This is a genomic window from Limnobacter sp. CACIAM 66H1, assembly GCF_001601825.1.
Lineage (GTDB): Bacteria > Pseudomonadota > Gammaproteobacteria > Burkholderiales > Burkholderiaceae_B > Limnobacter.
In genome coordinates this window covers 1-47,518 of sequence record NZ_LUJK01000023.1, presented here as the reverse complement: position 1 = coordinate 47,518, position 47,518 = coordinate 1, and the positions used below count along the sequence as shown (strand labels likewise).

Sequence of the window (47,518 nt, the reverse complement as noted above, 5' to 3'; positions counted from 1 at the left end):
AAAACCCAATACAAACGGCATGGCCGATAAAAATACGACCCAACCGGCCTGAAAGCCCCGCAAGCGATTTCGCTCAATGGTGCTTCCTTTGCCAGACTGCGTGTAAAACTGGGCACGCCCACGTGCCTTGGATTCAAATACGATCAAGGCCAACATAACGACCAACAACATCACGGCCAACAAAGCCGCACTCTCCCGGTCACCCAGGTTGAGCCAGGTATTGAATATCGCAGTGGTGAAGGTGCGCACACCAAAGTAAGACAAGGCGCCATACTCCGCCAAAGTTTCCATAAGCACCAAGGTGAGCCCTACCACCCACGCTGGGCGAGCGACAGGCAAACCTACCTTGAGAAAAGCACTGGTGGCACTGTGACCCAAGGAGCGCGCTGCATCCAGCATAGAGGGACTACGGCCCAAAAATGCAGTTCTCGCCATGATGTAAACATAGGGGTACAACACAAAGCTAAGTACAAGTATTGCACCTGAAGTCGAACGAATCTCGGGAATTCGGAAATCGTTACCCAGAATTTCCCGCAAGCCACTGGCCAGCCAGCCAGAATATTGAAGTGCATCGGTGTAAGCATAAGCAATCACGTACGATGGCATGGCCAGTGGCAGTAACAACAGCCACTCAAGCCACCTGCGCCCCGGAAATTCATGCGCTGAGACCCACCAGGCTGGCAGCACTCCCATGGTACTGGTCAACACCACCACACCAAAACACAGGTAAACCGTTTGCCAAACCAGGTCAGGAAGAATGGTACTCGCCAGATGGGTCAACACTTGAGGGGCCTGCACGAGGCTTACCCCTGCCAGCCCAAACAGATAGACGAACGGCATCAACAGCAACAAAGCCAGCAGCGCAACAGAAATGCGACTTCTTAACCCCAGAGTAAACAAACAAACCGCCCAGACATGGCAAAATAGAAGTGAGAACGATTTTACTTTAAGTTCATGCAACTCACCTCAAGCAAAGGTGAACTGCGTAGTAAACAGACCACGGTGCCACCGAAAAAATGAAACAAGCCCCTGCCCTAAGCATTCGTGAACTAAGTATTCTGTATCCAGGCGGTAGCACGCCGGCCGTTCGTCATGTCAGTTTTGAATTGGCGCAGGGGGAAATCGCCTGCTTGCTCGGTCCTTCTGGCTGTGGCAAAACCACCTTGTTGCGTGCAATCGCAGGTTTTCTCATGCCCACACAGGGCCATATTTTGCTCAAAGGTGAAAAAGCCAGCGAACCGGGCAAGGTACGCAGCCCTGAGAACCGCAATGTCGGTGTGGTTTTTCAAGACTATGCCCTGTTCCCCCACCTCACAGTTCGAAAAAACATTGAGTTTGGATTGCACAAGCGCAGTGAACATGAAAAACGCAACCGCAGCGGCGAGTTATTGGCGCTGATTGGACTTGAAGCCTTGGCCGACCGATACCCACATGAATTGTCTGGTGGCCAGCAACAACGCGTGGCGTTGGCGCGTGCATTGGCCCCCAAACCCACGCTGATTCTGCTCGATGAGCCTTTTTCAAACCTGGATGTTGAACTGAAAGAGCGGCTCACCTTTGAAGTTCGGGAAATCTTAAAAGCCGAAAACATGAGCGCCATTTTGGTCACCCACGATCAACATGAAGCATTCAGCATGGCTGACCGAATTGGGGTGATGCACGCTGGCGAGTTACAGCAATGGGGTTCATCCTACAGCCTTTATCATCAGCCGAATTCACGGATGGTGGCCGACTTTATTGGTCAAGGTGTGTTTCTGCCGGGCAAAAAAACCGAGCAAGGTTTACAAATTGAATTGGCCCACCTGCGGCTGACGGAAGATCAATTGCCAGCAAGCAATGAATTTGATGTGCTGATTCGCCCTGACGACATTATTCACGACGATGCCAGCCCGATGCAGGCCAAGGTGGTGAGGAAGTCGTTTCGCGGCGCGGATTTCTTGTACACACTTGAACTGGAAAGTGGTGTACACGTGCTGGCCTTGGTACCAAGCCATCACAATCATGCCATTGGCGAGCCGATCGGAATCAAACTTGAGCTCGACCACGTCATTACGTTTGATCGGGTGTGATGACCACCCAAACCATGAACCGGGTGGGCTACAACTCGGTATGAAGTCAGCTCAGATCGTTCGAACCGGTTGCACCTGAGGACAAACCGCTGTCCAAATCGGAATTGGAGGCTGTAGAACTGATTGAAGAGGTGCCACCAGCGGAGGCAAAAAGTTCAGAGGCTTCCTGAATGCTGTTTGGATTGGAGAAATCCAGCGTCAAGGGGAACGCTTCCGGAGAGGTAAACAAACCGTCCAGCGTCGCTGCATAGGCCAGCGAATGAGCGTTGCCCGCCAATTCAGGCTGCGCAAACAGGCCCGAATCGATCTGCATCGAGGCAAGCAATGAATCGGTGTCGAACTCAGCGACTTCAGAGACAGCGTGGTTGACTTCACCTGAAAGCTCGCCAAACACATCCTGACTCAAGGTGTTCAAATCGAGCACCTGGGCTTGAATATCGGCAATCAGCTGAGTCAACTCGGAGTAGCTGAGTTCTCCGCCCAGAGCGTGCTTGACCCGGGGCATGGCACTCAAAAGCTCTGAATTCAAGGCTTCAAACGAGACTTGTTCATTCATGGTATTCAGAATTCCTGCAGAGTCTGCGTTGGCAAGCAATGCCGGATCAACATTGGCAAGGCTCGAAGAACTCTCGAAAACGCTGACATCACTGACGCAGGCTTGGGAAATGCAGCGCAATTCACCAAAGCCCAGTGAGGTCGCGCCAGAAAATTCTTTGGGATCGAGACCGTCAAAGGACGAAAAAGAAATTTTTGATGAACCAGAATGTGGCTCATAGCTGTCAAAAAACTCGATTGTCGCCCTGCTCACAGGGTCGAGCAGCTCACCAGCAGAGTAGCTGTGATCAGTCTGCACTGACAATTGAATGACGGAATTTGACATAAACCCAATTTTTTTCGTGACGTATTACCATTTTATACGATAGGCCACTCAAATTGGATTCAAACCACCCCCCTATCAAAAAAAGGGGGTGAGTTTTATTTGGTTTGGTCCAGGGAACCCAGTAGACCATCCAAGGCCCCACCTTCAGCGCCTGCGCTGGAGGAAATCCCACTGCTTAGTGAATCCAGCAAGCCTGAATCGGACTCGCTTGGAGAACTGGTTAAACCAGACAACAAACCGCCACCGCCGATGATGGGGTCGAGAATTGGCTCCAACAGAGGATCAGTGGCATCCGTCACAGGATCAAGGATAGGATCCACAATTGGATCAACCACTGGGTCGGTGACATCGGTAATCACATCCACAATTGGATCAACCACTGGGTCGGTGACATCGGTAATCACATCCACAATTGGATCAACCACTGGGTCGGTGATGCCTCCAACCACATCATCAACGATGTCAGTGACAGGATCGGTAATGCCTCCAACCACATCATCAACGATGTCAGTAACAGGATCGGTAATACCGCCAATGCCGTCAGTGATGCCGCCCACAATGTCGGTAATAGGGTCAGTCACTGGCGACAAATCCAGATCAGGCAAGGAGCCCACCAGAGAAGCAATGTCATCAAACGTTGAATCAAGATTCAGCAAACTGTCCAACTGAGGATTGGCACCTACATTGATCGTACCCAACAGGTCGGTCAATACGGTGGAAACCTCGCCAGCGTCTTCAAAAATACTGAGTCCCAAATCGCCAGTAGGCAAACTGTTTTGCGTCGCAAACTGGTTCTGAACATCGCCACTCAAGTTATCAAATACAGGCTCGAAGGTGGTGTTCAGCAGGTTGATCTGATCAAGCACTGCATCGATTGCAGTTTGGAGGCTCTCGGGGCTGGGGTTCTGACCCAAACCGCTGATGAGGCTGTTCAGCGCATCGTCTGGATTGATTCCACCACTGCCTTCCAGCATGGCCATCAACTGCGCGAATTCAGCAGACATGGGTACCATCGACCCGTCGGCGTTGGCCACGGGTTTCAACAAAGGAAAATCAGAAATTTTTGACAGGTCAGCGGGCTGCGACAAAGCCCTATTCCCCAAAGCCGCCAAACTTGCAGACTCGCCCACAGCGGTTTTTCCAAAGGTGACCGGGGCAGCACTGGCCACTTGAGCCGCCATGCCCATGGCACTGGAAGCGCCGCTTAAATCGGCCGCACCCACAGCGCCCAGGAGGCCCGCACCTGAGTAGGCAGGCGAAAGTCCGGAGAAACTACCACTTGATTGGTTTGACTGATGTAACTGACTTTTGGCCGCAGCACCCGGGAAACCGGAATGAGCGCTCAGGCCTTCAAATTCGGATGTATTCAAGGTGGATTGCAGAAACTGCATATTCAAAGCTGAAGGATCGGCGAGCTGCTGCTCGGCACGCTCAACAGCCAAATCCTCGGCTGTATTTTTGATGTTTTGAATATCGTCGCCCATTTTTGTCATTCCTTTGGGAATCGCCCCGTTCATGCCAGTTTCTCAGGGTTCCTGCCCAGCGAATGGATGAAATAAGGCCGTAAAGTGCCCCTGTTTGAACAGTGTGAGCACTTTACTGACAAAAATCAAGACTTTACCGATAAAACCGAGGATCCAGAACCGGGGCTGGCTTCAAGTTTGGACGCAATTCTTTCTCAGCAGCACTACCCTGCACCCGGCTGCGCTCCGAGCTTTTTTCGACTTCAAGGCGCTGTGCCGGGGTCAATACAAACCCGGCTGCTTTTTCCACCTCAGTCTGACTCACGTCCAGACCGAGCTTCTCTGCAATTTTCTGATCTGCCGGGCTGCTGGCAATGTCGGCCGTGTCCTTCAGACTACTCTCCAGGCGCTCACGCTCTGGCATTTTCGAGAAAAAGAGTGCAAACCAATCGCCCTCTGCACCTGGGGTTGGCATCATCAAGCCCATGGCGTGCATCAAACGGAAGCTGGCATCCCGCGCATCGAATACCGCATTGATATAGGCAATCAACACGTTGAAATACTCAACCTGCGCATCCAGCATCACAATCACGGTCTCACGGCCGAAATCACGAAGTCTTTTGCGGTTTTTGAATACCTGCAAAGAATCGGCATAAGCGCCGCGCAAGGTCACCGATCGCGACTGCCCGGCTGACCATTTGCCCCACTGAAAACGAACACTCTCCTCTACCCGCAATCGGGCGGCGGCCAGTTGCGCACGTCGTGTATCAATCGTGGCTGCCGCCTGATTCACCCGAGCAACCTGTTCGCCACCTGAGAACGCACTGTACTGCAAACGCAGGTTCACCGAGCTGTCGGTTCTGTCACCGGTAAAGGGGTCGGGTTCACCAAAAAATTGTTGAATACCCACCAGGTTTAAAGACGGGTACAAGCTCGCATCTTCGGCGGTGTAGTTATGTCGTGCCTTTACAATCTGGCTTTCAGCCACACGAATTTCCGGATTGGAAAACAGCGCTTTCGTGACTGCCTCATCCACCAGCTGGGGCAACATGTTGCGCTGAATCTCCAGTTCCGGAACGTTGTAACCCTCGGGATAAACACCGAAGTAACGGAAATAAGTGGCACGGGCCTCTTCAAACTGTCCCTCAAAGTTCACCAGCCGGTCACGGGTGACCGCCAAACGGGCTTTCGCAAATTGTGCATCGGTGACGCCGCTTCCGCCCAACTCAACCCGACGCTCCTCAAGGGCCAGCAATTGGGCGACGGCTGCCTCTGCAGCTCGGGAGGCTTCAACCAGCAAGGCATTGCGGGACAAGGTGCTGCTGGCCAGGAAGCTCTCAAGCACCACATCCTGAATAGTTTTTACAAACTGTCCGTCAGCAATAGTGCCATCGGTTTCAGCCGCCTTCACTCTCGCAGTAATTCGACCTGCGGTGTACAGGGGTTGGGTCACCGTAATGTCGGTCGATTGGCGATTGGTCACCGTTGAACTGGAACTGGCATTGGCACCCACGGTAATGCGCGGGAAATAGGCAGCTCGCGCACCATCTTCAATGAACTGCGAAGCATTCACGTTGATGCGTGAGGTCACAATCTCAGGGTTGGTGCGTAACATGTTCAGGAAGCGGATTTTCGTAAGCTCTTCCTTGCTCATTTTCGCAGCTTCGGCTGGCGCTATACGGCGAGCGCGAAACTCGTTGTTGTCGTTTCCGACATTGGCAGAAGGTTCGGAGTTTTCAGGTACATCCTGTGCGCCCACCGGAAATGCAAGAAGGCCCGCAATCAACACGCACAGTGCTTTGCGAGCCCATTCGCCCCCCTGGGTCATGTCCAATTGTTTTGTCATGTGTTGCTTTATGGTTCCCTGAAGGCTTCTTGCTTCAGCTTCAATACAGGTTTCAACAAGTAATAAATAAAGGGTTGCGAACCCACGTTAATATCAACTTCAGCGGTCATGCCCGGTGAAATGCGCAAGGGCGCATCAGGCGTACCAAAAAATGCCTTGTCCGTACTCACAATCAATCGATAATAAGGGCCGGTTTCTTCGGTTCCAGGGTCGGTATCCGCTGCAATTTGAGTCACCTTGCCGGGCAATGTACCATAGCGCAAAAAGTCATACGCCGACACCTTCACTTCGGAAGGTTGATCCATAGTCACGTAACCACGGTCTGCGGGTGACAGTCGTGTTTCCACCACCAACACCTCATCGACTGGAACAACTTCCATGATCGGCTCGCCCTGACGAACCACGTTGCCCACAGCCTGTAACTTCAGGTTTTTCACCACGCCATCAATCGGGGAACGAATCACAGCCCTGTCGCGCTGATCACTGGCTCGATCGATTTCATCCTTCAAACTGGCCAGTTGTCGCTCCAGCGTCGTTAACTCATCCGCAGCCCTGCGACGGAACTTGCCCTCTTCTTCCACTCGGCGAGCGCGGCTTTGCCCAACACTGGCCTGGGCCGATGCAATGGTTTGCCGCATTGAGGCAATTTCAGCAGTCAAACTGTCGTAATCACGTTTCTTGGTCAAATATTCAAGCTGAGACACAAGGCGTTCGCGAACCAGTTCTCGGGTAATTTCCAGTTCACGCAGGGTAGTCACTGCGCGATTCTCCAAGCCTTCAAGCTTGGCTTGCAACTCGCCCACCTTGCCCTGGTTCCCCAGCATTTGGCTGTCGTTTACACCCAAAATACCTTCCAACTCGGTTACACGCGCAATGTAGGTCGCCTGCTCGGTGCGGTACAAATCCGGGTAATCCGCAACAATCTCTGCCGGGTATTCGGGTGCTTTGCCGGAGGCCTCGCCCAACAAACGGGCACGGCTCATCTCCAGAGCAGCACGGCGGCTTTTCAATTCCTCGATGTTGATGCCGGAAGTGGCCAGGTTCAGCTGGACCAGCATGGCCCCTTCCTTGACCAAATCACCTTCCTTCACAGCCAGGTCCTGAACAATACCGCCTTCCAAGTGCTGAATGCTTTTAACACGAGTCGAGGGAATTACCTTGCCCGGCGCAGTGACCACTTGGTCAACGCGGATGAACAAGGATGCGAACAAAGACAGCGCAATCAAACCCAGGGCAAACCTGCTTTTGGTGTCGAATCCGCCACCACTGGGTTTGTAAAGGGCGGGGACCTCATAGGGCTTCAGATCATTCTTGCCGACTTCGGCCAATGCATTGTTGGACTTCATGATTTCTCGACCTTCGCTCATCAGGCTTGAGCGGCCTTACCGCCCGCATCCGTATTTGCTTTCCCTTCGGCGCCATTGGCCTCGAGTGCTTGCTTGGAGGCCTCCGATGTCACTTGTGACGCAGCCTTGGGCGCAGCAGGCACCGGCTTAGGCACTGAAATGCCGTACAGCAGTTTCAACATCTCGGGCGTTGCACCTACATGCAATTTCGAAGCCTTGTCCAAATAAATAATCTTGTCGCAAATCGACATTAAACGCACCGAATGCGTCACCATGATGATGGTCTTCACTGTGGCCAGGCTTTTGAACACAGCCATCAAGTGGGTTTCTGCTGCAAAATCCAGGTCGTTTGTGGGTTCATCCAGCAACAACACCGGCGCATCTGATAAAAAAGCCTGAGTAATGGCGACCCGACGGCGTTGTCCACCGGACAAGCGATTGCCACCCTCACCCACCTGCGTCATGTAGCCATCCGGCATTTTCGCGATAAATTCATGCGCACCTGAACGCTTGGCGGCCAGCAAAATTTGCTCGTCACTGGCGTCCGGATTGGAACGACGCAGGTTTTCGACAATCGTGCCCTCAAACAATTGAGAGGTTTGGGGCAAAAACCCAATCCACTTGGAAAGCTCTTGGCGGGAAAACTGCGACAAATCATATTCATCGAGCAACACGCGGCCACTTTGGGGCTCATAAAGACCACGCAGCAATTTCAGCAAGGTTGATTTGCCCGCACCGTTGTCGCCTGCCAGGCCATAGATACCACGCGGCCCAATCTGAGCGGAAACGGACTTCACAACCTCTTTCTGGGCGCCCACGTGCTGGTAACTCACATTTTCAAGACGCAAAGCGCCCGAAGGCATAGGCAGGCTCAAACCAGTGTGTTGCTTCTCCTCATCTGCGGCAAACACTTTGTTCAAGCGGTCTGTGGCTTCACGGGAATGTGCAATCGAGCGCCAATGGCCGGACAATGCAGCCAAAGGACCAATAGCCTTGGCGGCCAACATATTTGATGCAATCAGGCCACCCACAGTCATCCACTGATTGATTACCGCATAGGCACCAACAGCAGTGATTGCCACGTTCACACACAACATAATGGAAACCGACAGCTCGCGCTGATCCTCCATCTCACCGTTTTTCTGGAATGACTCCTGAACCCAGGAGTTGTAGCTCGATACCCAGGCCCTCTTCGCGGAATCATCCTGCACCAGGCTTTTGATCGCTTCACGGCCACGACAAACCTCAGCCAACACCTCGTCGCGTCGGCGAGCACGCGAGAACTCTTCCACACGGCGCTTTCGGAATTCACCCGAGCTATACCAGGACAAAGCAGCCAAACACACCAAACCTATCAGCACCACCGGCAACACTGGCAACGCGATTGTGGCAATCAAACCAATGGCCAGAATGGCAAATGGCAGATCCAGAATGGTCATGGCCACAGCGCCACTCCACACCACGCGCACGGTGTCAACGTCCTTAAACAGCGAATACCAGGCAGCAGTTGAACGTGCCTCAAGCTGCCGCAATGGAATCGAAAGAATCTTGTTCATCAATTTACTGGCAACCTGGCCGTCGATTTTTACCGCGGCAACACGTAACACGCGGGCCCGGAACGAGCGCAAAATCAAATCAGCGGCAAGCAAAATACCCATGCCGATCAACAACGCTGTCAGTGTGTTGAGGCCGGAGCGGTAAATAACCCTGTCGTATACCTGTAAAGAAAATACAGCAGGAAAAAGAGCCACCAGATTCACGAAAATTGACAGCAAAGCCGCGCGCTTTAACAGGGGCAAGGCGCTGCGAATCACGCCTTCAACGGTCTTTGAATTGGACACTTCGGGTGCACTGCTGCCATCGGCAGCGGTTTCCGAAGACTTCTCCGGTTTCAAACCGAAGTTCCAAAGTGCTTCAAGTCTTTCTTTGAACAAATATTTAACCGACATTGCGAGTCCCTTGGTTATACAGCGCCTGCCGAACCAGCCATGCGCAGTTGCTGCGCCTTGAGTCGTTCAAGCAATACAAGGTACGAAGCGATCAAACGAACAACAGCAGGACGCATGCCCGCCAATTGTTCGCGAGTCAATTTGGCCAGCGGATTGTCCAAACGGGTTTTTGCATCTGGCTGTGCATCAATGGCACGACACACCCGCTCGAAAACATTGCTCAAAGCCGCATCCACCTCAGCTTCCGACATGGCGGAATACAGCACCTGCGGCTTGGCATCGATGAGGCTGAGCCGCTCCTGCCAGTTCAGAACCGACTTCGCAAGCACAGGGTCCAGTCTCAATTGACCTTCAAATGCGGTGCGCTCTGCGCCCCGCATCACACCCAGCACATAATCGGCAGCCAACCAGTTTTTGTCATCGTCAGTCATGCGGCCCCCTTATGCCATGAATCCGGATTGCTCTGCATCCTGGCGTCGCGAGTTGCTCGCGGCCATGGTTGCCAAACCTTCGGACTGAAATTCATCGTATACAGTCTTCAATTCAATCAGACCTCTGCGAACCCAAGTCTTCACCGTACCAAGCGGCACATCAAGATGTTCCGAGATCTCAGCATGGCTCATGCCATGCGTGTAAGCCAAGGTCAGCACTTGACGGTATTTCCCTTCAAGGCGCTCCACGCACGCTTGCATCACCCGGCTGGTTTCCTTGTCGTCAGTACTGGTCGAATGGGCTTCAAACACCAGTTCGTTGGGTTCGTCATCTTGGTCAGAAAACTGGTCCAGGGAAATCGAATTCACGGTATGACTTTGCTGGGCGATCAAATCAAGCGCCCTGTTCCTCACCACCTGATGCAACCAGGTTTCAGGCGCAGACAATTTGTTGTTGAATGTATGGGCGTATCGCCAGAGACGAATATAGGCGTCTTGCAACACGTCCTGAGCCAGACCGGGCTCCCGAACTATGCGCAACGCGACCGCAAACATCTTTCGTGACGTGAGTTGATACAACTCCTCAAACGCCTTTCGATCGCGATTTGCAATTCGTTCAATTAAAGAAGCGAGCTCTTCTCTCAACCTGGCTGTCCCCGAGATGAAGTCATCTGTGTGTGTTTGATACGTCCTGATACTGTTAATTTACAGTCGAGCTGGACTTTGGTTTTGTCAAAAAGGCCAAGTTTTACTGCTCAAACCACTGAATAGGGCCACCCAACACGGGGGATGTAACTCCTAAGTATCCCCTAGCTAAGGGATACTAGCAAAAGTTCCGATTCCAGAACAGTACTTGTATTGTCTATTTGCTTACATAGCCCGCCGAAATGCGATGTCCCCCAAAGTAATTAACCCGCTTGAAATTACCTACTCAGCCTTGAATCCAAAATTTATCGCCTGAAGTACAAATCGAATATGCAGCAACCCAAACAAATCAAATAGCGGGGCGAACGATGACCTTAATACCGAGCTGGCCAAGCCAGCCACACATGGGTGGGACTATGAAGAATGAAAAGGGCTTGGCAGGTCGACCAGTAACGCCCCGCGAAACGGGCATTCCAAGTAGCCCCCCGGGCAGGACAATCAGTCTGCAACCCATGTTCGTAACCAACCGGACCACACTGGAAGAAATCGACAACCACCTGGCCAACGCTGAAACCCGAATCGTGGTCATTACCATCGAAAAAGGCAACAGACACGGCGAAGCGGTCGTTCAACACATCGGATCCAGCTATTCTGATGTTCGCGTGGTTCTGGTATGTGAAGGAAACGCTCAGGACATACTGGCCATGGCATTCAAACCCGGAGTCTGGGCCTGCGTTGGTCGCCAGTCTTCCGTGGAAACGCTCAGAGAAGCGATTGACACTGTGGCCGCTGGCGCCCGATACGTGGCTCCCGAGCTGGTCAGCAACCGACCCTCCTCCTCATACAGTCCTTCCGAGCCGCAAAACTCAGGCAACCAGATTAACACGCTCGCCGATCAAGACGAAGGTGCCCAGTTGACTCGCCGCGAGCGCCAGGTACTGACCTTGATCGCCCAAGGTCGCCCTCGCCGCGAAATCGCTGAATTGCTCAAGGTTTCACCACGTACCATTGACGCCTATCGAGCACGTTTGCTGCAAAAACTGAACCTTGATTCAAGCGTTCAACTGGTGAAATACGCAATTTCTGCAGGCATGGCCAGCTGAGAATCTACTCAGCCCTCTAAAACCATTCGCTTGGTCAAAAACCCCGCGCAATCGCGGGGTTTTTTGTTTGTACAGTTAAAATAACCGTTTCGCGCAACCCCACTATCCCCTGACATATGAACAAAAAAGCGCTAGTGCTGTTCTCAGGCGGGCAAGACAGCACCGTTTGCCTGGCCTGGGCACTTTCCAAATTCGAGCACGTTGAAACCATCGGTTTTGACTATGGGCAGCGGCATCGCATTGAACTGGAATGCAGACTGACCGTGCTGGAGAGGGTACGCGAACAGTTTCCCGAATGGGCGCACAAGCTCGGCGAGGACCGCGTGATTAACCTGAGCTGGCTGGGACAAATTTCCGATTGTGCGCTAACCGAAGAGCGCGAGATCGAGCTGAACGAAACAGGTTTGCCCAATACTTTTGTGCCGGGACGTAACCTGGTGTTCTTTTTGATTTCATCAGCGGTGGCATACCGAAGAGGTTTGTCGACACTGGTGGGCGGCATGTGTCAAACCGATTTTTCCGGCTACCCTGACTGCCGCGAAGACACGTTGAAGGCCTTACAAGTGGCCACCAACCTTGGCATGGCCGGCTCTTTTCGATTTGAAACGCCACTCATGTGGATTGATAAAACCGAAACGTTTCAGTTGGGCGAGCAACTCGGTGGCAAAAAATTACTCGAGATCATAGTCCGCGACACCCACACCTGTTACACAGGCGACAGAAGTCACAAACATGACTGGGGGTTCGGTTGTGGCGAATGCCCGGCCTGCGATTTGCGCAAACGTGGTTGGAATAACTACATTTCACAACAGAATCAATAGCTTGAAACCGAAAAGAGCAACTTCCCCGAAAGCCGCAACTGGCTTGGGTTTGCACAACATTTAGGCAGCCGAAAAATAAATGAAATTATTTTGCAAAAACGTTTGACACAAAAATTTTTCTTGCTATAATTTCGTTCTCTCAACGACGACACGTTGTTGAAACGCGGGAATAGCTCAGTTGGTAGAGCGATACCTTGCCAAGGTATAGGTCGCGAGTTCGAGTCTCGTTTCCCGCTCCAAATTCCTAAGGGGAAGTGATACACTTCCCCTTTTCTTTGCCCGCCACATTTTGGTGGAACACCCTTGGCGGGGTGGCAGAGTGGTCATGCAGCGGACTGCAACTCCGTGTACGCCGGTTCGATTCCGACCCCCGCCTCCAAGTTTTTCAAGCCATCAGCCCGGGTGGTGAAATTGGTAGACACAACGGACTTAAAATCCGTCGCTTACCGTAAAAGGGGCGTACCGGTTCGATTCCGGTCCCGGGCACCACTGGCCAGACTCTTCCCTAGTTCAATCGCGCGTACAATAACGCATTGCGTTTAGAACAACCTCAAAGAACAACACCGTGACTCGCCGAATTCTTGTTACCTCTGCCCTGCCCTATGCCAATGGCGCCATTCACTTGGGCCACCTGGTCGAATACATTCAAACTGACATCTGGGTCCGCTTTCAGAAAATGCAAAGTAACGAGGTGTATTACGTGTGTGCCGACGACACACACGGCACACCGGTCATGCTGCGCGCACAAGCCGAGGGTATCAGTCCGGAAGAACTGATCGCGCGCGTGAGCACAGAGCATCAGCGGGACTTCGCCAGCTTCCACGTGGGCTTTGACAACTACTATTCCACCAACGCGCCAGAGAACAAGGCCCATTGCGAGACCATTTACACACGTTTGCGCGATGCAGGGCTCATTCAAACCCGCTCGGTGGAACAGTTTTACGACCCAGTGAAGGAAATGTTTTTGCCGGACCGCTTCATCAAGGGCGAATGCCCGAAGTGCGGCGCAAAAGACCAATACGGAGATTCCTGCGAGGTGTGCGGCGCCACTTACCAGCCCACCGAACTGAAAAACGCCTACTCCACTGTATCGGGCGCAGCGCCTGTGCGCAAAAGCTCTGACCATTACTTCTTCAAGCTTTCAGACCCGCGATGCGAGAATTTCCTCCGCCAATGGACGCAGAGCGAGGGCCGCCTTCAAGTTGAAGCCAGCCGGAAAATGCAAGAATGGCTGGGCGAAGAAGGCAGTGGCAAACTGGCTGACTGGGACATTTCCCGCGACGCACCCTACTTCGGATTTGAAATCCCAGACGCACCTGGCAAATACTTCTATGTGTGGCTAGACGCACCGGTGGGTTACTTCGCCAGCTTCCAAAACCTGTGCGAACGCATTGGCGTGGATTATCAGGAATTCCTGAAAACCGACACCAACACCGAGATGATTCACTTCATCGGCAAAGACATTCTTTACTTCCATGCCCTGTTCTGGCCCGCCATGCTTCAGTTTGCCGGTTTGCGCACGCCCACCAAGGTCAACGCACACGGTTTCCTGACTGTAGACGGCGCAAAAATGAGCAAAAGCCGCGGCACGTTCATTACTGCGGAAAGCTTTATTAAACAAGGTTTGAACCCGGAGTGGCTGCGCTATTACTTTGCAGCCAAGCTCAATTCCACCATGGAAGACCTGGACTTGAGTTTTACCGATTTCACAGCGCGCGTAAACAGCGATTTGGTTGGCAAATACATCAACATTGCCAGCCGTAGCGCAGGCTTTTTGGTGAAGAATTTTGAAGGCCGCGTGCTGGATTCAGCCATGCAACATCCCTTGCTTGAGGAGATTCGCGCCCAAGCCGCAACAATTGCCACGCACTATGACGAACGTGAGTACGGCAAAGCCATTCGGGAAGTCATGGCCTGTGCCGACAAAGTCAACGCTTATGTAGATCAGGAAAAGCCATGGGAATTGGCAAAGAACCCGGACAAGCAGGTTGAATTGCAAACCGCCTGTTCGATTTGTCTGGAGGCATTCAGACTGCTAACCCTGTATTTGAAACCCGTGCTACCGGTGCTGGCTGGCAATGCCGAGAGTATTCTGGGTGTTGCCCCAATGACGTGGGCCGACGTGAACACACCGCTGAGCAGTTCAACACCTGTGCAGGCTTTCAAGCATCTGATGCAGCGTGTGGACCAAAAACAGATTGATGGATTGATTGAAGCCAACAAACAATCATTGGCTCCTGCCGCAACTGCTCCGATAAAAGCTGATACAAAAAAACCTGCCAATCAGACCGCAAGCAACGCGTCAGATGATTTCATCAACATTGATGACTTCGCAAAGATCGATCTGCGAATTGGATTGGTTAAAGAGTGCAAAGCGGTTGAAGGATCGACCAAGCTGCTTCAACTCACGGTTGATCTTGGCGAAGAAAAGCCACGCAATATTTTTTCCGGCATTGCCGCGCACTATCAACCAGCGCAACTGCTTGGTCAATATGTGGTGGTAGTCGCCAACCTGGCGCCACGCAAAATGAAGTTTGGGCTTTCTGAAGGCATGGTGTTGTGCGCTGCCAGCGACGACGATACTGCGCTGAGCACACTCACCGCCTCGGGCAAACTGACGCCAGGAATGAAGATCAGCTAAAAGGAAACCATGGCCACGCCTCAATTTTTCAAAACGCTCAAGCCATTCAAACCACGAATTGTTGAGAGCTTGCAGGGATACAACTTCCAGCGTTTTTTGAAAGATTTGGGCGCCGGTATTACCGTGGGGGTCGTGGCGTTGCCGTTGGCCATGGCGTTTGCAATCGCCAGTGGGCTTGAGCCACAAACAGGCCTGTTTACCGCAATCGTAGCGGGCTTCATTATTTCCGCCTTTGGTGGCTCCAGCGTTCAGATCGGCGGCCCTGCTGGTGCGTTTATCGTAGTCGTGCTCGGGATCGTCAACCAATATGGTGTGGCCAATCTGATTGTCTGCACACTCATGGCGGGGGCGCTGCTGTTTCTCATGGGCCTGACTGGCCTTGGCAGCTTGGTTCGGCTCATTCCCGTCAGCATTGTAATTGGCTTCACAAACGGAATTGCGGTCCTAATTGCCCTGTCACAAATCAAAGACTTCTTTGGTTTGAACATCGACGTGACTCAGGGCAATTTTTTTGAGAAGAACTGGGCATTGATTCAAGCCATTCCCGGCCTCAACTGGTCCGCGTTCCTTTTGGCCAGCGTCAGCCTCGCATTCCTTTTTCTGTGGCCAAAACTATTTTCCATGCTCAGCCGAGGACGCGCTGAAGGTACATTCCCGAAAATACTTCAAAGTGTTCCGGGTTCAGTCATTCTGCTGGTCGCGGGCACACTGGCGGCTTACATCCTGGGCTTGAATGTTGAAACAATCGGCAGCAAGTTCGGCGAAATTCCAAGAAGTCTGCCCACGCTGTCATGGCCATCCATCGAAATTGCCAGTGTACAAACCCTGATCGGCCCCACCTTGACCATCGCATTTTTATGCGCAATTGAATCCCTGCTTTGCGCGCGAGTGGCCGATGGCATTACTCACGAAAAACACGACCCCAACCAGGAACTGATGGCCCAAGGCCTGGCCAATATCGCCTCTCCGCTGTTTGGCGGCATGCCCGCTACCGGAACCATTGCCCGCACAGTGACCAATATCCGTTCTGGGGGCAGCTCGCCGATTGCGGGCATCATCCATTCATTGGTGCTCCTGATCATAATGCTGCTGGCTGCACCACTGGCTTTTCACATCCCCTTGCCGGTATTGTCGGCGGTGCTCATGTTCGTGGCCTACAACATGGGGGAATGGCGAGAATTCCCAAAACTGAAGCAGTACAGCAATGTCTACAAAATAATCATGCTGGCCACCTTTCTACTCACCGTGATTGTTGACCTGACCGTGGCTGTTGAGGTTGGCCTGGTGCTAGCCGGGGTATTTTTCATTTACCGGGTATCCACGCTCACCGAATTTATTCCCGTTTACCTCAAAGATGAAGACCGCGCCAAGGGTATTGTGGCCTACACAATTTATGGATCTCTCTTCTTTGCAGTGGTCGGGAAGATAGAGAATCTGATTCTGAACACCAGCAAGACCACTCGAATTTTAGTTCTCGACCTTCATCAAACCATTTCAATCGACACCACAGCGCTGGAATGCCTTGAAGAACTGAACACTGACTTACAGCGTGCGGGTCACACACTGATCTTTTGCGGCTTGAACAGTCAGGCGTTATCCCTGTTCAAACGCAGTGGTTTCATGGCTCAGCTCCATGCCGGGCAAATACAAATCGACTTTTCTGCAGCGATGGCACACGCCCATGCAATTTCCATCGAGGATCGGGCTGGCGCCTGATAAAATAGAAATGTCCTTTAAAAACCATTTATTTGGCACGCCACTATGCAATACGAATCTGAAGCAACCCAGTTTTTAACACAACTCAAGACTGAACGTCCCCATCTGGAAAACGAACAGCAAAAGGGTCGCGCCCTATTGTGGGACAAGCAACTGGACCGGAGTTTGCAAGAGGGATTCAAGCAAGCCAGGGTGCCGCAAAAACCCTATGTGTATCAAAGCAAATAAAGTGCACCCACTTTGAGCAGCGAACTCGACGACATCAGTGTACTGAACCCGAACGACAGCACCCCCGATACGGTGGATGGGGTTGGTTTGGCCCGCCTGTATGGTGCCCCGCTGTTCAATATGCCCAAGGATCTCTATATACCGCCAGACGCGCTGGAGGTCTTTCTGGAGGCTTTTGAAGGTCCTCTGGATTTGCTGCTTTACCTGATCCGCAAGCAAAACTTCAATATTCTGGACATTCCAATGGCGGAGTTGACCCGCCAGTACCTCACCTACATTGAAGAGATTCGCACCCGCAACCTTGAATTGGCTGCTGAATACCTGCTCATGGCCGCCATGCTGATTGAGATCAAATCTCGAATGCTGTTGCCCGTGATTCCCAAAGACGGTGAGGAAGAAGCGGAAGATCCGCGCGCCGAGCTGGCTCGCCGCCTGATTGAATATGAGCAAATGAAGCTGGCAGCCCAAGAACTCGACAAGGTACCACTGGTGGGCCGGGATTTCTGGATTGCTCACGCCTTCCACGACCCGAATACTGTTGAACGTTTTCCTGATGTAAACCCCGAAGAACTTCGGGACGCCTGGCAGGCGATTTTGCGCCGTGCGTCCCTGGTCAAGGCTCACACCATTTCGCGCGAAGAACTGTCAGTGCGTGAGCACATGACCATGATTTTGCGCCGCCTTCAAACCCAGAAGTTTGTTGAGTTTTTCGACATGTTCGACGTTGAACGTGGCGTACCTGTGGTGGTGGTCAACTTCATCGCCATGCTGGAACTGACCCGCGAGGGTTTGGTGAAAGTGACACAGGCTGAACCATTTGCCCCCATCTATGTTCGCCTGGGTTATGAAGCCACGGGCGGCAGCGGCGCCGACAGTATCATTCCCGCGTAAGTCGCACATCATGGCTGCACGTTTTTGCTTCGATGGCCCAGCCGCGTTCCCTGCTGCTCGTTTGCTTCAGCTGGCCCAGCCGCATACCCTTTCGCGCCAGAAAGCCTGAAGACCCCCCTTGTTGTTGATTCATCACCCTAAGCGCACCCGCTAACAAAGCGGGCGAGTTGCGGCTGCTTGCGGCTTGCGCGAGCATGATGCGCGACATGCCGTTCAGCCGAAAAAGTCTTTCACCTTGTCCATCCAGCTCTTCGCGCGTGGTGAATGCTTGTCACCATCAGCCGTACACGATTGCTCAAACTCCTTGAGCAATTCTTTTTGACGCTCTGACAAACGCACCGGTGTTTCCACCACAATGTGACAGAACAAATCACCCGGATAGGATGAGCGCACACCCTTGATGCCCTTGCCTCGCAAACGGAAGGTCTTTCCAGTCTGCGTTCCTTCGGGAATGTCGAATGAAGCTTTACCTCCCAAAGTGGGCACCTCAATGGTTCCACCCAACGCAGCAGCGGCAAATGAAACCGGCATTTCACAATGCAGGTCATCACCATCACGCTGAAAAACCGCGTGTTCTTTCAAATGCACTTCCACATAGAGGTCACCTGCAGGCCCGCCATTAACCCCAGGTTCACCCTTGCCACTCAAGCGAATACGCATTCCGTCGTCTATGCCAGCAGGCACTTTCACTTCCAGCGTCTTGTTGGTCTTCTTGCGACCCAAACCCTCACAGTCGTGGCATGGGTGCGGAATCATCTTACCGGTGCCATGGCACTTCGGACAGGTCTGCTGCACGCTGAAAAAGCCCTGCGTCATGCGCACCGCACCCGACCCACCACAGGTTGAACAAGTTTCAGGCTTGGTGCCCGGCTTGGCACCACTTCCCGAGCAAGTACCGCAGTTGTCCCACACTGGCACACGGATTTGGGTATCAAAACCTTTGGCTGCCTGCTCCAGCGTAATTTCCATGTTGTACTTCAGGTCTGAGCCCCGGTACATCTGCGACTGGCGAGAGCCCCCACCTGCCCGGCCGCCAAAAATATCTCCGAAAATATCGCCAAACGCGTCTGAGAAATCCGAGAAGCCGCCGGCACCGCCGCCACCCATATTCGGGTCTACACCCGCATGACCATGCCGATCATAAGCGGCACGCTTTTTGGGGTCGGTCAACATCTCGTAGGCTTCTTTGGCCTCTTTGAACTTGGCCTCCGCATCCTTGCTGTCTGGATTGCGGTCGGGGTGATACTTCATGGCCATTTTTCGATAGGCTTTTTTCAGCTCATCGTCGGTGGCATTTTTTTGTACACCCAAAATCTCGTAGAAGTCCCGTTTTGCCATGTCAGTCTCAATTCGTGCAGCTGTTCGCGAAACACTGCTTTTATTCGTACAAAAAGGGCTTCACTGAAAAACCGCAACATATGCAGCCAGCCAGTGTGCCCTTGGTTTTCGGCGAAGCACCCACAGGTGCTTCGCTGCCAACATCACTTGTCTTTCACTTCCTTGAAGTCTGCATCTACTACATCGTCAGCATCGTCTTTCTTGGAAGAAGACTGCTGCTCAGCGCCACCTGGGTTTGCACCGGCTGCAGCACCTTCAGCAGCCTGTTGAGCCTGCATGTCGGCGTACATCTTCTCGCCCAATTTCTGGGCTGACTCAGCCAATTCCTTCGTACGGGCATCAATTGCGTCTTTGTCGTCGCCCTTGGCGGCCTCTTCCAAGGCTTTGCAAGCAGCTTCAATTTTTTCCTTTTCGCCTGCGTCCAGCTTGTCACCATATTCACCCAGTGACTTGCGGGTGCTGTGCACCAGTGCGTCAGCCTGGTTCTTGGCTTCAGCCAATTCACGGCGCTTGGCGTCATCCGCTGCATTGGCTTCAGCGTCTTTCACCATTTTCTGGATCTCATCTTCACTCAAACCAGAGTTGGCTTTGATCACAATCTTGTTTTCTTTGCCAGTGCCCTTGTCTTTCGCTGACACATGCAAAATACCGTTTGCGTCAATGTCGAAAGTCACTTCAATTTGTGGCACACCTCGTGGCGCGGGTGGAATACCTTCCAGATTAAATTCACCCAAGCTCTTGTTGTCGTTGGCCATTTGGCGCTCCCCCTGGAACACCTTGATGGTTACTGCAGGCTGGTTGTCGTCTGCAGTTGAAAACACCTGGCTGAATTTGGTCGGAATGGTCGTGTTTTTCTCGATCATCTTGGTCATCACGCCACCCATGGTCTCGATACCCAGAGACAGCGGTGTTACATCCAGCAACAAGACATCTTTGCGATCACCACTCAGCACGGAACCTTGAATGGCAGCGCCGGCAGCCACGGCCTCATCGGGGTTCACGTCTTTGCGGGGTTCCTTGCCGAAGAAGTTTTTCACAGCCTCCTGAACCTTCGGCATGCGGGTCATACCGCCCACCAGGATCACGTCATCAATTTGCGAAGTGGACACACCGGCATCTTTCAAAGCCATTTTCATGGGCTCTACAGTGCGGGCAATCAGGTCTTCAACCAACGCTTCCAGCTTGGAGCGGCTCAGCTTGGTGGTCAGGTGCACAGGTGCACCATTGGCCATTGCAATGTAGGGCTCGTTGATTTCAGTTTGCTGCGAAGAGGACAGTTCAATTTTTGCGCGCTCAGCCGCGGCCTTGATACGCTGCAAAGCAATTGGATCTTTCGACAAATCAACGCCATTGTTCTTTTTGAACTCGTCGATGATGTGGTCGATGATGCGCTGGTCGAAGTCTTCGCCACCCAAGAATGTGTCACCATTCGTTGACAACACTTCAAACTGCTTCTCACCATCGATGTCGGCAATCTCAATGATGGACACGTCGAAGGTACCACCACCCAAGTCATATACGGCAATTTTGCGGTCGCCCTTCTCGGCCTTGTCCATACCGAACGCCAAAGCGGCTGCGGTGGGCTCGTTAATGATGCGCTTTACGTCGAGGCCCGCGATGCGACCGGCATCTTTCGTAGCCTGACGCTGACTGTCGTTGAAGTAGGCAGGCACGGTAATCACAGCCTCGGTCACCTCTTCACCCAAATAATCTTCGGCAGTTTTCTTCATTTTGCGCAGCACTTCAGCCGACACCTGGGGAGGTGCCAGTTTTTGATCGCGCACGCTAACCCATGCGTCGCCGTTGTCAGCTTTCATGATGGAAAAAGGCATCATGTCGATGTCTTTTTGCACTTCGGCATCTTCAAACTTGCGGCCAATCAAACGCTTTACAGCATACAAGGTGTTCTTGGGATTGGTCACAGCCTGGCGCTTGGCGGGTGCCCCGACCAGAATCTCACCGTCTTCCATGTAAGCGATAATTGAAGGAGTTGTGCGGGCACCTTCCGAGTTTTCGATCACTTTGTAGCCACCGCCTTCAAACACTGCCACGCAAGAATTGGTGGTACCCAAGTCAATGCCAATAATCTTTCCCATGAATTTCTCCGTGATTTCTAAATTCAGTAATGTTCAGTTAAGCCTGATATGGGGTTTAACCCCTTCAGTTCAAGGGTTTTTCCAGCCCAGCCTCAAAAAATTTATTGCACCACTCACTGTGCCACTGAGACCAAAGCAGGTCGCAACACACGGTCATTGATTAAATAACCCTTCTGCAACACCGCCACCACATGGTTAGACGCCACAGGGGGATCAACCGAATCGCCTGGAACCATCGCCACAGCCTGGTGTTGGTTAGGGTTGAATTTCTCGCCAACCGGGTTCAACACCACCACCTTGCCGCGCTCGAATGCGGCTTCGAGCTGACGCAGAGTCGCAGCAACACCATCTTTCAAAGCTTCAGGGGTTTGGTTTTCCACTGCCAAAGCCATTTCCAGGCTGTCGCGTACAGGAACCAAAGACTCTGCGAATGATTCAATGGCGTACTTGTGAGCTTTGGCTACGTCCTCCTGCGTACGGCGACGCAGATTCTCCATGTCAGCGGCCAGACGCAGATAAACCTCTTTGGATTTCTCAACTTCGTGGTGTGCATTTTCCAATGCAGCCTTGAGTACGGAGATTTCATCTTGGGGCGCTTCTTGCTGAACAGCCTGCTCGGTTTCTTGTTGGGTCTGCGCGCCTTGCTGCTGACCTTCTGGTGCCTGGGCAGACGTTTGTTCGTCTGTGTTCGGCTTTCCAGTGGGCTCTGACATGTCTTTTCCTCCATATAAAATCGAAAGAGGCGTCAAAAAGTGTATTGACCGCCCCCACTATGGACGACAAATGGGGGCTTGAACGTCAATTTCAAGCCCCCATTCACACACAAGCCCAAAAAAGATACGAGATTTTTACTGGGCTCCCATTTCCAAAGCCAGCTTGCGGCTTTCGGCCAACTCTTGAGCCATGGATTCCTCGTAACCCATATCGACTGGCCAGCCCTGCATGTGCTGAGCAGTAATTTCGGACAACATGGCCGCGGCCAGTTCACTGTCATTCAAGCAAGGAATGTAATGAAACTCACCACCACCGGCATGCTGAAAGTCTTCACGGCCTTCCTGATTGATTTCCTCAAGCGTTTCAAGGCAATCGGCCATGAAACCGGGACACATCACATCGATTCGCTTGGTACCGGCTTGCCCCAGGGCTTCCAGGGTTTTATCGGTGTATGGCTCCAGCCATTTGGCCTTGCCGAACCGGCTTTGGAACGTAACCCGGTAGTTGCCTTTTTGCAGTCCCAACTCTTCGCCCAAAAGGCGCGCAGTTTTATAACATTCGCAATGGTAGGGGTCGCCCTTGAGCAAGGTCATTTCAGGCACACCATGAAAACTGAACAACAGCACATCACCCTGATCAAAATTCGGGCGACCATTAACTTGCCAGTGTTTGCGCACGCTCTCAGCCAAGGCATGAATGTATGCCGGGTGATCGTGATAATGCTTCACCAGGCGCAATTCTGGAATATTGCGGACTGGCTTGGCCCAGTCAAACACCGCATCAAACACAGACGCAGTCGTGGCCGCCGCATATTGAGGGTACAAGGGGAACACCAAAACACGGTCATAGCCATCTTTGCGAAGCTGGTCCATTCGACTGGCCACCGAAGGGTTACCGTAACGCATCGCCAAGTCCACTCGGACATCCCATCTCCGAGCCTTAAAGGCTTCACTAAGAGCCTTGACCTGCCTTTTGCCAATCGCCAACAACGGAGAGCCCTCATCAGTCCATACGGTGGCGTACTTGGCTGCAGATTTTTTGGGGCGGATCTGGAGAATGATGCCGTTCAAGATGATCCACCAGATCAATTTTGGAATTTCAACCACACGCGGATCTGACAAAAACTCCTTCAGATAACGCCGAAGCGATGGTGTGTCTGCATTGTCGGGAGTGCCAAGGTTAACAAGCAAAACAGCTGTTTTCTGGGGCGTGCCGTGACGAAATGGGGCTTCGGTGCGCATGGATACTACCTAATGAACAACAAGCCTGAAAGTATACCCAAAGCTGACAGTCAGGGTGGGGCGACCTACTCCGGATCCGACAAAGCGGAAGAAACCAACTTGGATGTGATGTCAACAATCGGAATCAATCGCTCGTAGGCCATCCGTGTGGGACCAATGACGCCCAAGGTGCCTACCACCTCGCCATTGATCTGGTAAGGCGCCGAAATCACACTCATTTCCTCCATGGGCACCAAGCTGGAATCACCACCGATGAAAATTTGCACGCCTTCAGCCCGGTTGGAGCTTTCAAGCAAACGCAGCAATGCAGTACGTTGTTCAAACACACCAAACATCTTTTTCAAGCGCTCCATGTCTGTCGACAAATCCGACACATCCAGCAGCTTTCGCTCGCCCGACAGCAACACGCCGTCTGCCTGACTTTCCTCCGCCTCCGTGCCCGCATTAACGGCGGCCTGCATCAATTTGCTAATATCCTGGCTGATTTGGTGGAGCTCTTCCGACAACCTCTGTTTGGCCTGCTGAAAGCTCAGCCCGGCGAAATGCTGATTGAAAAAATTCGCAGCCATCGTCAATTCGCTTTGTGTGTAAGGCTTCTCGACAATCAGGATCCGGTTTTGCACATCCCCATCGGGTGTGACGATGATTAGCAATACTTTGCGATCCGACAGACTCAAAAACTCCACATGCCGAAACAGCGCAGCTTTTTTTCGGCGCCGTAATCACCCCGGCGAAAGAGGACAAACTGGAAAGCAAGTTCACTGCCTTGTTGAGCACGCGATTGGGGTCCTCGCGCTGAATGCCCCCACTCAAGGCTGTTTGTACATCGATGGCCAAAGGCTTTACAGTCAGAAGGGAGTCAACAAACATGCGGTAACCCTGGGGGGTGGGCACACGTCCTGCCGAGGTGTGGGGCGATACCACCAGACGCAACTCTTCGAGATCAGCCATTACGTTTCGAATCGTGGCCGGGCTCAAATCAAGCGTTGAATACTTGGACAAAGCCCTTGAACCCACCGGGTTGCCCTCGGTGATGTACCTTTCAACCAATGTTTTCAGTATGGAACGGGCGCGTTCGTCTATCATCAATGTCACTTCAAATGCGTGTTGCGATACGATTGGGCTTAGGATTAAGACCAAGGCTTCACTTTACGACAAAAACAGGGAATCAAGAATGCCGAAACAGAAAGGGATGTGCATTGCAGTGTTTGCCAAACACGGCGCCTCCCCAAAACAGGCCATTTGGCGAAGCGTGGTTGACTTGCTGGCCGCCAACGCCTTCCATGTGCTGGTTTGCGATTCCATGTTGAGCATCGGGGCCTCCAAAAAATCAAAACCCGAATGCGATCAAGCCAACTTTGAATTTGCCAGTTTGGCCCAAATCAAGAGAAAAGCAAAAATTGCGGTCATCATCGGCGGCGATGGTACTTTTCTGGGTACAGCCAGAGAACTGGCCGACTGCAATATTCCCCTCATAGGTATCAACCAGGGCCGGCTGGGTTTTCTCACCGACATTCGCCTCGACGACATCAACCCCACCCTGATCGACACCATCAATGGTCAATCAGTCTCTGAGAATCGGGCCTACCTTCAGGGGCAAATTTTACGTCAAGGCAAGGTGGTAGAAAATCACATCGCCTTAAACGACATTGTGATCAGTCGCGGTATCGTGGGCGGCATGGTTGAACTGCGTGTAGAAGTCGATGGTACATTTATGTACGACCTGAGAGCAGACGGTCTGATTATCTCGACACCCACGGGTTCCACAGCCTATGCCTTGTCGGCGGACGGCCCGATTTTGCACCCAAGCCTGGCTGGCTTGTTGATCGTGCCAGTGGCGCCACATGCCCTAACCAACCGACCCATTGCGTTACCCCAACACAGCACGATTGACATCCACGTTACGGGCGGCAAGCAAACCGGCGTGCACTTTGACATGCAGTTCAATGGCCGTGCCAAAGTGGGTGACCAAATTCGGATCAAGGTGTCACCGCACCCTATCCAGCTTTTGCATCCGGCGCGCTATGATTACTTCGCCATGTTGAGGCAAAAACTGCATTGGAGTGCAAGCCCCACGGAAGCCCCCCACAAAACTCGAGGACTCAGAGACAGCGGCCATGCTAAGTAGTTTGACCATTCAAGATTTCGTTATTGTTGACAAACTCGATTTGCATTTCGCACCTGGCATGTCGGTGTTGTCCGGAGAAACTGGCGCAGGCAAATCCATTTTGATCGATGCGCTGTCGCTGTGCCTTGGTGCACGCGCCGATGCATCGCAAGTTCGGGAAGGTTGTGAACGTGCCAATATCACCGCGGTATTCGAGTTGAACCCAGCGGCCAAAGCCATTCTCGACGAGCAATCGATTGACTGCAGCGAGGGCGAACTCCACCTTCGCCGGGCCATTGAATCCAATGGCAGGTCAAAAGCCTACATCAACGGTACACCTGTCCCTGCAAGTACGCTGAAAGAATTGTCAGAAACCTTGATCGACATTCATGGGCAACATGCGTTTCAGACGCTTGCAAAGCCTGGGGAACAATTGCGCCTGCTGGACGACTTCGGTCAACACAACGAGCTTCTCCAAGCGACGAGTCAAAGCTATTTCCGCTTGAAAAATGCTGAGAAAGCCCTGAAACAAGCGCAAAGCAGTCAAGAAGACCGAGCTGCACGCCTTGAAAATCTTCAGTGGAAACTGGACTCACTGAGCAAGGTGAACCCTAAGGCCGGCGAATGGGAAACGCTCAGCAGTGACTTTGATCGGTTGAGCCATGGCGCCGAATTGATCGAGGGCACCCAACACGCAAGCAATGTACTGGCACAGAATGAAGACGCCCTGCTCGATCAACTCACCCAGGTAATCGAGAAGCTAAGCCACCTAAGCACAAGGGACCCGGCGCTGGAAGGCGTGGTCAAAACTCTGACTGAAGGCGAAATATTGATTCGGGAAGCCAGTTACGATCTGGGCAATTACCTGAAACACTGCGATCTGGACCCCGACACACTGGCTCAAGTGGAAGCGCGTATGTCGCTGTGGCACGAAACTGCCCGCAAATTGCGTATTCAGCCCGAAACACTGCACACGGAAATGGAGAGTGTACAAGCTGAAATCAAAGGCCTTGAGGAGGGTTTTGATGTCGAAAAGTTGCAAAAGGAACTGAATGCCGCGCGTCAAGCCTATGACATACAAGCAAACCTGTTAACGACTGCCCGTTTGAAGGCTGCGCAAACTTTGTCCAAACGCGTCACTGAATCCATGCAAACACTGAGCATGCAAGGTGGCGTGTTCGTAGTTGATGTGGCCAAAGGTGAGCCTTCTACCCAAGGCAGCGACAATATCGAATTCCGCGTGGCCGGGCACCCTGGCGTTACACCTCAGGCCATTCAAAAAGTGGCCTCAGGTGGTGAACTTGCCCGGATCAGCTTGGCGATTACCGTGAATACAGTTGAAAACACCTCTGTACCCACCCTGATCTTCGATGAGGTTGACAGCGGTATTGGGGGCGCAGTTGCAGAAACCGTGGGGCGATACCTTCGCCTGTTGGCCGCAAACAAACAAGTGCTATGCGTAACCCATCTGCCTCAGGTTGCAGCACAGGGTCATAATCATTTTCAAGTCAGCAAAGACATCTCAGCGCAAACCACTCGCTCTAAAATCGTGCAACTGGAATCAAAAGCCCGGGTGGAAGAAATTGCGAGAATGCTGGGTGGTCAGGTCATTACCGAGGCCACGCGCACCGCTGCGCATGAAATGATTGCCTCGGCAAACAGCTAGCGTATTTGCGTTTGCTTATTTACGCTTGTTCTCACAATCTTTCTTGGTACACGACCCATACAAAGAAAGTGCATGGTCGTGGAGTTCAAACCCACGATCCTTGGCAATCATTTTTTGGCGACGCTCAATTTCCTCGTCAAAAAACTCAACCACTTTGCCGCATTGCACACACACCAAATGGTCGTGGTGTGCGCCCTCATTCAGTTCGAACACCGACTTGCCCGTCTCAAAGTGTTGACGGGCCAGTAAACCGGCCTGTTCAAACTGCGTTAGAACCCGGTAAACAGTGGCCAAACCGATATCAAGGTCTTCCTGCAGCAACAGTTTGTAAACATCTTCAGCACTGAGGTGGCGATGTTGCCCACTCTGGAACAATTCCAGAATTTTCATACGTGGCAGCGTTGCCTTTAAACCAATGCTTTTGAGATCCGTTGCTGTAGTCATGAGTTTGGTACCATTCTGAGGCTTAATCGAGTTCAAGTAGCTTATGATAACGCCTTTGCAGGACATGTTAGCGCACCGAATAAGGTACTCTGTTCCCACTTCACATGCGAATTCACAAAACAATGCGTATTTTACGACTGAATTTGATTCTTTGCTCGGCCATGGCCCTAGGGGTTTCCGCGTGTTCTATCCTCCCGGACAACTACGTGCCCTCCTTTGTCAAACCCTACAAGTTTGATATTCAGCAGGGTAATTTCATTACCCAACAGGATGTGGCCAAGCTGCAAGTAGGGATGACCAAAGAACAGGTGCGCTTTATTCTGGGCACACCCTTGTTGAATGACGCCTTCCACGCCAACCGGTGGGATTATGTCTACCGCCTTAAACGTGCCGACGGGCAGACCACTCAATCACGCTACACGGTTATTTTCGAGAATGAACGCGTGGCCCGCCACGGTGGTGAAAACCTGCCTGCCAGCCCAACCGATTTGTTGGGCCCAGACAGCAAGAGCAAGGTTCCCACACAGCCGTTGCCCTCGGAAAAACCGGCTGACGACATCAAGGACGCCGAATCTGCAGTGGGCGGTACAGACCGTGCACCCGTACTTAAATAAAACGCCATGACCAAGCCAATTCAAATCGCGATTGCCGGCGCCAGTGGGCGCATGGGCAAAACATTGATCGAAGCCATCCTGAACAACCCCGAGTGCGAACTCGCTGGCGCCTTTGACCAAGCGGGGTCGCCCAGCATTGGTCGGGACGCTGGAGACTTCATGGGTATTTCATCGGGGGTACTGGTTACCGACAATGCGGACACCGCCCTCGCCAATGCCCATGTGTTAATCGACTTCACCCGCCCCGAGGGCACTTTGCACCACCTTGCCTTGTGCGAGAAACACGGCGTGAAGGCCGTGATCGGCACAACAGGGTTCGAACCGAAACAACTGGAAGCGCTGAAAAAAGCATCCGAGAAAGTGGCCATGGTGTGGTCTCCCAACATGGCGGTTGGCGTAAACGCCACATTCAAACTGCTCGAGGTGGCTGCAAAAATTTTGTCGCAAGGTTATGACATCGAGGTCATTGAAGCTCACCACAGTAAAAAAGTAGATGCCCCGTCAGGCACCGCGCTGCGTATGGGTGAGGTAGTTGCCAAGGGCTTGGGCGTAGATCTTCAAGACGTGGGTGTATTTGCCCGGGAAGGAATTACCGGTGAGCGCAAGGCTGGCACCATCGGCTTCTCAACCATTCGTGGTGGCGACATTGTCGGCGACCACACCGTTTTGTTTGCCGGCATTGGCGAGCGGATTGAAATTACCCACAAATCGTCAAGTCGCATGACTTATGCACAAGGTTCAATTCGGGCAGCGCAGTTTTTGATTGGCCATGAAAAAGGTTTGTTTGACATGCAAGACGTGTTGGGCTTGAAAACTTTGTTTTAACCTAAAGCGAAACTGTAGTAGATTGCTGTAAGCATCTGTATAGTCTAGTTAAAATATCAATAACAGCAACCCTCGGGAATGATGACCCGAAGATGGAGCCAGCCAATGACGCAATCACTGCTTGCGAAACTCGACGAACTTCAAGTCAAAGTATCCAGCCTGGCCAAAGCCCTGGAGCAAAGCCGCTTCGACAATAAGTCGGCCAAGGAACAGATTGAAGCCCTGCGCCGGGAAAATGAAGTGCTTCACAAAAAAGTGAATCATGCACAAGGTCAAATCAACCAAATGCTGAATCAGTGGTTCCCTGAACTTGAATTGAACTCGGAGGAATAATTGGAAGCACTTGACGTAAAAATCATGGGTAGGGAATTTCGCATCGCCTGCAAACCCGAAGAACGCTCCGCCTTGCAGCAGGCCGTCAACATTGTAGAAACGAAAATGTCCAGCATCCGCAACACCGGCAAGGTTGTTGGGCTTGATAAAATCGCAGTCATGGCAGCTTTGCAGATTGCCCATGAATCGCTGGTTGGTAGTAACCCTTCCAACCCTGTTTTAGGACTGGACATTGAAACGATTGAGCGTAAAATCGAGGCTATCGGTCAAATGGTTGATGGCAGCCTGAACAATTCAGGTGCAAGCAAGCCCAAAAACGCAGATTTGTTCGAGTAAAGAATTTTGTTTTATCTCTGCCGTGTCTGTATTGGCCAGCATTCCGTGAACCAATATTTGTGATCCCGGTTGCGGACTTTTCAGGGTTGGTGTGATTCCCTCTCAGTCAGGGAAACCTAAAGACCCTAACACTGCGACCCACTTGAACCTTAGGTTCAGGGATCGGGCCAGTATGGCATCGGCAGAGACCCCATACCGGGGCGATTGAACCTATGTTCAGTCGCCTCTTTTTTTATCCTGCTCAGGTTCAAACCAAAAAAACTTAATCACCATGTTCGATCCGGTATTTATTGTTTCATTGCTCGTTTTAGGTGTGGCCAGCGGCGTGCTGGCTGGCTTGTTGGGTATCGGTGGCGGCATGCTGCTTGTTCCCTTTCTCACATTCCTGATGGTCAGCCAAGGCGTTCCTGTCGAGCATGTGGTGCACTCCTCTATTGCCACCTCCTTGGCCATCATTATGTTTACCAGCATTTCAAGCATGCGTGCACACCACAAGGCAGGCGCGGTGCGGTGGGATATTGTGAAATTCCTGACCCCCGGCATTCTCATCGGTGGGTTTATTGGATCAAAAGTAGTGTCATACCTGCCCACCAAAGAGCTGGCCTTGGTATTCGGTGCATTTGTGATTTTTTCCGCGTACCAAATGTATGCCGACAAGAAGCCCAAACCCAGCCGCACTTTGCCAGGGAAGGCAGGCCTTGCGGCAGTGGGTGGCGTAATCGGTGCAGCCTCGGCGATTGTAGGCGCCGGGGGTGGATTCCTGTCGGTGCCCTTCATGGTGTGGAGTAATATCAACCTGCGCAACGCGGTGGCAACATCTGCCGCCCTGGGTTTCCCGATTGCGGTGTTTTCAAGCGTCGCTTACGTGATTAACGGCCAGCATTTGCAAGGCATGCCCGCCGGTTCTCTGGGCTATGTGTATTTGCCTGCAGTGGCCTGCGTGGCAGCGATGAGTGTGCTGTTTGCACCCTACGGCGCAAAACTGGCGCACACCCTGCCTGTCAAAAAGATCAAGCGCATTTTCGCACTGCTGTTGGCTTTCATTGCCATGTCCATGATTTACAAGGCAGTTACCGGCTTCTAATTCAATATCACTTGCTGCGTTTGCTGCCCTTGCCTGCTTTTGCCTGGGCAGCTTCCAATGCAGCCATGGTTTCAAGCCCTGTGGGCTTGTTTTTCGACCATGCCAGCAAGGCGAACCCACCCAGAATCATGGGCACGCAAAGCCACTGCCCCATGGAGAGGCCCAAGGAAAGCGTGCCCAAAAAGCGGTCTGGCTCGCGGGCAAACTCGACCACAAAACGGGCTGTACCATAGCCGATCAAAAACCACGCTGACACAGCCGCACGTGGGCGCGGCTTGCTGGCAAACCACCAAAGCCCGATGAACAGAGCAAGGCCTTCCAGACTCATTTGGTAAAGCTGTGACGGGTGGCGAGCAATTGCATCGCCCGCCTGTGGAAACACAACTCCCCACCAACCATCCGTTGGGCGCCCCCACAACTCACCATTGATAAAGTTGCCAAGGCGACCCAAGGCCAATCCGATTGGCACGGCAGGCGCTACAAAATCCATCACATCGAAAAACTTCCAGCCCTTGTACCTGCCGTAAACAAAACAAACCAGCAACACACCCAGAAACCCACCATGAAAAGACATGCCGCCTTCCCAAATTGCGAGAATTTCGCCAGGGTTGGCCATGTAATAGTCAGGCTTGTAAAAAAATACATAGCCCAGGCGACCACCCAAGATGACACCCAAAACCGCCCAGGTCAGCATATTGTCCACATCGGACATTTTGATCGCCGGGAACAAATGCAAGCGGCGCTTGGCCAGCATGATGAAGGCGACAAAAGCCAACAAGTACATCAAACCATACCAGCGAATGGCCACTGGGCCGATCGAAACAGCAATTGGATCGAATTCAGGATGAACAAACATGGAAAACCCGGAATGTGGAAAACCGTTCAATTGTAATGCCCTAGGGACTACCCTTTGATGAATGAACGCCTTCCTGTGCCCAGCGGCGCATCATAAAATGGTAAATTCTCGTTTTGAATCCAATTCCACCTGCGAGCTTTTGCAATGAGCATCAATCGACGTTCCAAGAACATCACCCAGGGCGTGGCCCGTTCGCCCAACCGCGCGATGTACTTCGCGATGGGTTACAAAGACGAAGACTTCAACAACCCCATGATCGGTATCGCCAACGGTCACTCGACCATCACCCCCTGCAACAGCGGCTTGCAGCCTTTGGCCGATGCGGCAGTGAAAGCGGTGAAAGAAGCTGGCGGTAATCCACAAATCTTTGGTACCCCTACCATTTCTGACGGCATGAGCATGGGCACCGAGGGCATGAAGTATTCACTGGTCAGCCGTGAAGTGATTGCTGACTGTATCGAAACTGCGGTGCAAGGCCAGTGGATGGATGGGGTTCTGGTCATCGGTGGCTGCGACAAGAACATGCCTGGTGGCATGATCGGCATGGCCCGCATGAATGTGCCCGGCATCTATGTTTATGGCGGCACCATCAAGCCTGGGCGTTACAAAGGCAAAGACCTGACTATTGTGTCTGCCTTTGAGGCCGTGGGCGAATTCACTGCAGGGCGCATGAGCGAAGAAGATTTCAAGGGCATCGAGAAGAATGCATGCCCAAGTTCCGGTTCTTGCGGCGGCATGTACACCGCCAACACCATGAGCTCAGCGTTCGAGGCCTTGGGGATGAGCCTTCCCTACTCCAGCACGATGTCGAACATTGATGCGGAGAAGATCACCTCTACTGAAGAATCAGCTCGCGTGCTGATCGAAGCGGTGCGCAACGACTTGAAGCCCCGGGACATCATTACCAAAAAATCAATTGAAAATGCAGTGGCTGTACTGATGGCCACTGGCGGATCAACCAATGCTGTGTTGCACTTCCTGGCCATCGCCAAAGCGGCGGACGTGGTCTGGAGCTACGAGGACTTCGAACGCGTTCGTCTTCGCACACCAGTCATTTGTAACCTCAAGCCTTCAGGGCAATATGTTGCAACAGACCTGCACGACGCTGGCGGCATCCCGCAAGTCATGAAAATCCTGCTGGACGCGGGTCTGCTGCACGGCGATTGCATCACCATCACCGGCAAAACCATCGCTGAAACCTTGGCCGACATTCCTTCAGTGCCACGCGCTGACCAAAATGTGATCATGCCAATTGAGAAAGCGCTCTACAAGCAGGGGCACTTGGCGATCTTGAAGGGCAACCTGGCACCCGAAGGTGCCGTGGCCAAGATTACGGGCTTGAAGAACCCCGTGATTACCGGGCCAGCCAAGGTGTTTGATGACGAGCAAAGCGCGATGGATGCGATTTTGGGCGACAAAATCAAAGACGGCGATGTGATTATTCTTCGTTATCTGGGCCCCAAAGGCGGCCCGGGCATGCCCGAAATGCTGGCCCCAACCTCGGCAATTATTGGCAAAGGTCTCGGCGAAACAGTCGGCCTGATTACCGATGGCCGTTTTTCCGGCGGTACTTGGGGAATGGTGGTTGGCCACGTCGCTCCTGAGGCGTATGTTGGTGGTCCGATTGCATTAATCAAGGAAGGTGACTCCATCACCATGGACGCACATCAGAAATTGTTGCAGATCAATGTCAGCGATGAAGAATTGGCAAAGCGCCGTGAAAGCTGGGTGAAACCCAAGCCACGCTACACCACCGGTGTCTTGGCCAAATTCGCAGCCTTGGCCAGCAGTGCCAGCAAAGGTGCTGTCACCGACGGCGACCTCGACCTTTAAACTCGTAATCGTTTACCAAAATCGAAAACCCCGGCGCTGACGTCGGGGTTTTTTGTTTTGAAAATGACGAATTCTCGCCTCAAGCTGGCGCTTCCTGAACTGCTGTCGACGAACGTCCAGGCCAAGCCACGGTTCAAAAAGTTCGAACCAGCAGATAGCCATCAGAAAAGGCAAAGCGATAGAAAACCATTCCCAATTGCTCACGGGATGTACCCCACCCAGTTTCAATGTCAGCAAAAGGATGCCCAGAAGGATAAAAATCATGCTGTTTCACATGACAAACAACTGAGTTGTCTGCCAAAATGACGCCCGAGACGTTATTAATGTGCTAACTGTAACAAAGTGAGGAGTTCAGTATGATCAAGCAAATGGGTGTCTTGGCGATTGCAGCCACCATGGTTGCTCTACCGTTGTCTGCCAGCGCCGACGAAGCACTGGCCAAGAGCAAAGCCTGCTTGGCCTGCCATCAGGTTCAGAAGAAAGTAGTTGGCCCAGCCTTCAAAGACGTGGCTGCCAAGTACAAGGGTCAGGCTGGCGCGGAAGCCATGTTGGCCGGCAAAATCAAGAACGGCAGCAAGGGTGTATGGGGACCGGTCCCCATGCCTGCTCAAAACGTGACTGAAGAAGAGGCCAAGAAATTGGCAGCATGGGTACTGACTCTGTAATCAGTTCGCAAGCTACACGAAAAAGCCAAGGTGTTTCGCCTTGGCTTTTTTCATTGGACCCGCTTAATTGACAACCTTGACCGGAAACTTTCCTTGAGGTCCGTAAGAATTCAAGGTGACTGCCGCATTCAGAACGTCACCCACTTCATCAAATGCGATGGTTCCGATGACTCCTTCGTGCCGAATCTCTTTCAACTTCGGAAGATATTTCTTGGGGTCTGCTGACTTTGCATTTTTCATGGCCATGCCCATGGTCATGACTGCATCGTATACAAAAGGCGCATAAACCTGAATGTCCGTCTTGAACTGTGCTTTGTATCGCTTCTCAAAGGCGGGGCCACCAGGCATTTTGCTCAAGGCCATACCGCCCTCGGCGCAAAGCACATTCGAACCCACATTGTCGCCGCCCAAACGCATCAATTCAGTGGTACAAATGCCATCACCTCCAATCAGCTTCGCCTTGATTCCCAATTGCTTCATCTGCCGCAGCATGGGGCCGGCCTGTGCATCCATGCCTCCGTAAAAAACAAGGTCTGGATTCACGCGCTTGACTGAGGTTAATATCGCCGCAAAGTCGGTGGCCTTGTCGTTGGTGTAGTGGCGCTCCAGCACCTTTACACCTTTGGCTTCAAGCTGCTTCGTAAAAATATCGGCCAGCGGCTGTCCATAACCGGTGCGGTCATCAATGACCACCACCCGCTTCACTTTCATTTCATCGACAGCATATCTGGCCAAGGCAACCCCCAGCACGCCATCGTGCGCAATCACCCTGAATACAGACTCAAACCCCTGCTTGGTCACTTTCGGTGTCGTGGCTGAAGGTGTAATTTGGGGAATGCCACAGTCATAATAAATACGGGATGCCGGAATTGTGGTGCCACTGTTCAAATGCCCAACAATGCCATTTACTTTCATGTCACACAATTTTTGCGCGACGATGGCACCAGTTTTTGGATCTGCGGCATCGTCCTCGGCAATCAACTGAAATTTGGCAGTGCCTCCATCCAGCTGAATTTTCATTTTATTCAAATCGTCGATTGCCAACCTGGCGCCCGATTCATTGTCTTTGCCGTAGTGAGCCTGTGGCCCCGAGAGCGGTGCAATATGTCCAATTTTCACCAACACTTCCTTGGCGTAAACAGGCGTGCTTGCCAAGGCGATAAATACCGATATACCCATGAATGAATATTTCAAATTCCGGGACCTGCAAAGGTTCATGATCGCCTCCAACTCGTTTTTGTGGTTAATTCCATCAATGTAGCATCTAAACCGGTAATGGGTTCCGCTGTCAATTAACTGACTTCTTTCTGAAGAAATACGCAAAACCCAAACCCAATTTGCTCTATTCTTTTTCCGACACATCTAATTTCAATCGCATTGGCGTACATGGATATCTTTGCGCAACAACTGATCAACGGCTTGGTTCTCGGCAGTATTTATGCGCTGGTGGCACTCGGTTACACAATGGTGTACGGCGTGTTGGGTTTGATCAATTTCGCCCATGGCGAAGTGGTCATGATTGGTGCCATGGTGGCCTTCAGCGCCATCACCTTGTTCATGGGTCTGTTCCCCGATACACCGGGCTGGATACTTTTCCTGGTAGGAGTGCTGTGCGCAGTACCTGTGTGCATGCTGGTCAGTTTTTCGATCGAACGCCTGGCCTATCGCCCCTTGCGAAACGCGCCCCGGCTCGCACCCTTGATTTCGGCTATCGGCGTTTCAATCATTTTGCAAACCTTGGCCATGATCATTTGGGGCCGCAATTATCTGATCTTTCCCGCCACACTGCCCACCGATCCAATTGTTTTGCATACCTTTGCTCCAAACCTCGAGAACGATTACGAAAGAATTGTATCCATCACACCGGTGCAACTTTTGATTGTGGCGGTATCTGCAGTCCTCATGTTTGGCCTGACCTACACAGTCAACAAAACCCGATTGGGGAAAGCCATGCGCGCCACCTCTGAAAACCCGCAATTGGCAGGGCTCATGGGCATCAACGCCAATTCAGTGATCGCCGCTACATTTGTGATCGGAGCTGCCTTGGCTGGAGTAGCTGGCGTCATGGTGGCTGCCAACTATTCTGTGGCTCATTTTTACATGGGCTTTTTACCCGGTTTGAAAGCGTTTACTGCCGCAGTACTTGGCGGCATCGGCAATATTTATGGCGCCATGTTGGGTGGCCTCCTGTTGGGAATTGTTGAAAGCCTTGGCGCTGGCTATTTGGGGCAATTGACGGGTGGTTTTCTGGGCTCGCACTACCAGGATATTTTTGCCTTTGCTGTGTTGATTTTGGTGCTTACTCTTCGGCCATCTGGCCTGTTGGGTGAAAGGGTGTCGGACCGAGCATGAAAAAACTTGCCCAACGCCATCAACAAGTGATCGGCTTCCTGCTCGTTGCCATCGCCTTGGCTGCTCTGCCCTGGGTGGCTGGCTTGATTGGCAACAGCTGGGTTCGTATTTTGAACATCGCCTTGCTATATGTGATGCTGGCGCTCGGCCTCAACATCGTGGTAGGTTTCGCCGGCTTGCTTGATCTGGGTTACATCGCCTTTTACGCGGTGGGTGCTTACGTATACGGTTTGCTGGCTTCACCTCATTTAACCGACAATTTTGAAACCATCGCAACCCTTTTTCCAGATGGTCTGCACTTGTCCATATGGTTAATGATTCCGCTGGGGGCCTTGATTGCCGCGCTATTCGGCGTGTTGCTGGGTGCCCCCACCCTTCGGCTCCGGGGTGACTATCTTGCCATTGTCACCCTGGGTTTCGGGGAAATCATTCGACTGTTTCTGAACAATTTGAATGCGCCAGTCAATATCACCAATGGCCCCCAAGGCATCAACATGATTGAGCCCGTTCAAATTGCGGGGGTTCGTTTTTCACGCACTGTCGATTTGTTCGGCTTCGAGGTGCCTGCACTTCACCTTTACTACTATTTGTTTCTGGCGCTTACCCTGCTGATCATCGTGGTGTGTATGCGCCTGCAAAACAGCCGAATCGGCCGCGCATGGACCGCAATACGCGATGACGAAATTGCAGCGAAATCCATGGGTATCAACACCCGCAACATGAAGCTTCTGGCTTTCGCACTGGGTGCCTCCTTTGGCGGTGTCGCGGGCGCGATGTTTTCTGCATTTCAAGGCTTTGTCAGCCCGGAGTCCTTCGGCTTGATGGAATCAATTATTGTTCTTTGCATGGTCGTGCTGGGCGGAATGGGTCATATTCCCGGCGTTATTCTGGGCGCACTGTTGCTGGCAGGTTTTCCGGAAATGCTGCGGCAAGTGGTCACCCCTGTACAGGAGTTTTTGTTTGGTAGCGTACTGGTGGATGCAGAAATACTTCGCTCCCTGATCTATGGCCTGACCATGGTGCTGGTCATGCTATATCGCCCCGCCGGGCTGTGGCCGAAACACAAATGAACATACCCCTCTTTAGTGCCAACAATCTGAAAAAAAGATTTGGCGGCATCACTGCCGTAGACGATGTCAGCCTGAGCGTTTTGCCGGGACAAGTGGTCGGGCTGATTGGCCCGAACGGTGCAGGCAAAACCACTTGCTTCAATTTGATCACCGGTTTGTACGCACCCGATGCCGGGCGACTCGCATTCAAGGGCAAGCCCTACAAACCTGCTTCGCCCCACCATGTTGCGCAAATGGGTTTGGCCCGCACCTTTCAAAATATTCGTTTGTTCAAAAGTATGACAGCGCTTGAAAATGTGGCCGTGGGTATGCATGGCAAAACCAGGCAGGGTGTATTGGGCGCGGTACTTCGTACCCCGGCACAACGCCGCGAGGAACAACAGGTACACCAGCAGGCATTGAAGTGGTTGCATTATGTAGGCATCGGTACTTACAGCAATCATCTGGCCGGGCAGCTCTCCTATGGTGATCAACGACGCCTCGAAATCGCACGCGCCCTGGCCAGCGAACCTGCGCTACTCGCCCTGGACGAACCCGCTGCTGGCATGAATGCCACTGAAAAATTGAAGCTGCGAGAATTGCTGCTCCGGATTCGACAGGACGGAACATCGATACTGCTGATTGAACATGATGTCAAACTGGTCATGGGTATTTGTGACGAAGTCATTGTGCTGGATTACGGCAAAGTGATTGCTCAGGGAACCCCCACCCAAGTTCAGCAATCCCCCGCCGTCATTGAAGCCTACCTTGGAGGGCTACACCATGGCTGATTCCATGCTGAACATTCAAGGTCTAACTGTTGCCTATGGCGGAATTCAGGCAGTCAAGGGTTTGAGTTTTCAGGTGCATGCGGGTGAGCTGGTGTGCTTGATTGGATGTAATGGTGCGGGCAAAACGTCAGCCATGAAAGCCATTGCAGGCTTATTGCCTTTTCAAGCCCATGCCGCTACTTTCAAAAGCACCATTGATCTGACGAAGCTGCCCGCGCATCAACGGCTGCCACTTGGGCTGGTCTTGGTGCCGGAGGGACGCGGGATCTTCACACGCATGACCGTGCTTGAAAATCTTGAATTGGGTGCAAATGCACGCTTTCAAACCGGCTGCCCGAAAGCCGAGATCGAGAGTGATTTGGAGAGAATGCTGACTCTGTTTCCGCGCATCAGGGAGCGACTGAAGCAATCCGCAGGAACTCTGAGTGGTGGAGAGCAGCAGATGTTGGCCATGGCACGTGCGCTGATGGGAAAGCCCGATCTACTGCTGCTGGACGAGCCCAGCATGGGATTGGCTCCGATCATGGTTGAGAAAATTTTCGAGGTGATTCAACAGGTACACCACGAAGGAATGACGATACTGCTTGTCGAGCAAAATGCTCACATCGCTCTGCAACTGGCTAACCGAGCTTATGTCATGGATTCAGGTTTGATTGATTACGAAGGTCTGGCCAGTGAACTGATCAACGACCCCAGAATTCGAGAAACCTATCTGGGGCAAGTGTCGCAATAAAGCCTGCTGTATGCGGGTCAGGCATCTGCCATAGACGTAAAGGAATCTGCGAAGAACTCCTCCTCGGGTAAACCACACTGTGAGGTGAAATCGCGCTGCGCTGACTCAATCACAATGGGCGCACCACAGGCGTACACCTGATGTGTGCTCAAATCCGGGAAGTCCTGCATGACAGCGTGGTGCACAAAACCTGTTCGCCCCGTCCAGTGACATTCGTCTGTGGCATCAGACAGCACCGGCACAAATTTGAAATTTGAGTGCTCGCCGGCCCACAACATGGGCAAATCCAGCATATACAAATCGGCCTTGGTTCGTGCACCCCAATACAACACAAACTCGCGGCTGTTGTTCTTGAAAAAGGCCTGTTCCAATAAGGATTTAATTGGGGCGAAACCTGTGCCACTGGCCAGCAACACCACGGGTTTCGTAGAGTCGTCGCGCAAGAAAAATGTACCGAAGGGACCTTCAAAACGCAAAATTTCCCGTTCTTTCATGGTGCTGAATACATGGTCAGTGAACAAGCCACCGGGCATGTGCCGAATGTGCAGCTCGATCCCGCCTTCCTGATAAGGGGCATTGGCCAGAGAATAACTGCGTCGAGACCCATCGCGAAGCATGAATTCAATATACTGACCCGCATTGAATTGCAACACCTCATTGGCCGGCAACTGCAACTTGAGAATGGCCACATCGGCCGCAGGTTTCTCGATGCTTTGCAAACGACAGGGCATTTTCTTGATGGGAATGTCACCCAAACCGGAAAGCTCTCTAACCTTCAACTTCACAGGGCCAAGCGGTTTTGCGCAACAAGTAAGCACCTTCCCGCGTACACGTTCTTCTTCACTCAAGGCACGTGATTGGTAGGTGCCGTAATCGACCTGCCCTTCAATCAAATCAGCCTTGCACGATCCACAGGCTCCGTCTTTGCAGCCATATGGCAAAATGACATTGGCGCGCAGTGCTGCAGACAACAAGGTATCGTCAGACTCGCATTCATACTGTTTTTGGCTGGGAAGAATTTCTACGTTGTGAATCATCAAACTACTTTCCGTGACATCGACAAACCCGGCGGGCTATTTTTCAAACGCAGTTTGCCCCGGCGCTTTCGGCAAAGCAATATAAGCGTTGCGGGCTGTGGGCAAGTGGGCTTGGTCTTGTTGCAAACCTTTCCAGATCAACATTTTACAGCGACTTATCGCCCTGGAGCGGGGACGAGAGCAAAGCGCGCCGCCATCGTGGCGCACAACACTCGACCCCTGGCCATTGATTTGAATTTGAAGAGCGACCTGTTGCGCCTGATTTCAATGGGTCACCGAATCATCTGGATGGCGCCGCCCGACTCATCCGTACAGACTGACAACACACTGAAAAAACTGGTGCTGTGGTCAGCCACAAGGGCCAAGGCTCACGGTAAACCCGTACCGCGAATCAGCTATGTATCCACCACCGGCGTTTATGGCAATACGCAAGGGCAATGGATTAATGAATACACGCCATTGAATGCGCAATCGGACCGAGCGAAGCGGCGAGTTCATGCCGAGACGCAACTTCGACTGGGACTAAAACATGGTGTGCATGTACACCTGCTGCGTGCGCCCGGCATATACGGCGACAACAGATTACCAATAGACCGTATCAAGAATCGCACACCGGCTCTGCTACCTGATGAAGATGCGTGGTCAAACCACATTCATGAACTCGATTTGGGCCGTTTAAGCCGATGGGTCAATTACAAAGGTGGTGTCTTCGAGGTCATAAACGCCTGCGACGCTAAACCCAGCAAAATGGGAGACTACTTTGACCTGGTGGCTGATGCTTACCAGCTTCCTCGCCCACCCCGCTTTTCGCGGGAAGAGGTGAAACAAATGGTAAGTCCCATGATGTGGAGTTTCATGTCGGAATCGCGGCGTATTGAATCTTTGAACCAGAAAAAACTCGGATTTCGTCTTCGCTATCCCAGCGTTGCTGATTTTCTTTCCGGCCAAAGATGATTCGACTCGGGTTGCCCGTTCAAGCAAACATTTTGTCGATGTTTTTGTCGATTTCCGATTGAATCTTTCCCTTGAATGCTTTCAGCATAAAGCCCAGGGAAATATCGACTGTGACGTCTTTGTCAGTCACATCCAGCTTGCCCTTCACACCTGAACGCGTGAAATTGAGGGTGTTGCCTTGCCATTGACTGTCCAGCTGGAATTCTTTTTGAAGTTGATCTGCCAGTTTTTGGGCAGTTTGCTTGGCCTCTTCCAGGGTCAAATTGTGTGCTTTGCGGGCGTGAATATCAGACATGTTGGCTCACTCTTGAAGGTGTTATGGCTGCATATTAACCCAGCCGCGGTTTACACGGTAGAGAACCAAAAATCGAAAGCCATTTTAGAAGAAGGTGTCAGGTCATTTTCAAAACCCACTACACGCTTGGCAAATCGCATTTGAGAATCAATAATGCGCTTGAAAATCCGGCTGTTGGCTGATTCCCGGGCAATGATTTTCCGCCAGGCATTCAGTTGCGCCCTCAAAATATCATCGGGTGTCACGTAATACCGAACACCCTGCTTGCGTCGCATTTCCTCGTAATCAGTCGAAAACCGGTCTGAGGCCTTCCAGCTCAAGTCCGCGGAAGAAGCCTGTAAGGCGTATCGAATAATCGAGCGCAGGGCAAAAGGCAGACTATCGAAACGCTGCTTGTTGAAAATGACTTCAAAAACCTCACTGCTTTGGTGAAAGCTGCGAATCATGCACACCGACGACACACTGGGAAAACCCAAAGCCCGATCGGAACTGGGGTTGTTAAACTCCGCGGCATCAATCAGCCCCTTGTCCAGCCAAGGCACGATATCGGCGGGCTGCAAGGCGGTGGTGGTCAAACCGAGTTCCTTGAAGACTTCCGCAGCCAAACCCACAGCGCGAAACCGCATCTTGTCGAGGTCTTTGATGCTCTCGATCCGATTTTTGAACCAACCCAAAGGTTGTGGGGTCAGTGGCCCATACATGAAACCCTGAATGTTCAGGTTCATTTCTTTTTGAACCAGTTCGTCGTAAAGCTGTTGACCACCACCATACTGGAACCACGCCAGTATCTGATTCGAGCTCATGCCAAAACTAGGACCACTTCCAAACAGGGAAAAAGCGGCATGGCGATCATGCCAATAAGTGGGCACGCCATGCCCACCGTCAAGCTGTCCCTTGTGCACTGCATTCTGAATACCGAAAGCTTTCACGATGCTATTGGTGGGATACACATCGATGCGCAACTCGCCGCCCGACATGTCATTAACCTTCTTCGCAAAATCCTGGGCAAACTCATTAAAAATGTCTTTGGTGGGCCAAGTGCTTTGGAACTTGAACACCACTGGTTTGATGGTTTTGACGAGCGACGCAGACTGGGAAGCGGCAGGAGTGGCTATCGCACCAGCCGCTCCTGCCGCCAAAGCTTTTTGTACAAAGCGTCTTCTGGAGTCGTCGCGCATGCTTATTTGCCGACAAGAATCAAGTGCACCCTGTAGGGGCCATGTGCACCCAACACAATGGTTTGTTCGATGTCGGCAGTGCGTGACGGGCCAGATACAAAATTCAATGCTCTCGGCATAATCCGCCCTTCTTTTCGTAGCATTTCAAATGCGTCTTCCATCGTGTGCACCACCTGATCATCTCGAACAATTGCAATGTGGGTTTCCGGCAGCAGGTGCGTGCTGGCAGGCTCATCCGCCTTGCTGGCAAATACCAAAGTGCCTGTTTCAGCCACAGCACAGGCCACGCCGCTGATTCCAATCAGATCGTCGCCCGCAGGAGCCCCCAAACGTGCCTGATTCGGTAACTTGGACCAGTCTAGTTCGCCCAGTGCCGGCCAGATAGCCACAGTGCCTGTCAATTCGTTCTCGGCAAGATACGCCGCACAGGCCGGGACCACTTCAGCATTGGATTTGACTCGCTGAAGGGTGCAAAGCATGGCACGGGATTTTTCTTCGAACAAAGCAAGCACATTTTCTACCGGACCAGGTGCCGGGCCTCTCGCCCTTCGGGCCAGATAGCCCTTGGCCAGAGTCATCTCATTGTCGCGCATCGTTGCTGGTCGGGATTGAAGGCTACGAATCCGATTCAGAATTTCCGACCGGGCCGCTGAGGTATCCAGATCGTCGTCATTGAAAGATTGGCTCAAAGTGCACCCTCGGCATATATTCGTAGCCACCATTATAGAAAAAGCACGCCACTGCCGCCCCTAGGGTATGCCCCATACCAGTTGGTGATTTCGAGCGGAGATTCAGGTGCAACGTGGTCCAATCGATTACAATGTCTCGTTATCTTGTCCAACCACCCATTTTCACCATGACACACGTAGTTACCGAGTCTTGCATCAAATGCAAATACACCGATTGTGTGGATGTATGCCCAGTCGACTGTTTTCGCGAAGGCCCCAATTTTTTGGTGATCGATCCAGACGAGTGCATCGACTGCGCCGTTTGTATTCCGGAATGTCCCGTCAACGCAATTTATGCTGAAGAGGATGTGCCTGCCGACCAGGTGAAGTTCATCGACATGAACGTAGAACTGGCCAAAGATTGGCCAAGCATTACGCGCATGAAGGCACACCTGCCCGATGCCGATGACTGGAAAGACGTGAAAGACAAGCTGCAATACCTTGAAAAGTAATCCACTTCAAGGCAGTTCCAATCGAGTAGTTGCATGAGTGAAGTTGAAGACAAATACACCCGGGAGACAATCACCAGCATGCGTGTTTGGGTGCCAGGCAAATTGTTTTCCTTCACCTGCACACGCCCAACAGGCTTTCGCTTCACGGCAGGCCAATTTGCCCGGCTGGGTGTTGATAACACTTTGCAATTACCGGGCGAACCGGAAATCATCTGGCGAGCCTACTCCATGGTCTCGGGCCCATTTGACGAGCATCTTGAGTTTTTCTCAATTGTCGTACCTGAAGGGGCTTTTACCAGTCACCTAAGCCAGCTTCAGGTGGGTTCTCCTGTTTACATCGACAAAACCAATTTCGGCTTCCTCACCACGGCCCGCTTCGAGACCGGTAAAGACCTCTGGCTATTGGGCTCAGGAACGGGTCTGGCACCCTTTCTCTCAATTCTTCACGACCCGCATACCTGGGAGCAATTCGAAAACATCGTGCTGGTACACAGTGCCCGAACTGCTGAAGAGCTGGTATATCAAGAAATGATCAAGGGCTTCGTTGAACACCCCATGCTCAGCGAACTGATCGAGAACGTCGAGAAACGGTTTGTTTATGTGCCTGTGGTCACCCGCGAGAAGGTTCCCAACTGTCTTGGTGAACGAATTACCACCTTGCTGGAACAAGGCACCTTGGTAGAACACACGGGCTTACCCATGAATGTTGAACGCAGTCGATTCATGATTTGCGGCAATCCGGAAATGGTCACGGACATACGTAAAGTTCTGAAATCAAAAGGTTATTCCCCTGCCCGAAGAAATACTCAAGGTGAGATCGCAGTCGAAAACTATTGGTGATCGAGGAAACATTCAAACATGTTGCGTTGCAGCAATGTTTGCAAGATAATCGTCAGGAACCTGACACATAATTGTCAAATCAAGACAATCGCCTAATAAAGCCGGAGGCCATTCAATGCTGTACCAAATGCACGAGTTTCAGCGAGCGCTGCTTAATCCAATGACGATTTGGGCAGAGGCGGGCTCCAAGCTTTACAGCAACCCGTTCAGCCCCTTGGCTCACTTGCCCATGGCACGGCGCATCTCAGCGGGTTTCGAATTGATGTACCGCTTGGGCAAAGAATATGAAAAACCGGAATTCGGAATCACCACTGTAAAGTGCGGCGACCGAGAAGTCTCCATCGTTCAGGAAATTGTCGAAACCAAACCATTCTGCAAGCTGATTCATTTCCGCAAAATGATTCCGGTAGAATCCAAGCCGCTGAAGCCACAACCGAAGGTCTTGGTCTTTGCCCCCTTGTCGGGTCACCATGCCACCTTGCTGCGCGACACTGTTAAAACCCTGCTTCAGGACCATGATGTCTACATCACAGACTGGGTTGACGCACGCATGGTGCCCCTGTCCGAAGGCGACTTCCACCTTGACGACTATGTACACTACTGTATCGAGTTCATTCAGTTGCTGGGGCCCAACGTCCATCTGATTTCCGTGTGCCAACCCACCGTGCCGGTCATGGCAGCTGTTTCGCTGATGGCGTCCAACAAAGACCCAAAACAGGCCAAGAGCATGACCATGATGGGTGGCCCTATTGACACCCGCGAAAGCCCCACAGAAGTGAACAACCTGGCCACTAAAAAGCCCTATTCCTGGTTTGAAAACAATGTGATTTACAGCGTGCCCCACACCTACCCGGGTTACCTGCGCCGCGTGTATCCGGGCTTCTTGCAACACTTGGGCTTTGTCAGCATGAATCCGGACAAGCATGCGCAAAGTCATTATGACTTTTACATGCACTTGGTCGAGGGCGATGGCGAAAGCGCCGAAAGCCACAGGCAGTTCTACGATGAATACAATGCCGTGCTCGACATGCCAGCCGAATATTATCTGGACACGATCAAGACCGTGTTTCAAGATCACGCCTTGCCCCTTGGCACATGGGAAGTGCGCGGGCAGCGGGTAAAGCCCGAAGATGTGAAAACAGTCGCACTGCTTACCATTGAAGGCGAACTGGATGATATTTCTGGGCCCGGTCAAACCAAAGCCGCGCTCAAGCTGTGTAAAAACCTGCCGGCGGACAAGAAAGAGCATTACGAGGCCTTGGAATGCGGACACTATGGTATCTTCAGCGGTCGCCGTTGGCGCGAGAAGGTTTACCCAAAAATCCGCGAATTCATAGCCAAGAATGCATGAGCAGCTTGTACAACAGATAGACGACCTACTTCCTCAAACTCAATGCACGCAATGTGGGTTTGAGGGCTGCTTGCCTTACGCTAAAGCGTTGGCGAACGGGGAAGCCGATTTGAACCGTTGCCCGCCAGGCGGTGAGAGTACGATCGCTGCCCTTTCCGCTCTGCTAAACCTTCCTGTAAAACCAGTTGATCCTGGCTGTGGCTCGACCATTGAGCGGCATATTGCCAGCATTCACCCCCAACATTGTATTGGGTGCACCCTGTGCATCAAAGCGTGCCCTGTCGATGCAATTGTGGGCAGCAGCAAACGCAGACATGCCGTCATTGCCGAGCTGTGCACTGGGTGCGAACTGTGCATTCCACCTTGCCCGGTAGACTGCATCGACATGGTGTTCATACCCGAGTTCAGCGCTTGGGATCAAACCCAGGCTCATGCGGCCCGCGCTAGAATGCATGCGCGGGAAATTCGCTTGATGCGACAAAAAGAAGAACAGGCAGAAAGGCTCGAAGCCAAGGCAATTCACAAACTGGACGAGCTGGATGACACGCCCAGCCCCGATGCAGCCGCCAAAAAGGCTGTGGTACAAGCCGCACTGGCCAGGGCACGGGCACGACGACAGGCGCAAACATCATGAACAAGGAAAAACGCACCGAGATCTTCACACGATTTCAGCAGGCAAACCCAGAACCAAAAACCGAGCTGGAGTATTCGACACCGTTTGAGCTACTTGCAGCTGTTTTACTCAGTGCACAAGCCACCGACAAAGGCGTGAACATTGCCACTCGGAAACTGTTTGCCGTCGCAAATACGCCAGCAGCAATCGCAGAGCTCGGTGTTGCCGGGGTTGAGGAGTACATCAAAACAATTGGGCTTTTTCGCTCCAAAGCCAAACATCTTGTGCAAACTGCCGAAATTTTGCGAGACCAATACAATGGTGAAGTTCCTGCGGACAGGGAAGCCCTTGAAAGCTTGCCAGGTGTTGGCCGAAAAACTGCGAATGTGGTGCTGAACACCGCCTTTGGACAACCCACCATGGCTGTCGATACGCATATTTTCCGAATCAGCAACCGCACTGGCATTGCCCCGGGGAAAGACGTACTCGAAGTTGAAAAACGGCTACTGAAGCTGGTCCCCCAAGAGTTTATGTTGAACGCTCACCATTGGCTGATTTTGCATGGCCGCTATGTGTGCAAGGCACGCAAACCGGAATGCACTCGTTGTAGTATCGTGGACTTGTGCGAATTCAAAAAGAAAACAACATGAGCCACGCAATTTGCGTTCAAGTGTTCAGTGATGCCCGGCTTGAAGATGCCGCTGCGCTGGTTGAAAGTGCCGTTGAAAAGGCCGGGCTTCGCCGTCACACCGACTACGTCAGCCGGGTTATTTTGTTGTGTACTCCCCATTTCGCTCCACTTCTGCAAGATCTCGCACAGTTGTGTGTCAGCAAAACCAACTGCATGAATGTGTGGGGTGGTTGTGCCTCAGGCTTGCTGGGGCAAGGCCAGGTGTTTAGCAATGAACCCACTGTGTTGATCGCAGTGTTTGGCAAAGAATTTGAAACTCCGCGAGACAGCATT

General features: G+C 52.2%; 47 protein-coding genes, 3 tRNA genes, 1 other RNA gene and 1 pseudogene. 31 read left to right on the top strand and 21 right to left on the bottom strand.

Features of this window, described 5'->3' with window-relative positions:
• The coding region (locus tag A0129_RS08520) for an iron ABC transporter permease (protein ID WP_291714181.1) at window positions 1–900 on the bottom strand (900 nt) is incomplete at its 3' end.
• A 116-nt stretch (window positions 901–1,016) separates the two neighbouring features.
• Here A0129_RS08520 and A0129_RS08515 point away from each other — a divergent pair.
• Window positions 1,017–2,069, top strand: a complete 1,053-nt coding sequence (locus A0129_RS08515; RefSeq protein WP_291714179.1) for an ABC transporter ATP-binding protein — start codon at window positions 1,017–1,019, stop codon at window positions 2,067–2,069.
• Window positions 2,070–2,115: 46 nt separating this feature from the next.
• Here the strand turns inward: A0129_RS08515 and A0129_RS08510 are convergent, their stop codons facing one another.
• The 7 genes from A0129_RS08510 to A0129_RS08480 all read right to left on the bottom strand — a co-directional run bounded on the left by A0129_RS08510 (window position 2,116) and on the right by A0129_RS08480 (window position 10,563).
• Window positions 2,116–2,949: a hypothetical protein gene (locus A0129_RS08510; RefSeq protein ID WP_291714178.1), complete on the bottom strand. Its 834-nt coding sequence runs from the start codon at window positions 2,947–2,949 to the stop codon at window positions 2,116–2,118.
• Window positions 2,950–3,044: 95 nt separating this feature from the next.
• Window positions 3,045–4,466 (bottom strand): hypothetical protein, encoded by a 1,422-nt coding sequence (locus A0129_RS08505; protein WP_291714176.1) that lies wholly within the window; start codon window positions 4,464–4,466, stop codon window positions 3,045–3,047.
• Window positions 4,467–4,566: 100 nt separating this feature from the next.
• Complete coding sequence (locus tag A0129_RS08500) at window positions 4,567–6,258, bottom strand: TolC family protein (RefSeq protein ID WP_291714173.1); 1,692 nt, start codon at window positions 6,256–6,258, stop codon at window positions 4,567–4,569.
• Window positions 6,259–6,266: 8 nt separating this feature from the next.
• Window positions 6,267–7,604, bottom strand: coding sequence for an HlyD family type I secretion periplasmic adaptor subunit (locus A0129_RS08495; RefSeq protein ID WP_291714171.1), 1,338 nt, complete (start codon window positions 7,602–7,604; stop codon window positions 6,267–6,269).
• A gap of 20 nt (window positions 7,605–7,624) precedes the next feature.
• The gene (locus tag A0129_RS08490) at window positions 7,625–9,553 is read right to left on the bottom strand and encodes a peptidase domain-containing ABC transporter (protein ID WP_291714169.1); all 1,929 of its coding nucleotides are present in this window, start codon (window positions 9,551–9,553) and stop codon (window positions 7,625–7,627) included.
• A 14-nt stretch (window positions 9,554–9,567) separates the two neighbouring features.
• A complete protein-coding gene (locus A0129_RS08485; protein ID WP_291714167.1) occupies window positions 9,568–9,984 on the bottom strand; it encodes a hypothetical protein in 417 nt (138 codons plus the stop codon).
• Window positions 9,985–9,993: 9 nt separating this feature from the next.
• Complete coding sequence (locus A0129_RS08480) at window positions 9,994–10,563, bottom strand: RNA polymerase sigma factor (protein WP_291714165.1); 570 nt, start codon at window positions 10,561–10,563, stop codon at window positions 9,994–9,996.
• A 482-nt stretch (window positions 10,564–11,045) separates the two neighbouring features.
• Between A0129_RS08480 and A0129_RS08475 the strand changes: the two genes are divergently transcribed.
• From A0129_RS08475 to A0129_RS08435, 9 genes are all read left to right on the top strand, one after another.
• Window positions 11,046–11,732, top strand: coding sequence for a response regulator transcription factor (locus A0129_RS08475; protein ID WP_291714163.1), 687 nt, complete (start codon window positions 11,046–11,048; stop codon window positions 11,730–11,732).
• 116 nt (window positions 11,733–11,848) lie between these two features.
• Window positions 11,849–12,553: a 7-cyano-7-deazaguanine synthase QueC gene (queC, locus tag A0129_RS08470; RefSeq protein ID WP_291714161.1), complete on the top strand. Its 705-nt coding sequence runs from the start codon at window positions 11,849–11,851 to the stop codon at window positions 12,551–12,553.
• Between the two features lie 163 nt (window positions 12,554–12,716).
• A tRNA-Gly gene (locus A0129_RS08465) sits at window positions 12,717–12,792 on the top strand.
• A 66-nt stretch (window positions 12,793–12,858) separates the two neighbouring features.
• Window positions 12,859–12,932, top strand: a tRNA-Cys gene (locus A0129_RS08460).
• A gap of 17 nt (window positions 12,933–12,949) precedes the next feature.
• A tRNA-Leu gene (locus A0129_RS08455) sits at window positions 12,950–13,042 on the top strand.
• A gap of 43 nt (window positions 13,043–13,085) precedes the next feature.
• The gene (gene metG, locus A0129_RS08450; RefSeq protein ID WP_291714185.1) at window positions 13,086–15,194 is read left to right on the top strand and encodes a methionine--tRNA ligase; all 2,109 of its coding nucleotides are present in this window, start codon (window positions 13,086–13,088) and stop codon (window positions 15,192–15,194) included.
• 9 nt (window positions 15,195–15,203) lie between these two features.
• A complete protein-coding gene (locus tag A0129_RS08445; protein ID WP_291714159.1) occupies window positions 15,204–16,910 on the top strand; it encodes a SulP family inorganic anion transporter in 1,707 nt (568 codons plus the stop codon).
• 45 nt (window positions 16,911–16,955) lie between these two features.
• On the top strand, window positions 16,956–17,138 hold the full coding sequence (locus A0129_RS08440; RefSeq protein WP_291714157.1) for a DUF3460 family protein: 183 nt from the start codon (window positions 16,956–16,958) through the stop codon (window positions 17,136–17,138).
• A gap of 12 nt (window positions 17,139–17,150) precedes the next feature.
• On the top strand, window positions 17,151–18,029 hold the full coding sequence (locus A0129_RS08435; protein WP_291714155.1) for a ScpA family protein: 879 nt from the start codon (window positions 17,151–17,153) through the stop codon (window positions 18,027–18,029).
• Between the two features lie 213 nt (window positions 18,030–18,242).
• Here the strand turns inward: A0129_RS08435 and dnaJ are convergent, their stop codons facing one another.
• The 5 genes and pseudogenes from dnaJ to hrcA form a co-directional block, all read right to left on the bottom strand.
• Entirely contained in the window at window positions 18,243–19,367 is a 1,125-nt protein-coding gene (dnaJ, locus tag A0129_RS08430) for a molecular chaperone DnaJ (protein WP_291714153.1), read from the bottom strand.
• A 143-nt stretch (window positions 19,368–19,510) separates the two neighbouring features.
• Window positions 19,511–21,463 (bottom strand): molecular chaperone DnaK, encoded by a 1,953-nt coding sequence (gene dnaK / locus A0129_RS08425; RefSeq protein WP_291714151.1) that lies wholly within the window; start codon window positions 21,461–21,463, stop codon window positions 19,511–19,513.
• Window positions 21,464–21,576: 113 nt separating this feature from the next.
• Window positions 21,577–22,176: a nucleotide exchange factor GrpE gene (gene grpE, locus A0129_RS08420; protein WP_291714149.1), complete on the bottom strand. Its 600-nt coding sequence runs from the start codon at window positions 22,174–22,176 to the stop codon at window positions 21,577–21,579.
• Window positions 22,177–22,311: 135 nt separating this feature from the next.
• Window positions 22,312–23,418 (bottom strand): ferrochelatase, encoded by a 1,107-nt coding sequence (gene hemH, locus A0129_RS08415; protein ID WP_291714147.1) that lies wholly within the window; start codon window positions 23,416–23,418, stop codon window positions 22,312–22,314.
• A 65-nt stretch (window positions 23,419–23,483) separates the two neighbouring features.
• Window positions 23,484–24,501, bottom strand: a pseudogene (gene hrcA, locus A0129_RS08410) (heat-inducible transcriptional repressor HrcA).
• 91 nt (window positions 24,502–24,592) lie between these two features.
• Here hrcA and A0129_RS08405 point away from each other — a divergent pair.
• Window positions 24,593–25,546, top strand: coding sequence for an NAD(+)/NADH kinase (locus tag A0129_RS08405; protein ID WP_291714145.1), 954 nt, complete (start codon window positions 24,593–24,595; stop codon window positions 25,544–25,546).
• Complete coding sequence (gene recN / locus A0129_RS08400) at window positions 25,536–27,191, top strand: DNA repair protein RecN (protein WP_291714143.1); 1,656 nt, start codon at window positions 25,536–25,538, stop codon at window positions 27,189–27,191. The genes A0129_RS08405 and recN overlap by 11 nt, the downstream gene beginning before the upstream one ends.
• A 15-nt stretch (window positions 27,192–27,206) precedes the next feature.
• Here the strand turns inward: recN and fur are convergent, their stop codons facing one another.
• Window positions 27,207–27,635: a ferric iron uptake transcriptional regulator gene (fur, locus tag A0129_RS08395; protein ID WP_008248616.1), complete on the bottom strand. Its 429-nt coding sequence runs from the start codon at window positions 27,633–27,635 to the stop codon at window positions 27,207–27,209.
• A 206-nt stretch (window positions 27,636–27,841) separates the two neighbouring features.
• Here fur and A0129_RS08390 point away from each other — a divergent pair, with 206 nt between their 5' ends.
• From A0129_RS08390 to A0129_RS08365, 6 genes are all read left to right on the top strand, one after another.
• The gene (locus A0129_RS08390; protein WP_291714142.1) at window positions 27,842–28,249 is read left to right on the top strand and encodes an outer membrane protein assembly factor BamE; all 408 of its coding nucleotides are present in this window, start codon (window positions 27,842–27,844) and stop codon (window positions 28,247–28,249) included.
• A 6-nt stretch (window positions 28,250–28,255) separates the two neighbouring features.
• Window positions 28,256–29,074 carry a 4-hydroxy-tetrahydrodipicolinate reductase gene (gene dapB, locus A0129_RS08385; RefSeq protein ID WP_291714139.1) on the top strand — a complete coding sequence of 273 codons (819 nt, stop codon included), beginning with the start codon at window positions 28,256–28,258 and terminating at the stop codon, window positions 29,072–29,074.
• A gap of 105 nt (window positions 29,075–29,179) precedes the next feature.
• Complete coding sequence (locus A0129_RS08380; protein WP_291714137.1) at window positions 29,180–29,407, top strand: hypothetical protein; 228 nt, start codon at window positions 29,180–29,182, stop codon at window positions 29,405–29,407.
• Complete coding sequence (locus tag A0129_RS08375) at window positions 29,408–29,743, top strand: cell division protein ZapA (protein WP_291714135.1); 336 nt, start codon at window positions 29,408–29,410, stop codon at window positions 29,741–29,743. It abuts the gene before it with no gap.
• Window positions 29,744–29,754: 11 nt separating this feature from the next.
• A non-coding RNA gene (gene ssrS / locus A0129_RS08370) (6S RNA) lies at window positions 29,755–29,935 on the top strand.
• A gap of 79 nt (window positions 29,936–30,014) precedes the next feature.
• Entirely contained in the window at window positions 30,015–30,827 is an 813-nt protein-coding gene (locus tag A0129_RS08365; protein WP_291714133.1) for a sulfite exporter TauE/SafE family protein, read from the top strand.
• Between the two features lie 7 nt (window positions 30,828–30,834).
• Here A0129_RS08365 and lgt read toward each other — a convergent pair whose 3' ends face one another.
• Complete coding sequence (lgt, locus tag A0129_RS08360; protein WP_291714183.1) at window positions 30,835–31,683, bottom strand: prolipoprotein diacylglyceryl transferase; 849 nt, start codon at window positions 31,681–31,683, stop codon at window positions 30,835–30,837.
• A gap of 144 nt (window positions 31,684–31,827) precedes the next feature.
• Between lgt and ilvD the strand changes: the two genes are divergently transcribed.
• Window positions 31,828–33,516 (top strand): dihydroxy-acid dehydratase, encoded by a 1,689-nt coding sequence (gene ilvD, locus A0129_RS08355; protein ID WP_291714131.1) that lies wholly within the window; start codon window positions 31,828–31,830, stop codon window positions 33,514–33,516.
• Between the two features lie 12 nt (window positions 33,517–33,528).
• Here ilvD and A0129_RS08350 read toward each other — a convergent pair whose 3' ends face one another.
• The gene (locus A0129_RS08350; RefSeq protein WP_291714129.1) at window positions 33,529–33,780 is read right to left on the bottom strand and encodes a TIGR04438 family Trp-rich protein; all 252 of its coding nucleotides are present in this window, start codon (window positions 33,778–33,780) and stop codon (window positions 33,529–33,531) included.
• Window positions 33,781–33,872: 92 nt separating this feature from the next.
• On the opposite strand from A0129_RS08350, the gene A0129_RS08345 reads away from it, so the two are divergent.
• A complete protein-coding gene (locus A0129_RS08345; protein ID WP_291714127.1) occupies window positions 33,873–34,181 on the top strand; it encodes a c-type cytochrome in 309 nt (102 codons plus the stop codon).
• A 63-nt stretch (window positions 34,182–34,244) separates the two neighbouring features.
• On the opposite strand, the gene A0129_RS08340 is transcribed toward A0129_RS08345, so the two are convergent.
• Entirely contained in the window at window positions 34,245–35,360 is a 1,116-nt protein-coding gene (locus tag A0129_RS08340; protein WP_291714125.1) for a branched-chain amino acid ABC transporter substrate-binding protein, read from the bottom strand.
• A 207-nt stretch (window positions 35,361–35,567) separates the two neighbouring features.
• Between A0129_RS08340 and A0129_RS08335 the strand changes: the two genes are divergently transcribed.
• From A0129_RS08335 to A0129_RS08320, 4 genes are read left to right on the top strand one after another with little or no spacing between them, the layout of a single operon-like run.
• Window positions 35,568–36,533: a branched-chain amino acid ABC transporter permease gene (locus A0129_RS08335; protein WP_291714123.1), complete on the top strand. Its 966-nt coding sequence runs from the start codon at window positions 35,568–35,570 to the stop codon at window positions 36,531–36,533.
• Window positions 36,530–37,603 carry an ABC transporter ATP-binding protein gene (locus A0129_RS08330; protein WP_291714122.1) on the top strand — a complete coding sequence of 358 codons (1,074 nt, stop codon included), beginning with the start codon at window positions 36,530–36,532 and terminating at the stop codon, window positions 37,601–37,603. The genes A0129_RS08335 and A0129_RS08330 overlap by 4 nt, the downstream gene beginning before the upstream one ends.
• A complete protein-coding gene (locus tag A0129_RS08325; protein ID WP_291714120.1) occupies window positions 37,600–38,373 on the top strand; it encodes an ABC transporter ATP-binding protein in 774 nt (257 codons plus the stop codon). Before A0129_RS08330 ends, A0129_RS08325 begins: the two co-directional genes overlap by 4 nt.
• Window positions 38,366–39,106, top strand: a complete 741-nt coding sequence (locus A0129_RS08320) for an ABC transporter ATP-binding protein (RefSeq protein WP_291714117.1) — start codon at window positions 38,366–38,368, stop codon at window positions 39,104–39,106. The genes A0129_RS08325 and A0129_RS08320 overlap by 8 nt, the downstream gene beginning before the upstream one ends.
• A 17-nt stretch (window positions 39,107–39,123) precedes the next feature.
• Here A0129_RS08320 and A0129_RS08315 read toward each other — a convergent pair whose 3' ends face one another.
• Window positions 39,124–40,143 carry a CDP-6-deoxy-delta-3,4-glucoseen reductase gene (locus tag A0129_RS08315; RefSeq protein WP_291714116.1) on the bottom strand — a complete coding sequence of 340 codons (1,020 nt, stop codon included), beginning with the start codon at window positions 40,141–40,143 and terminating at the stop codon, window positions 39,124–39,126.
• On the opposite strand from A0129_RS08315, the gene A0129_RS08310 reads away from it, so the two are divergent.
• Window positions 40,135–41,097: an SDR family NAD(P)-dependent oxidoreductase gene (locus A0129_RS08310; RefSeq protein WP_291714114.1), complete on the top strand. Its 963-nt coding sequence runs from the start codon at window positions 40,135–40,137 to the stop codon at window positions 41,095–41,097. The two genes, A0129_RS08315 and A0129_RS08310, sit on opposite strands and share 9 nt — an antisense overlap.
• A gap of 19 nt (window positions 41,098–41,116) precedes the next feature.
• Here the strand turns inward: A0129_RS08310 and A0129_RS08305 are convergent, their stop codons facing one another.
• Genes A0129_RS08305 through A0129_RS08295 form a run of 3 tightly spaced genes read right to left on the bottom strand, consistent with a single transcriptional unit; the run spans window position 41,117 to window position 43,259 of the window.
• Window positions 41,117–41,392 (bottom strand): polyhydroxyalkanoic acid system family protein, encoded by a 276-nt coding sequence (locus A0129_RS08305; RefSeq protein ID WP_291714112.1) that lies wholly within the window; start codon window positions 41,390–41,392, stop codon window positions 41,117–41,119.
• A 50-nt stretch (window positions 41,393–41,442) separates the two neighbouring features.
• The gene (locus A0129_RS08300; protein ID WP_291714110.1) at window positions 41,443–42,570 is read right to left on the bottom strand and encodes a TRAP transporter substrate-binding protein; all 1,128 of its coding nucleotides are present in this window, start codon (window positions 42,568–42,570) and stop codon (window positions 41,443–41,445) included.
• Between the two features lie 2 nt (window positions 42,571–42,572).
• Window positions 42,573–43,259, bottom strand: a complete 687-nt coding sequence (locus A0129_RS08295; protein WP_291714108.1) for a lactate utilization protein C — start codon at window positions 43,257–43,259, stop codon at window positions 42,573–42,575.
• Between the two features lie 167 nt (window positions 43,260–43,426).
• Between A0129_RS08295 and fdxA the strand changes: the two genes are divergently transcribed.
• The 6 genes from fdxA to A0129_RS08265 all read left to right on the top strand — a co-directional run.
• A complete protein-coding gene (gene fdxA, locus A0129_RS08290) occupies window positions 43,427–43,750 on the top strand; it encodes a ferredoxin FdxA (RefSeq protein ID WP_008248660.1) in 324 nt (107 codons plus the stop codon).
• Between the two features lie 33 nt (window positions 43,751–43,783).
• Window positions 43,784–44,590 (top strand): ferredoxin--NADP reductase, encoded by an 807-nt coding sequence (locus A0129_RS08285; RefSeq protein ID WP_291714106.1) that lies wholly within the window; start codon window positions 43,784–43,786, stop codon window positions 44,588–44,590.
• A gap of 115 nt (window positions 44,591–44,705) precedes the next feature.
• The gene (locus tag A0129_RS08280; protein WP_291714105.1) at window positions 44,706–45,941 is read left to right on the top strand and encodes a polyhydroxyalkanoate depolymerase; all 1,236 of its coding nucleotides are present in this window, start codon (window positions 44,706–44,708) and stop codon (window positions 45,939–45,941) included.
• Window positions 45,934–46,575, top strand: a complete 642-nt coding sequence (locus A0129_RS08275) for an RnfABCDGE type electron transport complex subunit B (RefSeq protein WP_291714103.1) — start codon at window positions 45,934–45,936, stop codon at window positions 46,573–46,575. Before A0129_RS08280 ends, A0129_RS08275 begins: the two co-directional genes overlap by 8 nt.
• On the top strand, window positions 46,572–47,204 hold the full coding sequence (gene nth, locus A0129_RS08270; protein WP_291714101.1) for an endonuclease III: 633 nt from the start codon (window positions 46,572–46,574) through the stop codon (window positions 47,202–47,204). Before A0129_RS08275 ends, nth begins: the two co-directional genes overlap by 4 nt.
• The coding region (locus A0129_RS08265; RefSeq protein ID WP_291714099.1) for a hypothetical protein at window positions 47,201–47,518 on the top strand (318 nt) is incomplete at its 3' end. The genes nth and A0129_RS08265, both read left to right, overlap by 4 nt.

Excerpts from the sequence above, each read along its gene's own strand:
- A0129_RS08515 (WP_291714179.1), top strand. The coding sequence starts at position 1,017 with ATGAAACAAGCCCCTGCCCTAAGCATTCGTGAACTAAGTATTCTGTAT.
- A0129_RS08510 (WP_291714178.1), bottom strand. The coding sequence starts at position 2,949 with ATGTCAAATTCCGTCATTCAATTGTCAGTGCAGACTGATCACAGCTAC.
- A0129_RS08505 (WP_291714176.1), bottom strand. The coding sequence starts at position 4,466 with ATGAACGGGGCGATTCCCAAAGGAATGACAAAAATGGGCGACGATATT.
- A0129_RS08500 (WP_291714173.1), bottom strand. The coding sequence starts at position 6,258 with ATGACAAAACAATTGGACATGACCCAGGGGGGCGAATGGGCTCGCAAA.
- A0129_RS08495 (WP_291714171.1), bottom strand. The coding sequence starts at position 7,604 with ATGAAGTCCAACAATGCATTGGCCGAAGTCGGCAAGAATGATCTGAAG.
- A0129_RS08490 (WP_291714169.1), bottom strand. The coding sequence starts at position 9,553 with ATGTCGGTTAAATATTTGTTCAAAGAAAGACTTGAAGCACTTTGGAAC.
- A0129_RS08485 (WP_291714167.1), bottom strand. The coding sequence starts at position 9,984 with ATGACTGACGATGACAAAAACTGGTTGGCTGCCGATTATGTGCTGGGT.
- A0129_RS08475 (WP_291714163.1), top strand. The coding sequence starts at position 11,046 with ATGAAGAATGAAAAGGGCTTGGCAGGTCGACCAGTAACGCCCCGCGAA.
- queC (WP_291714161.1), top strand. The coding sequence starts at position 11,849 with ATGAACAAAAAAGCGCTAGTGCTGTTCTCAGGCGGGCAAGACAGCACC.
- A0129_RS08445 (WP_291714159.1), top strand. The coding sequence starts at position 15,204 with ATGGCCACGCCTCAATTTTTCAAAACGCTCAAGCCATTCAAACCACGA.
- A0129_RS08440 (WP_291714157.1), top strand. The coding sequence starts at position 16,956 with ATGCAATACGAATCTGAAGCAACCCAGTTTTTAACACAACTCAAGACT.
- dnaJ (WP_291714153.1), bottom strand. The coding sequence starts at position 19,367 with ATGGCAAAACGGGACTTCTACGAGATTTTGGGTGTACAAAAAAATGCC.
- dnaK (WP_291714151.1), bottom strand. The coding sequence starts at position 21,463 with ATGGGAAAGATTATTGGCATTGACTTGGGTACCACCAATTCTTGCGTG.
- grpE (WP_291714149.1), bottom strand. The coding sequence starts at position 22,176 with ATGTCAGAGCCCACTGGAAAGCCGAACACAGACGAACAAACGTCTGCC.
- hemH (WP_291714147.1), bottom strand. The coding sequence starts at position 23,418 with ATGCGCACCGAAGCCCCATTTCGTCACGGCACGCCCCAGAAAACAGCT.
- A0129_RS08405 (WP_291714145.1), top strand. The coding sequence starts at position 24,593 with ATGCCGAAACAGAAAGGGATGTGCATTGCAGTGTTTGCCAAACACGGC.
- recN (WP_291714143.1), top strand. The coding sequence starts at position 25,536 with ATGCTAAGTAGTTTGACCATTCAAGATTTCGTTATTGTTGACAAACTC.
- fur (WP_008248616.1), bottom strand. The coding sequence starts at position 27,635 with ATGACTACAGCAACGGATCTCAAAAGCATTGGTTTAAAGGCAACGCTG.
- dapB (WP_291714139.1), top strand. The coding sequence starts at position 28,256 with ATGACCAAGCCAATTCAAATCGCGATTGCCGGCGCCAGTGGGCGCATG.
- A0129_RS08380 (WP_291714137.1), top strand. The coding sequence starts at position 29,180 with ATGACGCAATCACTGCTTGCGAAACTCGACGAACTTCAAGTCAAAGTA.
- A0129_RS08365 (WP_291714133.1), top strand. The coding sequence starts at position 30,015 with ATGTTCGATCCGGTATTTATTGTTTCATTGCTCGTTTTAGGTGTGGCC.
- lgt (WP_291714183.1), bottom strand. The coding sequence starts at position 31,683 with ATGTTTGTTCATCCTGAATTCGATCCAATTGCTGTTTCGATCGGCCCA.
- ilvD (WP_291714131.1), top strand. The coding sequence starts at position 31,828 with ATGAGCATCAATCGACGTTCCAAGAACATCACCCAGGGCGTGGCCCGT.
- A0129_RS08350 (WP_291714129.1), bottom strand. The coding sequence starts at position 33,780 with ATGATTTTTATCCTTCTGGGCATCCTTTTGCTGACATTGAAACTGGGT.
- A0129_RS08345 (WP_291714127.1), top strand. The coding sequence starts at position 33,873 with ATGATCAAGCAAATGGGTGTCTTGGCGATTGCAGCCACCATGGTTGCT.
- A0129_RS08340 (WP_291714125.1), bottom strand. The coding sequence starts at position 35,360 with ATGGGTATATCGGTATTTATCGCCTTGGCAAGCACGCCTGTTTACGCC.
- A0129_RS08335 (WP_291714123.1), top strand. The coding sequence starts at position 35,568 with ATGGATATCTTTGCGCAACAACTGATCAACGGCTTGGTTCTCGGCAGT.
- A0129_RS08330 (WP_291714122.1), top strand. The coding sequence starts at position 36,530 with ATGAAAAAACTTGCCCAACGCCATCAACAAGTGATCGGCTTCCTGCTC.
- A0129_RS08325 (WP_291714120.1), top strand. The coding sequence starts at position 37,600 with ATGAACATACCCCTCTTTAGTGCCAACAATCTGAAAAAAAGATTTGGC.
- A0129_RS08320 (WP_291714117.1), top strand. The coding sequence starts at position 38,366 with ATGGCTGATTCCATGCTGAACATTCAAGGTCTAACTGTTGCCTATGGC.
- A0129_RS08315 (WP_291714116.1), bottom strand. The coding sequence starts at position 40,143 with ATGATTCACAACGTAGAAATTCTTCCCAGCCAAAAACAGTATGAATGC.
- A0129_RS08305 (WP_291714112.1), bottom strand. The coding sequence starts at position 41,392 with ATGTCTGATATTCACGCCCGCAAAGCACACAATTTGACCCTGGAAGAG.
- A0129_RS08300 (WP_291714110.1), bottom strand. The coding sequence starts at position 42,570 with ATGCGCGACGACTCCAGAAGACGCTTTGTACAAAAAGCTTTGGCGGCA.
- fdxA (WP_008248660.1), top strand. The coding sequence starts at position 43,427 with ATGACACACGTAGTTACCGAGTCTTGCATCAAATGCAAATACACCGAT.
- A0129_RS08285 (WP_291714106.1), top strand. The coding sequence starts at position 43,784 with ATGAGTGAAGTTGAAGACAAATACACCCGGGAGACAATCACCAGCATG.
- A0129_RS08280 (WP_291714105.1), top strand. The coding sequence starts at position 44,706 with ATGCTGTACCAAATGCACGAGTTTCAGCGAGCGCTGCTTAATCCAATG.
- A0129_RS08275 (WP_291714103.1), top strand. The coding sequence starts at position 45,934 with ATGCATGAGCAGCTTGTACAACAGATAGACGACCTACTTCCTCAAACT.
- nth (WP_291714101.1), top strand. The coding sequence starts at position 46,572 with ATGAACAAGGAAAAACGCACCGAGATCTTCACACGATTTCAGCAGGCA.